This window comes from Streptomyces sp. NPDC051677 (assembly GCF_044453465.1).
Taxonomy (GTDB): domain Bacteria; phylum Actinomycetota; class Actinomycetes; order Streptomycetales; family Streptomycetaceae; genus Streptomyces.
On the sequence record NZ_JBITCT010000015.1, the window covers coordinates 120,967 to 177,566 of the forward strand.

General features: G+C 71.5%; 50 protein-coding genes, 1 pseudogene and 1 riboswitch (2 of these 52 only partly in view). Of the genes and pseudogenes, 21 read left to right on the forward strand and 30 right to left on the reverse strand.

Annotation, left to right across the window (positions count from 1 at the left end; translation table 11 throughout):
* The 6 genes from ACIBAF_RS19780 to ACIBAF_RS19805 form a co-directional block, all read left to right on the forward strand.
* A protein-coding gene (locus ACIBAF_RS19780; protein ID WP_399464496.1) for a polysaccharide lyase family 1 protein crosses the window boundary here: on the forward strand, positions 1–1,303 show its 3' portion. Its footprint begins 65 nt before the window's first position; only the last 1,303 of its 1,368 coding nucleotides appear in the window; its start codon lies off the left edge, out of view; its stop codon occupies positions 1,301–1,303.
* Positions 1,304–1,448: 145 nt separating this feature from the next.
* A complete protein-coding gene (locus ACIBAF_RS19785; protein WP_399464497.1) occupies positions 1,449–2,585 on the forward strand; it encodes a pectinesterase family protein in 1,137 nt (378 codons plus the stop codon).
* Positions 2,586–2,589: 4 nt separating this feature from the next.
* Positions 2,590–3,618, forward strand: a complete 1,029-nt coding sequence (locus ACIBAF_RS19790) for a pectinesterase family protein (RefSeq protein WP_399464591.1) — start codon at positions 2,590–2,592, stop codon at positions 3,616–3,618.
* Positions 3,605–4,789 carry a dienelactone hydrolase family protein gene (locus ACIBAF_RS19795; protein ID WP_399464498.1) on the forward strand — a complete coding sequence of 395 codons (1,185 nt, stop codon included), beginning with the start codon at positions 3,605–3,607 and terminating at the stop codon, positions 4,787–4,789. Before ACIBAF_RS19790 ends, ACIBAF_RS19795 begins: the two co-directional genes overlap by 14 nt.
* Before the next feature lie 46 nt (positions 4,790–4,835).
* Positions 4,836–5,951, forward strand: coding sequence for a chondroitinase-B domain-containing protein (locus tag ACIBAF_RS19800; RefSeq protein ID WP_399464499.1), 1,116 nt, complete (start codon positions 4,836–4,838; stop codon positions 5,949–5,951).
* 109 nt (positions 5,952–6,060) lie between these two features.
* On the forward strand, positions 6,061–6,858 hold the full coding sequence (locus tag ACIBAF_RS19805; protein ID WP_399464500.1) for an HAD family acid phosphatase: 798 nt from the start codon (positions 6,061–6,063) through the stop codon (positions 6,856–6,858).
* Between the two features lie 27 nt (positions 6,859–6,885).
* Here the strand turns inward: ACIBAF_RS19805 and ACIBAF_RS19810 are convergent, their stop codons facing one another.
* A complete protein-coding gene (locus tag ACIBAF_RS19810; protein ID WP_399464501.1) occupies positions 6,886–9,102 on the reverse strand; it encodes a family 43 glycosylhydrolase in 2,217 nt (738 codons plus the stop codon).
* A gap of 249 nt (positions 9,103–9,351) precedes the next feature.
* Here ACIBAF_RS19810 and ACIBAF_RS19815 point away from each other — a divergent pair, with 249 nt between their 5' ends.
* Complete coding sequence (locus ACIBAF_RS19815; RefSeq protein ID WP_399464502.1) at positions 9,352–10,506, forward strand: right-handed parallel beta-helix repeat-containing protein; 1,155 nt, start codon at positions 9,352–9,354, stop codon at positions 10,504–10,506.
* A 93-nt stretch (positions 10,507–10,599) separates the two neighbouring features.
* Here ACIBAF_RS19815 and ACIBAF_RS19820 read toward each other — a convergent pair.
* From ACIBAF_RS19820 to ACIBAF_RS19830, 3 genes and pseudogenes are all read right to left on the reverse strand, one after another.
* Positions 10,600–12,284: pseudogene (locus ACIBAF_RS19820) on the reverse strand (rhamnogalacturonan lyase B N-terminal domain-containing protein).
* 168 nt (positions 12,285–12,452) lie between these two features.
* Positions 12,453–13,322 (reverse strand): hypothetical protein, encoded by an 870-nt coding sequence (locus tag ACIBAF_RS19825; protein ID WP_399464503.1) that lies wholly within the window; start codon positions 13,320–13,322, stop codon positions 12,453–12,455.
* Positions 13,319–13,888, reverse strand: coding sequence for a SigE family RNA polymerase sigma factor (locus ACIBAF_RS19830; protein ID WP_399464504.1), 570 nt, complete (start codon positions 13,886–13,888; stop codon positions 13,319–13,321). The genes ACIBAF_RS19825 and ACIBAF_RS19830 overlap by 4 nt, the downstream gene beginning before the upstream one ends.
* Positions 13,889–14,170: 282 nt before the next feature.
* Here ACIBAF_RS19830 and ACIBAF_RS19835 point away from each other — a divergent pair, with 282 nt between their 5' ends.
* A complete protein-coding gene (locus ACIBAF_RS19835) occupies positions 14,171–15,622 on the forward strand; it encodes an NCS2 family permease (RefSeq protein ID WP_399464505.1) in 1,452 nt (483 codons plus the stop codon).
* A 36-nt stretch (positions 15,623–15,658) separates the two neighbouring features.
* Here ACIBAF_RS19835 and ACIBAF_RS19840 read toward each other — a convergent pair whose 3' ends face one another.
* The 3 genes from ACIBAF_RS19840 to ACIBAF_RS19850 form a co-directional block, all read right to left on the reverse strand.
* Positions 15,659–17,113: a peptidoglycan D,D-transpeptidase FtsI family protein gene (locus tag ACIBAF_RS19840; RefSeq protein ID WP_399464506.1), complete on the reverse strand. Its 1,455-nt coding sequence runs from the start codon at positions 17,111–17,113 to the stop codon at positions 15,659–15,661.
* Between the two features lie 118 nt (positions 17,114–17,231).
* On the reverse strand, positions 17,232–17,702 hold the full coding sequence (locus ACIBAF_RS19845; RefSeq protein WP_399464507.1) for a GNAT family N-acetyltransferase: 471 nt from the start codon (positions 17,700–17,702) through the stop codon (positions 17,232–17,234).
* Between the two features lie 32 nt (positions 17,703–17,734).
* Positions 17,735–18,508, reverse strand: a complete 774-nt coding sequence (locus ACIBAF_RS19850; protein ID WP_399464508.1) for an IclR family transcriptional regulator — start codon at positions 18,506–18,508, stop codon at positions 17,735–17,737.
* 160 nt (positions 18,509–18,668) lie between these two features.
* Here ACIBAF_RS19850 and ACIBAF_RS19855 point away from each other — a divergent pair, with 160 nt between their 5' ends.
* Together ACIBAF_RS19855 and ACIBAF_RS19860 are read left to right on the forward strand one after the other, a co-directional pair.
* Positions 18,669–20,198, forward strand: coding sequence for an aldehyde dehydrogenase (NADP(+)) (locus ACIBAF_RS19855; RefSeq protein ID WP_399464509.1), 1,530 nt, complete (start codon positions 18,669–18,671; stop codon positions 20,196–20,198).
* 102 nt (positions 20,199–20,300) lie between these two features.
* Positions 20,301–20,909, forward strand: coding sequence for a DUF1349 domain-containing protein (locus ACIBAF_RS19860; RefSeq protein WP_399464510.1), 609 nt, complete (start codon positions 20,301–20,303; stop codon positions 20,907–20,909).
* On the opposite strand, the gene ACIBAF_RS19865 is transcribed toward ACIBAF_RS19860, so the two are convergent.
* Positions 20,869–21,084 (reverse strand): hypothetical protein, encoded by a 216-nt coding sequence (locus ACIBAF_RS19865; protein ID WP_399464511.1) that lies wholly within the window; start codon positions 21,082–21,084, stop codon positions 20,869–20,871. The genes ACIBAF_RS19860 and ACIBAF_RS19865 overlap by 41 nt on opposite strands.
* A 337-nt stretch (positions 21,085–21,421) precedes the next feature.
* Between ACIBAF_RS19865 and ACIBAF_RS19870 the strand changes: the two genes are divergently transcribed.
* The 4 genes from ACIBAF_RS19870 (at position 21,422) to ACIBAF_RS19885 (ending at position 24,273) form a co-directional block, all read left to right on the forward strand.
* Positions 21,422–21,940 (forward strand): GNAT family N-acetyltransferase, encoded by a 519-nt coding sequence (locus tag ACIBAF_RS19870; protein ID WP_399464512.1) that lies wholly within the window; start codon positions 21,422–21,424, stop codon positions 21,938–21,940.
* A 58-nt stretch (positions 21,941–21,998) separates the two neighbouring features.
* Positions 21,999–22,715: a DsbA family oxidoreductase gene (locus ACIBAF_RS19875; protein ID WP_399464513.1), complete on the forward strand. Its 717-nt coding sequence runs from the start codon at positions 21,999–22,001 to the stop codon at positions 22,713–22,715.
* Between the two features lie 97 nt (positions 22,716–22,812).
* Entirely contained in the window at positions 22,813–23,865 is a 1,053-nt protein-coding gene (locus tag ACIBAF_RS19880; protein ID WP_399464514.1) for an aminotransferase class V-fold PLP-dependent enzyme, read from the forward strand.
* A gap of 222 nt (positions 23,866–24,087) precedes the next feature.
* Positions 24,088–24,273 (forward strand): hypothetical protein, encoded by a 186-nt coding sequence (locus ACIBAF_RS19885; protein ID WP_399464515.1) that lies wholly within the window; start codon positions 24,088–24,090, stop codon positions 24,271–24,273.
* On the opposite strand, the gene thpD is transcribed toward ACIBAF_RS19885, so the two are convergent.
* From thpD to ACIBAF_RS19915, 6 genes are all read right to left on the reverse strand, one after another.
* The gene (gene thpD, locus ACIBAF_RS19890) at positions 24,257–25,153 is read right to left on the reverse strand and encodes an ectoine hydroxylase (protein ID WP_399464516.1); all 897 of its coding nucleotides are present in this window, start codon (positions 25,151–25,153) and stop codon (positions 24,257–24,259) included. The genes ACIBAF_RS19885 and thpD overlap by 17 nt on opposite strands.
* Positions 25,150–25,554: an ectoine synthase gene (locus ACIBAF_RS19895; protein WP_399464517.1), complete on the reverse strand. Its 405-nt coding sequence runs from the start codon at positions 25,552–25,554 to the stop codon at positions 25,150–25,152. Before ACIBAF_RS19895 ends, thpD begins: the two co-directional genes overlap by 4 nt.
* Positions 25,555–25,651: 97 nt before the next feature.
* Complete coding sequence (ectB, locus tag ACIBAF_RS19900) at positions 25,652–26,923, reverse strand: diaminobutyrate--2-oxoglutarate transaminase (RefSeq protein WP_399464518.1); 1,272 nt, start codon at positions 26,921–26,923, stop codon at positions 25,652–25,654.
* A 91-nt stretch (positions 26,924–27,014) separates the two neighbouring features.
* Positions 27,015–27,539, reverse strand: a complete 525-nt coding sequence (ectA, locus tag ACIBAF_RS19905) for a diaminobutyrate acetyltransferase (RefSeq protein WP_399464519.1) — start codon at positions 27,537–27,539, stop codon at positions 27,015–27,017.
* A 258-nt stretch (positions 27,540–27,797) separates the two neighbouring features.
* Positions 27,798–28,325, reverse strand: coding sequence for a DinB family protein (locus ACIBAF_RS19910; protein WP_399464520.1), 528 nt, complete (start codon positions 28,323–28,325; stop codon positions 27,798–27,800).
* Between the two features lie 314 nt (positions 28,326–28,639).
* On the reverse strand, positions 28,640–29,761 hold the full coding sequence (locus ACIBAF_RS19915; protein ID WP_399464521.1) for a pyridoxal-phosphate-dependent aminotransferase family protein: 1,122 nt from the start codon (positions 29,759–29,761) through the stop codon (positions 28,640–28,642).
* Positions 29,762–29,914: 153 nt separating this feature from the next.
* Here ACIBAF_RS19915 and ACIBAF_RS19920 point away from each other — a divergent pair, with 153 nt between their 5' ends.
* The 5 genes from ACIBAF_RS19920 (at position 29,915) to ACIBAF_RS19940 (ending at position 34,665) form a co-directional block, all read left to right on the forward strand.
* A complete protein-coding gene (locus ACIBAF_RS19920; protein ID WP_399464522.1) occupies positions 29,915–30,802 on the forward strand; it encodes a transporter substrate-binding domain-containing protein in 888 nt (295 codons plus the stop codon).
* 3 nt (positions 30,803–30,805) lie between these two features.
* Positions 30,806–31,639, forward strand: a complete 834-nt coding sequence (locus tag ACIBAF_RS19925) for an amino acid ABC transporter permease (protein ID WP_399464523.1) — start codon at positions 30,806–30,808, stop codon at positions 31,637–31,639.
* A complete protein-coding gene (locus ACIBAF_RS19930) occupies positions 31,636–32,430 on the forward strand; it encodes an amino acid ABC transporter ATP-binding protein (protein ID WP_399464524.1) in 795 nt (264 codons plus the stop codon). Before ACIBAF_RS19925 ends, ACIBAF_RS19930 begins: the two co-directional genes overlap by 4 nt.
* Before the next feature lie 18 nt (positions 32,431–32,448).
* Complete coding sequence (locus ACIBAF_RS19935; protein ID WP_399464525.1) at positions 32,449–33,546, forward strand: amidohydrolase family protein; 1,098 nt, start codon at positions 32,449–32,451, stop codon at positions 33,544–33,546.
* Between the two features lie 159 nt (positions 33,547–33,705).
* On the forward strand, positions 33,706–34,665 hold the full coding sequence (locus ACIBAF_RS19940) for an SCO1860 family LAETG-anchored protein (RefSeq protein ID WP_399464526.1): 960 nt from the start codon (positions 33,706–33,708) through the stop codon (positions 34,663–34,665).
* 55 nt (positions 34,666–34,720) lie between these two features.
* On the opposite strand, the gene cobC is transcribed toward ACIBAF_RS19940, so the two are convergent.
* The 6 genes from cobC to cobM are packed head-to-tail and all read right to left on the reverse strand — an operon-like array spanning position 34,721 to position 41,182.
* Positions 34,721–35,782 (reverse strand): Rv2231c family pyridoxal phosphate-dependent protein CobC, encoded by a 1,062-nt coding sequence (cobC, locus tag ACIBAF_RS19945; protein ID WP_399464527.1) that lies wholly within the window; start codon positions 35,780–35,782, stop codon positions 34,721–34,723.
* A complete protein-coding gene (locus tag ACIBAF_RS19950; protein WP_399464528.1) occupies positions 35,772–36,710 on the reverse strand; it encodes a sirohydrochlorin chelatase in 939 nt (312 codons plus the stop codon). The genes cobC and ACIBAF_RS19950 overlap by 11 nt, the downstream gene beginning before the upstream one ends.
* Complete coding sequence (locus tag ACIBAF_RS19955; RefSeq protein WP_399464529.1) at positions 36,707–37,378, reverse strand: precorrin-8X methylmutase; 672 nt, start codon at positions 37,376–37,378, stop codon at positions 36,707–36,709. The genes ACIBAF_RS19950 and ACIBAF_RS19955 overlap by 4 nt, the downstream gene beginning before the upstream one ends.
* Positions 37,375–39,093 carry a precorrin-3B C(17)-methyltransferase gene (cobJ, locus tag ACIBAF_RS19960; protein ID WP_399464530.1) on the reverse strand — a complete coding sequence of 573 codons (1,719 nt, stop codon included), beginning with the start codon at positions 39,091–39,093 and terminating at the stop codon, positions 37,375–37,377. Before cobJ ends, ACIBAF_RS19955 begins: the two co-directional genes overlap by 4 nt.
* Positions 39,090–40,349: a precorrin-6y C5,15-methyltransferase (decarboxylating) subunit CbiE gene (gene cbiE / locus ACIBAF_RS19965; protein ID WP_399464592.1), complete on the reverse strand. Its 1,260-nt coding sequence runs from the start codon at positions 40,347–40,349 to the stop codon at positions 39,090–39,092. The genes cobJ and cbiE overlap by 4 nt, the downstream gene beginning before the upstream one ends.
* A gap of 14 nt (positions 40,350–40,363) precedes the next feature.
* A complete protein-coding gene (cobM, locus tag ACIBAF_RS19970; RefSeq protein WP_399464531.1) occupies positions 40,364–41,182 on the reverse strand; it encodes a precorrin-4 C(11)-methyltransferase in 819 nt (272 codons plus the stop codon).
* Positions 41,183–41,282: 100 nt separating this feature from the next.
* Here cobM and ACIBAF_RS19975 point away from each other — a divergent pair, with 100 nt between their 5' ends.
* Entirely contained in the window at positions 41,283–42,011 is a 729-nt protein-coding gene (locus ACIBAF_RS19975) for a ZIP family metal transporter (protein ID WP_399464532.1), read from the forward strand.
* Positions 42,012–42,034: 23 nt separating this feature from the next.
* Here the strand turns inward: ACIBAF_RS19975 and cobI are convergent, their stop codons facing one another.
* From cobI to ACIBAF_RS20025, 10 genes are all read right to left on the reverse strand, one after another.
* On the reverse strand, positions 42,035–42,766 hold the full coding sequence (gene cobI / locus ACIBAF_RS19980; RefSeq protein WP_399464533.1) for a precorrin-2 C(20)-methyltransferase: 732 nt from the start codon (positions 42,764–42,766) through the stop codon (positions 42,035–42,037).
* On the reverse strand, positions 42,763–44,142 hold the full coding sequence (locus ACIBAF_RS19985; RefSeq protein ID WP_399464534.1) for a cobyrinate a,c-diamide synthase: 1,380 nt from the start codon (positions 44,140–44,142) through the stop codon (positions 42,763–42,765). Before ACIBAF_RS19985 ends, cobI begins: the two co-directional genes overlap by 4 nt.
* Positions 44,136–44,735 (reverse strand): cob(I)yrinic acid a,c-diamide adenosyltransferase, encoded by a 600-nt coding sequence (gene cobO / locus ACIBAF_RS19990; RefSeq protein ID WP_399464535.1) that lies wholly within the window; start codon positions 44,733–44,735, stop codon positions 44,136–44,138. The genes ACIBAF_RS19985 and cobO overlap by 7 nt, the downstream gene beginning before the upstream one ends.
* The gene (locus ACIBAF_RS19995; RefSeq protein ID WP_399464536.1) at positions 44,735–46,735 is read right to left on the reverse strand and encodes a putative cobaltochelatase; all 2,001 of its coding nucleotides are present in this window, start codon (positions 46,733–46,735) and stop codon (positions 44,735–44,737) included. The genes cobO and ACIBAF_RS19995 overlap by 1 nt, the downstream gene beginning before the upstream one ends.
* A gap of 169 nt (positions 46,736–46,904) precedes the next feature.
* Complete coding sequence (gene cobN, locus ACIBAF_RS20000) at positions 46,905–50,558, reverse strand: cobaltochelatase subunit CobN (RefSeq protein ID WP_399464537.1); 3,654 nt, start codon at positions 50,556–50,558, stop codon at positions 46,905–46,907.
* Positions 50,555–52,123 carry a cobyric acid synthase gene (locus ACIBAF_RS20005; protein ID WP_399464538.1) on the reverse strand — a complete coding sequence of 523 codons (1,569 nt, stop codon included), beginning with the start codon at positions 52,121–52,123 and terminating at the stop codon, positions 50,555–50,557. Before ACIBAF_RS20005 ends, cobN begins: the two co-directional genes overlap by 4 nt.
* Entirely contained in the window at positions 52,120–53,073 is a 954-nt protein-coding gene (locus ACIBAF_RS20010) for a cobalamin biosynthesis protein (RefSeq protein WP_399464539.1), read from the reverse strand. Before ACIBAF_RS20010 ends, ACIBAF_RS20005 begins: the two co-directional genes overlap by 4 nt.
* 97 nt (positions 53,074–53,170) lie before the next feature.
* Positions 53,171–53,314: riboswitch (cobalamin riboswitch) on the reverse strand.
* A 146-nt stretch (positions 53,315–53,460) separates the two neighbouring features.
* Positions 53,461–53,682 carry a hypothetical protein gene (locus ACIBAF_RS20015; RefSeq protein ID WP_334583600.1) on the reverse strand — a complete coding sequence of 74 codons (222 nt, stop codon included), beginning with the start codon at positions 53,680–53,682 and terminating at the stop codon, positions 53,461–53,463.
* A gap of 34 nt (positions 53,683–53,716) precedes the next feature.
* A complete protein-coding gene (locus tag ACIBAF_RS20020) occupies positions 53,717–54,967 on the reverse strand; it encodes an anion permease (protein WP_399464540.1) in 1,251 nt (416 codons plus the stop codon).
* Between the two features lie 121 nt (positions 54,968–55,088).
* Positions 55,089–55,904 carry a lysozyme gene (locus ACIBAF_RS20025; protein WP_399464541.1) on the reverse strand — a complete coding sequence of 272 codons (816 nt, stop codon included), beginning with the start codon at positions 55,902–55,904 and terminating at the stop codon, positions 55,089–55,091.
* 205 nt (positions 55,905–56,109) lie between these two features.
* Here ACIBAF_RS20025 and ACIBAF_RS20030 point away from each other — a divergent pair, with 205 nt between their 5' ends.
* Positions 56,110–56,600: the 5' portion of a class II aldolase/adducin family protein gene (locus ACIBAF_RS20030; protein WP_399464542.1), read on the forward strand. It continues 226 nt past the right edge of the window; 491 of the gene's 717 nt are visible here — the first part of the coding sequence; its start codon is at positions 56,110–56,112; its stop codon lies off the right edge, out of view.

Below are 56,600 nucleotides of genomic sequence, written 5' to 3' on the forward strand. Positions count from 1 at the left end.
GTCCGTCACCGGCACGGCGTCCGCCCAGCCCCAGGTCCAGTCCCAGACCCAGGCACAGTCCCAGACCCAGGCTCAGTCCCACTCCGCCTCCCGTGACCTCGGCCGGCAGGTCCTGGGCGTCAACGACGGCTGGGGGTCCTACGGGACCGGGACCACCGGTGGGTCGGCCGCCGACGCCGCCCACGTGTACACCGTCACCACCTGGGCCGAGTTCAAGGCCGCCCTCGCCGCCGGCGGAACGGCACCGAAGATCATCAAGGTGAAGGGCGTCATCGACGCCGTCGCCGAGGGGTGCGACGCCTTCGCCGCACCCGGGTACGACTTCGACGCCTACCTCGCCAAGTACGCGCCTCAGACCTGGGGGCTGGACACCGACCTGAGCGCGGAGCCCGACGACAGCCCGGAGGGGCTGCGACGCACCTCCCAGGCCAACCAGGACAAGGCCATCAAGGCGAACATCCCCGCCAACACCACCATCGTCGGCATCGGCAGGAACGCCGGATTCAAGGGCGTCAGCCTCCAGATCAAGGCCGTCGACAACGTGATCATCCGGAACCTGGCCTTCGAGTCGCCCATCGACTGCTTCCCGCAGTGGGACCCGACCGACGGAGCCAAGGGCAACTGGAACTCCGAGTACGACACCGCCGTCGTGTACGGCTCCACCCATGTCTGGATGGACCACAACACGTTCACCGACGGCACGCACCCGGACAGCGCCGCGCCGACCTACTTCGGCATGCTCTACCAGCAGCACGACGGCGAGCTGGACATCGTCCGGGGCTCCGACTACGTGACCGCTTCCTGGAACGTCTTCACCGAGCACGACAAGACGATCCTCATCGGCAACAGCGACAGCGAGTCCACCGCCGCCGGCGACCGGGGCCACCTCAAGGTGACCTTCCACCACAACCAGTTCTCGAATCTGGTCGAGCGCGCCCCCCGGGTCCGCTTCGGCCAGGTGGACTCCTACAACAACCACTTCGTCGGCAACGACTCCTACGCCTACAGCTTCGGCATCGGCAAGGAGTCCCAACTCGTCGCCCAGCACAACGCGTTCACGCTGCCGGAGGGGGTCAGTGCGGCCAAGGCGCTGAAGCGGTGGAACGTCTCTCCGGTCACCGCCGACGACAACTACGTCAACGGCAAGCTGACCGACCTGATCGCCGTGCACAACGCGGAGATCCCCGGCGAGGTCCTGCAGTCCGGCGCGGGCTGGACCCCGACCCTGCGCACCAAGGTCGACCCGGCGCGGGCGGTCCCGCGGATCGTCGACTGCGGCGCGGGCGCCGGCCGCCTGGGCTGACCACCCGGCCGATCCGGCCGATCCGGTCAACCCCTTCCGTACGACGGCCGGGGCGGCGGCACCCGCCGCCACCCCGGCCCGTCCCCCCTTCCGTCCCGGCCCGTCCCCGCGGAGCCGCACCGCCGCACCGCGAAGGAGCACCCGCATGCCCTCGCCCCACCTCGGTCAACTCACCTTCTCCAGAAGGGGGTTCCTCGCCGCGAGCGCCGGCACGCTCGCCGCCCTCTCGCTCGCCGCCCCGCCCGCGCGGGCAGCTGCCGGACGGCGTCGCCCCTTCGGCCGCTACGGCAGCCCAGCCGCCCGTCGCACCCCCCGGACCCTGTACGTCGCCCCGGACGGCCAGGGCGACTTCACCTCCGTCCGCGCCGCCGTCGCCGCCACCACCGGCAGCGGCTGGACCCTCGTGCTCGCACCGGGCGTGTACCGGGAAACGGTCGCCGTCGACGTCACCCGCACCGAGGCCACCTGGATCGGCGCCTCCGAGAACCCTCGTGACGTCGTCATCGTCTACGACAACGCGGCCGGCACTCCCAAGCCCGGCGGCGGCACCTACGGCACCACCGGGTCGGCCACCACCACCGTGCAGGCCGACGGCTTCACCGCCCGCTGGATCACCTTCGCCAACGACTGGCTGCGCGCCGACCACCCCGACATCACCGGCACCCAGGCCGTCGCCCTCAAGGTCCAGGGCGACCGCTCCGCCTTCCACCACTGCCGCTTCCTCGGACACCAGGACACCCTGTACGCCGACTCGATCGCCCTCGGCGTCTTCGCCCGCCAGTACTACGCGCACTGCTACGCCGAGGGAGACGTCGACTTCGTCTTCGGCCGGGCGACGGCCGTCTACGAGCACTGCCACTTCCGCACCCTGAACCGCGCCGACCTGGCCGCCGCGCCCTACGGCTTCGTCTTCGCGCCCTCCACGGCCGGCGCCAACCCGCTCGGATACCTGGTCAGCCGGAGCCGGGTCAGCAGCGCGGCCCCGGACGCCTTCTACAAGCTGGCCCGGCCCTGGGTCCCCAGCTCCGACACCACCGCCCGCCCGAGCCTCACCGTCCGCGACACCCGTCTCGACGCCGGCATCGACGCGGTCGCGCCCTACACCGACATGTCGGCCTCCTTCCCCTGGCAGAACCAGCGGTTCGCCGAATACCGCAACAGCGGCCCCGGAGCCGTGGTCTCCGTGCCGGAGAACCGTCCCCAACTCGCCGCCGAACAGGCCGCGTCGGCGACCCGCGAGGCCTACCTCGGCGACTGGGAGCCCTGGAAGGGGGAGTGCTGACATGCTGCCCCGACGCACCCTCCTCGCCGGCCTCACGACCGCCGCCCTGATCACCGCGACCCCCGCCCACGCCCACGCTCGCCGCGTCCTCCACGTCCGCCCCGGCGACTCCCTCCAAGCCGCGGTGGACGCCGTCGACGGACCCGGCTGGACGATCGTCGTACACCCGGGAACGTACCGGCAGGTCGTCAACGTCCCAGGCGGCAAAGAGGAGTTGACAATACGTGGTGCCTCCCGTGACCCGCGCGCCGCCGTCCTGGTCTACGACAATGCCAACGGCACCCAGAAGCCCGACGGTTCCGGCACCTACGGCACGGCCGGCTCCGCCGCCTTCACCTCCTCCGCGCCCGGCCTCACCGTCCGCGACCTCACCCTCGCCAACGACTGGCTGCGCGCCGACCACCCGGAGATCACCGGAACCCAGGCGGTGGCCGCCTACGTCACCGGCGACCGCACCCACTTCGAGAACGTCCGGCTCCTCGCCCACCAGGACACCCTGTTCGCGGACACCACCGCGCTGGACGCCTTCGACCGGCAGTACTTCCACCGCTGCTACATCGAGGGCGACGTCGACTTCGTCTTCGGTCGGGGCCGGGCCGTCTTCGACGCCTGCCACTTCCACACCCTCCAACGGGACGTGACCTTCACCCCCAAGGGCATGGTCTTCGCCCCCGCCACAGCCCGCGCCAACCCCTACGGCTTCCTCGCCCTCCGGGGCCGGATCACCTCAGGCGCCGAGGACGCGGCGTACAAGATCGCGCGGCCCTGGGTGCCGTCCTACGAGACGACCGCCTGGCCCTCGCTGGTCGTGCGGGACACCTGGATCGGTTCCGGGATCGACGCGGTGACCCCGTACACCAACATGCGTGACGCCTACCCCTGGCAGACCATGCGCTTTCGCGAGCACGCCAACTCCGGTCCGGGCGCGGTGATCTCGGTGCCGGAGAACCGTCCGCAACTGACCGCCGAGGAGGCCGCGACCCACACCCGGCGGACGTATCTCGGGGACTGGAGGCCCTATGGGCGCGGGTGATCCGGCGGTGGGACGGCGGGCGTTCGTCGTCGGCGCCGGGGCCGCGCTCCTGGCCGGCCAGGTCACCGTCCCGAACGCGCAGGCCGCCCCCGCCGACGCGCAGGCAGCCGTCGTGGACGGCCCGCTGCCCGACTTCCACCCCGCTCTCAAAGCTGAGTTGACCTTCCCCCTCGCCTGGGGAAACTCCCCCCTGCGCGACTTCCGCGCCTGGCGCCGGGCCGCCCGCGCCAAGGTCGAGGAGCTACTGGTCGTCGAACGGGAGAAACACACCCCGTACGCACCCGAGTTCACCGACCGCCGCCAACAGGACGGCTACACCGCCGAGTTGGTGACGCTCTCCCTCACCCGCCACGAACGCGTGCGGGCCGCCCTCCTCACCCCGGACGGCCCCGGCCCCTTCCCTGCCGTGCTGCTCCTGCACGACCACGGGGCGAAGTTCGACATCGGGAAGGAGAAGCTGGTCCGGCCCTGGTACGACGACACCCGGCTCGCCTCCGCTCAGGCGTGGTCGGAGCGCTACTTCAGCGGACGGTTCGTCGGCGACGAACTGGCCCGGCGGGGATACGTCGTGCTGTGCGCGGACGCCCTCGGGTGGGGCGACCGCGGCCCCCTCGCCTACGACCAGCAGCAGGCCCTCGCGTCCAACTTCTTCAACCTCGGCTCCTCGCTCGCCGGACTCATGGCCCGCGAGGACGCCCGGGCCGCCGGATTCCTCGCCGGCCTCGACCGCGTGGACGGGACGCGGGTCGCCGCCGTCGGCTTCTCCATGGGCGCCTTCCGCGCCTGGCAGGCGGCCGCGCTCAGCGACGACCTCGCCGCCGCGGCCGCCGTCTGCTGGATGACCGGCCTGAAGGAAATGATGGTGCCCGGCAACAACACGCTGCGCGGGCAGTCCTCGTACTACATGCTCCATCCCGGGCTTCCCCGGTTCCTCGACTTCCCCGACGTGGCGAGCATCGCCGCACCCAGGCCGATGCTGTTCTTCAGCGGCGGGCTCGACCCGCTGTTCCCCGCCGACGGCGTCCGCGCGGCCCACGACAGGCTGCGCACCGTCTGGCGGTCCCGTCACGCCGAGGAGCGGTTGCACCTCAGGACCTGGCCCGACCTCGGCCATGTCTTCGTCGACCGCATGCAGGACGAGGTCTTCACCTGGCTGGACCACGTCCTGTGAACCACCCCTCCCCCTCCCCATGAACGACGGAAAGGACCCGCACTCCATGTCTCGTCGTACCGCTTTCACGGCCCTCGCCGCCCTGTCCCTGGGCGCCGGACTCGCCGTCGCCCTGCCCACCCAGGCACAGGCCGCCACCGTGGTCGTCAGCAACTCCACCGACCTGTCCAACGCCATCAAGAACGCCACCGCCGGCACCGTCATCCAGGTCCGCGGCGGCACCTACTACCCGACGGCCACCCTCCAGTCCACGGCCAACGGCAGTTCCTCCTCGCCCATCACGCTCACCGCGTACGGCTCGGAGACGGTGAAGATCGACGGGTCGTCGCTGCCCTCCGGCGGCTGGATCTTCAAGCTGACCGCCGACTACTGGAACGTCTCCAACATCACGTTCCAGAACTCCCCGGACAGCGCGGTCGTCTGCCAGTCCTGCACCGGCACCAACTGGAACAACGTCAAGACCATCAACGGCGGCGACTCCGGCTTCACGCTCACCGGCGACGGCACGGTCAACAACACCGTGAAGAACCTGGACAGTTACGGCAACTACGACGCCGCCAACCACGGCCAGAACGCGGACGGGGTGGCCATCAAGTTCGGCTCCGGCACCGGCAACCTCGTCACCGGAGCCCGGCTCTACAACAACTCGGACGACGGCATCGACCTCTGGTCCTTCTCCTCCCCGGTCACCATCGAACACACCTGGTCCTTCGGCAACGGCGTCAACCGCTGGGGCGACTCCGCCTTCGAGGGCAACGGCAACGGCTACAAGCTGGGCGGCAACGGCGTCACCGTCGCGCACGTCGTCAACAACTCCGCGGCCTGGGGAAACGCCGGAAACGGTTTCACCGAGAACTCCAACACCGGCGCGATCGTCATCAACCGCACCACGGCCTACGCCAACAGCAAGTGGGGCTACTACTTCGCCACCAGCTCCGCCAAGCTCGGCAAGAACCTCGCGGTCAGCAACGGCGGCGGCTCGGTCAGCAAGGGCTCGAAGGTCTCCTCGGCCGGCAACAACTGGGACTCCGGCGTCTCCACGCCCGCCTTCAAGTCCACGGACGCGAGCAGCACGTACAACGCCCGCAGCTCCAGCGGCACCCTGCCCGCCACGACGTTCCTGACGACGGGCTCGACGACCATCGGGGCGACGATGAACTGAGACGCGGCTGAGCCATCCGGGCGCTTGACCCGTTTTTTGCCCGCCGAACGGGTCTCGATCAGGCAACGGGTCTCGCGCCCACCCACGTGACGCGCGTAGAAAACGTGTCATGCATAAGCCACTGCGCATCGCGGCCATCGCCGCGGCCTGCGCCGTCGCCGGCGCCGCCCTGTACGGCGCCGGCGCGGCGACGGCCGGCCAGTCCACGGCCAACTCCACTCACGAGCCCTACAACATCGGGCTCCTGGTGAAGGACATCGACACCTACTACGGCACCGCGCCGGACGCGAACGGCGTCTACCAGGCGTCGCCGACCAGCCCGTACGCCAAGGACCTCGCGAGCATCGACAAGGCCGCGAGGAAGTACATCGACCAGGCCGCCCGCAAGGCGGTCAAGAAGGGCGAGAAGCCCGCGGTCGTCTTCGACATCGACGACACGCTGCTGCTCAGCCTCGACTACGAGAAGAAGACCAACTACACGTACAACTCGACCACGTGGGCCGAGTACGTGGCGCGGGCCGACCGCCCGGCCGTCTTCGGCAGCCCCGAGCTGGTGCGGTACGCGAAGGCCAAGGGCGTCGAGGTCTTCTACAACTCGGGCCTGAAGGAGTCGCAGCGCGCCTCGGCCGTCGAGAACCTGAAGAAGGTCGGCGCCGACGTGAACCTCGACGCCGCCCACATCTTCCTCAAGGACGCGGCCAACCCGCCGTCCTACCTCAGCGCCTGCGCGACGCCGGGCGCCTGGAACTGCACGACCGTGCAGTACAAGTCCGGCACGCGCAAGCACATCGAGGACGACCTCGGGTACGAGATCATCGCCAACTTCGGCGACCAGTACTCGGACCTCGACGGCGGCTACGCCGACCGGAAGTACAAGCTCCCGAACCCGACGTACTTCGTCAGCTGACGCTCCGCCGCATCCGATGCCCCGTCATCAGCCCTTGTTCCGCACGGGCTTGATCGACTCAAGGGTCGGAACGACCGGCTCGATGCTGCCGTCCGCGGCGAACCTCAGGCGGTCGATCGTCGTCTCGCGGTGCATGCCGTCACCGCCCGGCAGGCCGGGGCCGTTCAGCGCGAACCGGTGGTAGACGATGTACCACTCGTCGGTGCCGGGCACGTTCACCACGGAGTGGTGGCCGGTGGCGAGGATGCCGTACTCGGGACGCTTGGACAGGATCGTCCCCCGCTTGGTCCACGGGCCGAGCGGGGACGGTCCCGTCGCGTACGCCACGTGGTAGTTCTCGCTGCGGGTGTCGTCCTCCGACCACATGAAGTAGTACGTGCCGCCGCGCTTGACCACGAAGGAACCCTCGCGGAAGTTCTGCGGGGTGATGTCCTTCACCTTCGCCGGGTCGAACGAGACCATGTCGTCGTTCAGCGGCACGACGTACCCGTGCCCGTTGCCCCAGTAGAGGTACGCCTGACCGTCGTCGTCCGTGAAGACCGCCGGGTCGATCATCTGACCGCTCCAGGCGCCCCCCTTGGCCACCAGCGGCTTGCCCAGCGCGTCCTTGAAGGGACCGGCGGGGGAGTCGGCGACCGCGACCCCTATCTGCTGCTCGGCACAGAAGTAGAAGTAGTACCTGCCGTCGCGCTCGGCGATAGCCTGGGCCCACGCGTACTGGTCCGCCCAGGACACGTCCGGACCCAGATCCAGGATGACGCCGTGGTCCTTCCAGTGGACCAGGTCCTTGGAGGAGTACGCCTTGAACCGTGTCCCGCTCCAGCCCTGGAAGCCGTCCGTCGTCGGATAGATCCAGTACTCGCCGTTCAGGTAGTGCACGTCCGGGTCGGCGTTGAGGCCGGGCAGTGTCGGGCTGTTCGTGGGCACGGCCTCCACGGTCCAGGTGCGGCGCGTCCCGTCGGCGGCCGTGACGGTGTACGTCTGCGGCGTGCGGAAATCGCGGCGCGTGCCCGAGCGCGGGGTCACCGAGGCGCCTTCACCCACCCACAGTTTCGGGGCGAGGCCGCGCGGATCGGCCCCGGGCTGCATCGGCAGGACGACCTTCGAGGCCGACTCGGTGACGATCGCGTACCCCTTCTGGCCCTTCGCCGTCACGTCCGTGATCGAGGCAGGGGAGCTCGGGTACGCGGCCAGCAGTCGGTCGTACTCCTGCTGCGTCACCGGCAGGACCGTGCCGTGCCGGGGGCTCGCCGGGAGCTGGTAGTCCTTCGACATGGTCCAGCGGCCCGAGTCGAGGTCGGTCGTCTCGAAGGGGACGTAGCCGCGGGCGCCGTACTCGTCGATGAACAGGTACCACTTGTTCTCGGTGTTGGACTTGAAGACCGTCGGCCCCTCGCCCCGGCTGATCGAGCCGCTGCCGATGCAGTCGGCGACGAAGTCGTATGTGGTCGAGGTGAGGCTCGTCGACTTCTCGCCGGTGATGAACTTCGAGCAGGGCGAGCTGGAGGACGGGTCGCGCTCGTCCTTCGTGTAGCGGTAGTAGCTGTCCTTGTACTTCACGACCGTGGAGTCGATGACCGAGTAACCCGGGTCGTCCCAGACCTTCGGCGCGCTGAAGGTGCGGAAGTCCTTCGTCGTCGCGTACAGCATCTTGTTGTACGTCGATCCGGTGTGTCCGGGGTCGTCGTCGGCGTACAGCTTGGACGCCCAGAAGACGACGTACTCGCCGAGGCTGTCGTCCCAGTAGGCCTCCGGCGCCCAGGTGTTGCCCGCGTTGTCGGGGGCCACCTTCACCAGCCGCTGGTCGGTCCAGTGGACCAGGTCGGTCGACTCCCAGATCATGACCGACTTGCTGCCGTGGCGCTGAACGTCGTCCCAACTGCCGCTGCTGTTCTGGTACATGCGCAGGTCGGTGGCGATGAGGAAGAACTTGTCACCCTTGGGGGAGCGGATCACGAACGGGTCGCGCAGACCCTTCTCGCCGATGGTCGAGGTGAGGACGGGCCTCCCGCCGTTCAACTCCCGCCAGTGCAGCGGGTCGTTGCCCCGGCTGAGGGCGTAGCGGATCTGTTCGCCGTCGGCGGTTCCCTCGCCGGTGAAGTAGGCGAAGAGGTAGCCGGCGTACTTCGGGTGGTTCACGGGCGGGGCTCCGGGAGTGGCGGCCGCCGCGGTGCCGGGCGGGGCGGTCAGAACGGTGAGGAAGAGGGCCAGGAGCAGTGTGCGGACGATACTCAGGCGGCGCATGACACTTCCTGTGTGGGTGTGGGGGTTTCCTTTGGGTGTTTCTGTGGGGTGTGGTGCCATCGGAGTGTCACCAGCGGGGAACGGGGCGTCAATCGGTGGGGGTGGGGCGCATGGGAGCGAAAGTTTCGATCCTTTGGGCGGGTGCACGGCAACCCTTTCCGGCCGTGGCGGCGACTGGTGGGCAGAAACGGGCCGGGGCGGCCCCTCCGGCCCGTTTCGTCCCATCGGCCTCAGTGAAAGGAACGCCCCGTGCGTTTGAGCACCGGACGTCACCGCAGGACACGCACCCTCTCGATCGCCGCCGCGGTGGCCGTCTCCGCGGGGGCGGGCGGCGTCTACCTCGGCCTGTCGAACGGCGGCGCCGAGGCGGCCTCGTCGACGGTCACCGTGTCCACCACCGAGCAGCTGGAGTCGGCGGTCAAACACGCGGTCGCCGGGGCCGTCATCCAGGTCCGGGCCGGTACGTACTATCCGACCGCCACGCTCAAGTCGACGGCCAGCGGCACGAGTTCCTCCCGCATCACGCTGCGGGCGTACGGCGGCGAGAAGGTGAAGATCGACGGCTCGAAGCTGCCCGCGGGGTCCTGGCTCGCCGGGATCTACGGCAGCTACTGGACCGTGCAGAACCTCACTTTCCAGTCCTCGCCCGCCCAGGGCTTCGTCGTCACGTCGTCGACCGGCGGCGTCTTCAAGAACCTGGTCACCGCGAACAACGGCGACTCCGGGTTCACCCTGCCCGGCGACGGCACGGTGAACAACCTCGTGCAGAACCTGGACAGTCACGGCAACTACGACGCCGCCGGGCACGGGCAGAACGCGGACGGCATCGCCGTCAAGTTCGGCTCGGGCACGGGCAACAGGATCACCGGCGCGCGGTTGTACGACAACTCGGACGACGGTCTCGACCTGTGGCAGTTCTCCACCCCGGTCACCGTCGAGCACTCGTGGGCCTTCGGCAACGGCAGGAACCGCTGGAACGACTCCGCTTTCGAGGGCAACGGAAACGGCTTCAAGCTGGGCGGCGGGGGCGTCGCGGTGGCGCACATCGTCAACGACAACGCCGCCTGGGACAACGCGCTGAACGGTTTCACCGAGAACTCCAACACCGGCGCGATCGTGCTGAGCCGCAACACCGCGTACGGCAACGCGCAAACGGGTTTCTACTTCGCCACCGGCAGGGCCCGCCTCGCCCGCAACCTCGCGGCGAGCGACAAGGGCGGGCTGGACAAGCTGGGGTCTGCGGCTGTTTCCGCGGCCAACAACTGGGACGGCGGTGTTTCCACGCCGGCCTTCAAGTCGACGGACGCGACGACGGCGTACGGCCCCCGCAGGCCGGACGGCGCCCTGCCGACGACGACATTCCTGACCACGGGCTCGACGACCATCGGCGCGACGATGAACTAGGACAGGTCCTCGCACAAGGAAACGCCCCCACCGGGTTCCAGCGGTGGGGGCGTTCCTTCTGCCGGCCCGAGAGGGGCTCGGGCCGGCGAGTTCTCAGGCGAGCAGGTCAATGCAGTCGAACGACGTGCCCGGGCTCAGGAACGTCATGCCGCTCGAACCGCTCACGATGCTGAGCTTCAGCACGTTGTACTGCGTCACGTCCGTCTTCCAGGCGCTCGCCGGGACGTTGTACGTGAACGTGTGGTTGTTGCCGCGGTAGGACCCCGTCGTCAGGGAGCGCGTCGAGGGCTGGGTGACGGCCGCCGGAACGGGCGAGACCCATCGTTCACCGACACCCGTGGGCGGCCGTTCGCGAACGCGTCCGTGACGCCGATCCGGAGGGTGTGCGCGGCCGCCGCCTGTTCCCCGGTCAGCTTGAAGTAGAGCAGGACGCCGTCGTTGACGTCCTTCCACACGTACGCCGGGAAGGACGCGGCCGCGTCGGCGCCGCCGATCGTGACGTTCCCCGTCCACTTCGCGGCGCGGGCGTCGGACGGGTGGGCGTACGTCATGAGCTTGGCGTTCTTGAACTCGCCGGGGGTGCCGTCCCAGTCGCCGAGCCGCCAGAGCGTCTTCGCGGCAGACGGGTCGCCGGTGATCGAGAGGGTGTGCAGGGTCGTCGTCGCGCCCGCCGTCACCTTCACCGTCTCCGTGTGGACGGCCAGTTCGCCCTTGTGGACGGTCAGGGTGTAGGCGCCCGGGAGCATGCCCTTGCAGGAGAACGCGCCCGTTCCGGCGGCGGCCTTCGCCCAGTACTGCGCGGCCGGGTTGGCGAAGCCGACCGTGTAGGGGTGGCTCGCGTCCATGCCCTTCAGGCCCACGCCCGCGACCTTGCCGCGGCCCGCCCTGCCGACCCGGCCGGTGATGCCGAGACCGTCCACCCAGGAGGTGTCCAGCCTGTCCTGGAACAACGACGGGGAGGGCGCGCCGCCGTCGGTGAAGGCCAGGACGTACGGACCCTGCAGGCCGAAGCGTTCCGCCTCCGTCTGGGCCTCGTTGTAGTGCAGGATCTCGTAGAGGGCCGCGCCCTTGTCGTTGGAGTGGCGCAGCAGGGAGCGGTAGAAGGGGCCGCCGGAGGCCTTCTCGTGGTTGGAGCGGACCAGGTACAGACCGAGCGAACCCGTCGTGAAGCCGACGTGGTCGTAGTCGACGGTGCGCCTGCCCGAGTAGTGCTTGGAGTGGGTGGTGCCGTCCGCCCGTCTCCACACGTCACCGGCCTCGATGACCGTGTCGGAGGCCTCGATCCAGGAGTCCGAGCCGGTGTTGGGGAACATTCCGGGCTTGAGACGGACGATGTACCGGGTCGCGGTGAAGGAGGCGTCGGCCTTGTTCGTCCAGAGGTAGACGTTGTTCTGGCCGCTGCGGGCCGCGTACCACTGGGTGATCGGGCCGTGCACGACCTTGATCAGGATCGTCGGGCCGGACTGCTTGACGGTGACGGCGGAGGCGCCGAGGCCGGACTCGACGTGCGAGTGCTTGCCGCCGTAGCCCTCGTACTCCTTGCCCTTGTAGACGAGTGAGGTGAGGTCGCCGGTGGTCTTCGACACCTTGAAGACGAGCGAGGATCCCGTGTCGACCACGTAGTTCCTGCCGTCGTCCCGGTAGCCGAAGGTCGCGGCGGACGCGGACGACAGGAGGCCGGCGCCGCCCGCGACGGCCGCGCCGGTGGCGGCGACGCCGATCGCGGATGCCCCGAGCACCCGTCGGCGCGTGAGGGGTCGTCTCTTGTGCGTGCTCAAGGAGTGCTCCGTCGTGCTTGAACGTTCACTCGGACGCGGGTGTGCCGGCGCAGCGGTCATGGACCGAGTCCTCGAGTGCGTGGTGACTCTTGCGCCTGGTGGTCGTCACCGGTGAGGAAAGGGTTGCCGCTGTTTCAGAAGTTTTTTACGAGTCCTGCTCGACCCGTCCTACGAGTCGCCCTCGCCGTCCTCGTGGGAGGCGAAGTCGCCGCCCACAGAACCCTGGTGCTTGTCCGACTCGCCCTTGATCGCGTAGGTGTCGCGCTTGGCGTCCCGGCCGCCGCGGTCGTGGTTGTACTGCCCGGCGAACACCCAGTCGCCCTTGGCGACCGTACGGCCCTCCTTGAGCACCCAGGTGTAGACCAGGAAGCCGTCCCGCTCGGCGACCGTGAAGGTGAAGTCGTCCTCGGGCAGGGAGCGCCAGGCGCCCGCCGACGAGACCCCGCCGGTCTGCGCGATCTTCAGCTGCACGGTGAGCTCGGTGAGCGCCTCGGACGTCTTCAGGGTGACGTTGCTCTGCGCCCAGAAGTCGTTGCTGTGCGGGTCGACCGAGCCGTCCGACCACAGCGGGCCGTCCTCCTCGTCGTTCTTCGCCGGCAGCTCGGCCGCGGGCGCGGAGGGCGTCGCCTGCGCGGGGCGGCTCGGGGTGGCGCTCGGCTTCGCCGGGTCCTTCGCGCCGCCGCCGGAACTCGGCGTGGCCTTCGGCGAGGCCGGCGGGCGACTCGTGGCGTCCGGGGACTCGATCGGCGGCGGTGACACGGAGACCGTCTGCTGGGGCTGGGTGTCGTCCTTCACCGCGGACGCCACCGCGTAGCCGCCGACCGCGAGCATGCTCGCGACCGCGGCCGTGGCCCCCACGATCCGCACCCAGCCCCACAACGGCGGGCGGGTCGCCCGGTGGTCGGACCGGTCCGGCGACTGCCCCGCCATGCCGCGCTCGACCCGGGCCAGGATGCGCGCCCGGTCGGGCTCATGCGCCTCGGCCGCCTCGTGCAGCCGGGCGCGCAGCTCGTCGTGCACGTCCCGCTGCATCGTCATCGGTCCCTTCCTGAGGCCGAGGCCTCACCGGTGCGCATCATCGCGGGCACCTTGAGCGGAGTTCCCTTGGCGCCGAGCAGCTTCTGCAGCTCGGCCATCCCCTTCGAGGTCTGGCTCTTCACCGTACCCACCGAGACCCCCAGGGCGAGCGCGGTGTCCTTCTCGGAGAGGTCGAAGGCGTGCCGCAGCACCACACAGGCCCGTTTGCGGAACGGAAGTCTACGCAGCGCCGACTGGACGTCCACCACGCCCGCGATGTCGGGGTTCTCCGTCTTCTCCTCGCGCTGCGACCAGAACAGGGCGATCCGGCGGCGCTCGCGGACGGCGCTGCGGATACGGGTGCGGGCCAGGTTGGCGACGACGCCACGGGCGTACGCCACCGGATGGTCGGCCGCGCGCACCCGGTCCCAGCGGTTCCACAGTGCGAGGAGCGCGTCCGCCGCAAGGTCGTCGGCGGCGTCCGCCTCACCGGTCAACAGGTGGGCGAGGCGGGACAGTTCCGCGTAGTGACGGTCGAAGAAGGCATGGAATTCCACGGAGGCGGCGTCGTCGACGACTGTGCCCACGGGTGACCTCTTCTCGATGCGACTTCTGGCACCCGTCGGGGTGCAGCCTGTGCGTGTCATGTGAATGACATGCGGATCCCGAGGAGGTTGTCGGGACGAGATCGGGAAGCGTAGCAGTGGCCGATCGCTTGGTTTGGTACGGGGGTTCGAACATCATGTGGCAGGCCGAACAAGAGCGGAACCCGATTCCGTAACACGGAGAAAACCTGAAGAGGGTTCAACGACGGAACAATCCAGCCAGCATCCGCACACAGATCATTCAGGCACCTAGGAGTACCAGTCATGTCCGAAACGAAGAAGGCGGCCGACCGGCCAACTGCCCCGCCGACGGCGGCGAGCAGCGTCGACCGGTACTTCAAGATCTCCGAACGGGGGTCCACCTTCGGCCGGGAGATACGCGGCGGCTTCGCCACGTTCTTCACGATGGCCTACATCCTTGTCCTGAATCCGATCATCCTGGGCAGCGCCAAGGACAAGTTCGGGCACCAGCTCGACACCGTCCAACTCACCACCGCCACCGCCCTGGTGGCCGCCGTCATGACGATCGTCATGGGCGTCGGCGGCAACCTGCCCCTCGCGCTCGCCGCGGGCCTCGGCCTGAACGCGGTCGTCGCCTTCCAGATCGCCCCGCTGATGAGCTGGGACGACGCGATGGGCCTCATCGTCCTCGAAGGCCTGCTGATCTGCGTCCTGGTGGTGACCGGTCTGCGCGAGGCCGTCATGCACGCCATCCCGCAGCCGCTGAAGCAGGCGATCAGCGTCGGCATCGGCCTGTTCATCGCCTTCATCGGCTTCGTCGACGCCGGTTTCGTCAGCCGGATCCCCGACGCCGCGAACACCACCGTCCCCGTGCAGCTCGGCGGCACCGGCACGCTCGGCGGCTGGCCGATCCTCGTCTTCTGCCTCGGCGTGCTGCTGACGATCGGGCTGCTCGCCCGCAAGGTCAAGGGCGCGATCCTGATCAGCATCGTGACCATGACGGTGCTCGCGATCGTCATCAACTCGATCGCCGACATCAAGTCCTGGGGCCTGACCACGCCCTCCTGGCCCGACAAGCTGGTCGACACCCCCGACTTCGGGCTGATCGGTCACTTCAGCCTGTTCGGCGCGTTCGGCGAGACCGGCGTCATCACGGTCGTCCTGCTGGTCTTCACGCTCATCCTGTCCGACTTCTTCGACACCATGGGCACGGTCGTCGGGATCAGCGCGGAGGCCGGACTGCTGAACGACAAGGGCGAGGTGCCGGGCCTGGGCCGCGTGCTGCTCATCGACGGCGCGGCGGCGGTCGCCGGCGGCGCGGCCTCGTCGTCCTCCGCGACCTCCTACATCGAGTCCGCGGCCGGCGTCGGCGAGGGCTCGCGCACCGGCTTCTCCAACCTGGTCACCGGCGGCCTCTTCGCCCTCGCCCTGTTCCTGACCCCGGTCCTCACCATCGTCCCGCTCCAGGCGGCGGCCCCGGCCCTGGTCGCCGTCGGCTTCCTGATGATGACGCAGGTCAAGAGCATCGACTGGGACAAGTACGAGATCGCCATCCCGGCGTTCCTCACCATCGCCGTGATGCCGTTCACATACTCGATCACCAACGGCATCGGCGCGGGCTTCCTCGCGTACGTCGTCATCAAGACGGTCCTCGGCAAGGCGAAGGACGTGCACTGGCTGATGTGGGGGGCGTCGGCGCTGTTCGTGGTGTACTTCGCGATCGACCCGATCGAGCAGATCCTGGGCGTGAAGTGACCTGCCCGACGGTCTAAGGGATTGACGGGACAGCCCTTAGTTCTTCTTCAGTGCCGCCTCCATCATCGCCTTCGCGACGGGGGCGGCCAGCCCGTTGCCGCTGACCTCGGAGCGTGCCGCGTCCGACTGTTCGACCACGACCGCCACGGCGACCTCCTTGCCGGCGGACTTGCCGTACGAGGTGAACCAGGCGTACGGCGCCTTGCTGTTGTTCTCGCCGTGCTGCGCCGTGCCCGTCTTGCCGCCGACGGTGACGCCGTCGATGAGCGCGTTCGTGCCCGTGCCCTTCTCGACGACCGTCTGCATCGCCGACTGCAACTGCTCGGCGGTGCCGGAGCTGACGATCTCCTTCGCCGACGCCTCGTCGTCGTAGTCCTTGAGGACATCGCCGCCGCCGTCGGTGATCTGCGAGACCATGTGCGGCGAGACCAGCTTGCCGCCGTTGGCGATGGCGGCCGACACCATGGCCATCTGCAGCGGGGTCGCGGTCACGTCGAACTGGCCGATGCCGGTCAGGGCCGTGGACGACTCGTCCATGTCGGACGGGTACACGCTTGGGTACGCCCGCACCGGCACGTCCTGGCTGTCGTCGTTGAAGCCGAACTTCTCGGCCATCGCCTTCAGCTTGTCCTGCCCGAGCTGCACGGCCATGTGCGCGAACACGTTGTTGCAGGAGTACTGCAGCGCGACCCGGATCGTGGCGTTCTCGCAGGGCGCGGAGGGGTTCTCGTTGCTCAGGTCCGTGCGCGTGCCCGGCAGCCTGTACGGGTCCGCGCTGTCTGTCTTCTCGTCCACCGACGAGTACAGCCCGTCCTCCAGCGCGGCCGCCGCCACGACCAGCTTGAACGTGGAGCCCGGCGCCAGCGGCTGGCGCAGCGCCCGGTTGGTGAGCGGCTTGTCGGAGTCCGCGTTCAGCTGCTTCCAGGCCGTCCCGGCCGTGTTGGCGTCGGTCAGCGACGACGGGTCGTACGACGGGGTCGACACGACCGCGAGGATCTGGCCGGTCTTCGGGTCGATCGCGACGGCGGCGCCCTTCTTGTCGCCGAGCGCGTCGTACGCGGCCTTCTGGACGTCCGGATCGATCGTGGTGATCACGTTGCCCGGGTCGGCCCGCTTGTTCGTGACCGTGTCCAGCGCCGTCTTCAGACGGGTGTCGGTGCCGTTGAGCAGGCTCGTGTAGATGCCTTCGAGCTGCGTCGGGGCGTAGCTCTGCGAGGCGTAGCCCGTCACCGCCGCGTACAGCTTGCCGTTCGTGTACGTGCGTTTGTATCTGAGGTCGCCGCCCGACGTGACGGCCGAGCCGGTGATCGCCTTTCCGGCCACGATGATGTTCCCGAGCGGCTCCGCGTACGTCTCGATCGCGTTGCGCCGGTTGTTCTTGTCGTCCGCGAGTGCCTGGCCCTCGTAGAACTGCACCCAGGTCGCCCGGATCAGCAGGGCGAACACCAGCAGCAGCGAGAAGACCGAGGCGCGCCTGATCGTCTTGTTCATTGCGATGAGAAGGACGAACGGGAATCGATCGATCGTTCCCGTCCGCCCGGAATTCTCATCGTCCGTTCATGTGGGGTCCAAGGGCCCGTGATCGCAGGCCCTCTCGTCCGAGGCCGGTTCAGGACTCCAGCCGCAGCACGAACTCCTCGATCTCCTCGCCCCGCGCGTTCGCGTAGTCGGTGGCCTGCGCGGTGCGCCTGAAGCCGCACTTCTCCAGGACCCGCAGCGAGCCGGCGTTGTCGGCCGCCGCCCGCGCGAACAGCGGACGCTCCCCGACCTCGCCGAGCAGGGCCAGCAACGCCGTCGTGGCGACGCCCCGTCCCCAGTACGCCCGGTCCACCCAGTACGTCACCTCGCGCTCGCCCGGCTCCCCGTACACCGCCGCGCTGCCGACGACGTCCCCGTCGGCGAGGATCGTGCGCGGCACGGCGGACGAGGAGCGGATCTTCTTCCAGTGACGGTCGAAGGCGTCCCGGTCGGCCGGATCCTTCGGGGTGAACGCGGCCATCCTGAGGGACTCGGGGTCGTTCATCTGCCGGAAGAACACCGGCAGATCGCTGTCGTGGACCTGGCGCAGGGTGATCAGCATGCCGCACAGCCTACGTCGGCGCCCGGCACGCCTCAGAGGCGACGGGTCGCCAGCGTGAGCCGGTCGCGCGCGTCGAACAGGGCGTCCTTCACCATCTGCTCGTGCGCGGGCGTGAGTCTCGCCACCGGCACCGAGCAGCTGATCGCGTCCCGGGCCGGCGTGCGGTACGGGATCGCCACGCCGAAGCAGCGCAGGCCCAGCGTGTTCTCCTCGCGGTCCACCGCGATGCCCTGCTCGCGGACCTGGTGCAGCTCCTCGATGAGCCTCTCGCGGTCCGTGATGGTGTGCTCGGTCAGCGCCGGGAGCGTCTCCGGCAGCATCTTGCGGACCTGCTCGTCGGTGTAGGTGCTCAGCAGCGCCTTGCCGAGGGACGTGGAGTGGGCGGGCAGCCGGCGGCCGACGCGGGTGAAGGGGCGCAGGTAGTGCTGGGACTGGCGGGTCGCGAGGTAGACGACGTTCGTGCCGTCGAGCCGGGCCAGGTGGATGGTCTCGGTGGTGTCGTCCGAGAGCCGGTCGAGGGTCGGCCGGGCCGCCGCGACGACCTCGTCGCCGTCGATGTAGGAGGTGCCGACGAGCAGCGCCCGCACGCCGATGCCGTACCGTGTGCCCGTCGCGTCCGTCTCCACCCAGCCGAGCTCCACCAGGGTGCGCAGCAACATGTAAAGACTGGACTTGGGATATCCGACGGCCTCCTGGACCGATGCCAGGGAGTGCATCCCTGGGCGGCCGGCGAAGTATTCCAGCAGCTCAACCGTCCGCACCGCGGACTTGACCTGCGCCCCGCCCCCCGTCTCGCCAGCCGACATCGCCCTTGACCCCTTCGTTCGACGAGAAGCTGAAGATATAGTCTCGAACAGCATATTCACCATCAGAGACGGCGTTCAGCATATCGAACATCCCTGGTGGGTGAGCCAGTACCAGAGCCTGTACCGAACATGGCCAGTACCAAGCGTGGAGGGACCCGCGGTGGCAGCAGCACCAGTCTGGAGTGTCGACCCCCGAACCGGGAAGCAGCGTGAACAGGTCGCGGTGGAGGCCACGGCCCAGGAGGTCGACACCGTCGTCCGCGCCGCCCACGACGCGCGCGGCTCACTCGCCGACCGCACCGTCCGCGCCGCCTTCCTGCGCTCCGCCGCCGACCGGCTCCAGGCGGCCAAGGACACGCTCGTCGAGGTGGCCGACGCCGAGACCGCGCTCGGCCCGGTCCGGCTGAACGGCGAGCTCGCCCGCACCTGCTACCAGCTGCGGGCCTTCGCCGACATCGTCGACGAGGGCGCCTTCCTGGACGTCGTCATCAACCACCCCGACGACACCGCCACCCCGCCCATCCCCGACCTGCGCCGCTACAAGGTGCCGCTCGGCGTGGTCGCCGTGTACTCGGCCTCCAACTTCCCCTTCGCGTTCTCCGTCGCGGGCGGCGACACCGCGAGCGCGCTCGCGGCCGGCAACCCGGTCGTCGTCAAGTCCCACCCCGACCACCCGGCGCTGTCCGAACTGGTCGCCAAGGTGCTGCGGCACGCCGCCGCCGAGCACGGGATCCCGGAGGGCGTGCTCGGTCTCGTGCACGGCTTCGAGGCCGGCGTCGAGCTGATCCAGCACCCGCTGGTCACCGCCGCGGGCTTCACGGGCTCCATCCGCGGCGGCCGGGCGCTGTTCGACGCGGCCGCCGCCCGGCCGACGCCGATCCCGTTCCACGGTGAGCTGGGGTCGCTCAACCCCGTCGTGGTGACGGAGGAGGCCGCCGCCGAGCGCGCCGAGACCATCGGCGCCGGGCTCGCCGGGTCCATGACCCTGGGCGTCGGGCAGTTCTGCGTCAAGCCCGGGCTGGTGCTGGTGCCGTCCGGCGCGGCCGGCGACGGCCTGGTCAAGTCGCTGACGGACGCGGTGAGCGACACCGACGCGGGCGTACTGCTCGACCACCGGATGCGGGACAACTTCATCGCCGGGGTCGCCGAGCGCGCGGAGCTGGTCGACGTGGAGTCGCCGGTGACGCCCGGTGCGGGCGGGGAGCACACCGTCAGCGCGGGCTTCCTGACCGTGCCCGCGGCTCGGCTCGCCGCCGAGGGGGAGCACGACCTGCTGCTGGAGGAGTGCTTCGGGCCGGTCACCGTCGTGGCCCGCTACGACGACGAGGCCGAGGTCAAGGCCGTTCTGTCGCGGCTGCCCGGGAACCTGACGGCGACGGTTCAGCTGTCCGAGGGGGAGGCCGCCGGCCAGGGGCGGGGGTCGGAGATCATCGCCGAGCTGACTCCGCTCGCCGGGCGCGTGCTGGTGAACGGGTGGCCTACGGGCGTGGCCGTCGCGCCCGCTCAGCATCACGGGGGGCCGTACCCGGCCACGACGTCCACGTCCACGTCGGTCGGCGGGACCGCCATCGAGCGGTGGCTGCGGCCCGTCGCCTATCAGAACGCTCCGGCCGCGCTGCTGCCGGCGGAGCTGCGGGACGAGAACGAGCTGGGGCTGCCGCGGCGGTTCAACGGGCAGCTGGAGCGGTAGCGCTCCGGGCGGGTCCCGCAGGGGCGAGGCTGTTCGGCGCCGCCGCCGGTCGATACAGCCCCGCCCCCCTCGGTGACTCCGCCCACCCTGGATAATCGGGCCATGGATGTCTCCCTTCCCGAACTGCCCTTCCCCCTCCGCACATATGGGCCCGACGGGCACTGGCTGTATGAGGACAGGGTGTTGATCGGGTGGGCCGGGGCTCGTCAGGACCGGTTCGTGCCGCCCACCGGGGAGGCGTTGGACCCCGCTGCCGACGCGCCCCGGCTGCTCGGGGCGCCCGAAGGGGACTTCCAGCTCATCGCCCGCGTCACCGTGGGGTTCAACTGGGCCTTCGACGCGGGGGCGTTGTACGTCCATGTCGGTGAACGGGCCTGGGCCAAGCTCTGTCTGGAGTACTCCCCGGATGTGGCGACCGTCTGCACGGTGGTCACCCGGGGGCACTCCGACGACGCCAACTCCTTCACCGTGGAGGGGAGTTCGGTCTGGCTGCGGGTGAGCCGGACCGGCCGTGCCTTCGCCTTCCACGCCTCCCGGGACGGCAAGCGCTGGACCTTCGTCCGGCTGTTCACGCTCGGCGACGAGAAGGAGACCGGCGCGGCCCTCATCGGGTTCATGACGCAGTCGCCGATGGGGGACGGGTGCGTCGTGACCTACGACCACCTCGAGTTCAGGACCGAGTGGCCGGACGACCTGAGAGACGGAAGCTGAGCGCACCCGCCACCGCGAGCAGCGCCGCGCTGACGACCAGGCCCGCCCGCATGCCCTGGGTGAGGCCGGTGGAGACCAGCGCCCCGAACACCGCGATGCCCAGGCCCCCGGCCACCTGACGGCCCGCGAGGGCCCGGGCCGCCGGGCCCGCCCGCTCGGCCGACGCCGCTTCCATCAGCCCGGCCGTCAGCGGGGCGCACGGTCAGCGCGCAGCGCAGAGCCGTCGGGACGAGCAGCGGCGCGCTGATGGTCAGGCCCGCGCGCATGCCCTGGGCGAGGCCGGTGGAGACCAGCGCCCCGAACACCGCGATGCCCAGGCCCCCGGCCACCTGACGGCCCGTGAGGGCCCGGGCCGCCGGGCCCGCCCGCTCGGCCGGCGCCGCCTCCATCAGCCCGGCCGTCAGCGGGGCGCACGGTCAGGGCGCAGCGCAGAGCCGTCGGGGCCCGGGCGCCTGCCGCGCCCGGTTCGGCCGGGTCGGAACCGGGCAGCAGGCCGACACGTCCTCGGTTGCATGATCGAAGAACGCGTCACGGGAGACCGGGTGATCCGCACCGCCGTGCCCGCCGAGGCGGAGACCGTCGCCGCCCTGCACGCCCGCGCCCGGGCGACCTACTACCCCGACGGGATCCCGCAGGACGGCGCCGACTGGCTCGCGAACTGGCGCACCGCCATCGAGCGGCCCGACGGCCAGGTGCTCTGCGTCGTCGAGCGGGGGCGGATCGTCGGCCTCGCCTCGTTCCGTACGCCGGACGGGGCGGGCGCGGACACCGTCAAGCTGTTCCAGTTCCACGTCGACCCCGACCACTGGCGCGGCGGCATCGGCACGGCCCTGCACACGGCCTGCGCTGAGCAGTGGCGGGCGGACGGCCGCTGCACGGCGGTCCTCGACGTGCACGTCGACAACCGGCGGGCCCAGGCCTTCTACGCACGCCAGGGCTGGTTCCCGGACCCGCAGAACCCGCCCGCGCAGGGCGACCACCATCTCTTCCTGCGCTACCGCGTTCCGTACCCGGGGAATGATCCTCACTGATTGAACGTTCACGTAGCCGGCGGGGGGAGCCTCCGTACCCGTACGAGCTGGAGAGAACATGAAGGTCGAGATCTGGTCGGACATCGCGTGCCCCTGGTGCTACGTGGGCAAGGCCCGCTTCGAGAAGGCGCTCGAGGCCTTCCCGCACCGCGACCAGGTCGAGGTGGTGCACCGTTCCTTCGAGCTGGACCCCGGCCGCGCCAAGGGCGACGTCCAGCCCGTGCTGGCCATGCTCACCAAGAAGTACGGCATGAGCGAGGCGCAGGCGCAGGCCGGCGAGGAGAACCTGGGCGCCCAGGCCGCCGCCGAGGGTCTCGACTACCGCACCCGCGACCGCGACCACGGCAACACCTTCGACATGCACCGCCTGCTGCACCTCGCCAAGGAGCACGGTCGGCAGGACGAGCTGATCCAGATCCTCTACCGGGCCAACTTCGCCGAGGAGCGGTCCCTGTTCTCGGAGGGCGACGAGCGTCTCGTGGAACTGGCCGTCGAGGCCGGTCTCGACGCCGACGCCGTCCGCACGGTCCTCGCCGACCCGGCCCGCTACGCCGACGAGGTCCGCGCCGACGAGCGCGAGGCCGCCGAGCTGGGCGCCAACGGCGTGCCCTTCTTCGTCCTCGACCGCGCCTACGGCGTCTCCGGCGCGCAGCCCGCCGAGGTCTTCGCCCAGGCCCTGACCCAGGCCTGGGGCGACCGCTCCCCGCTGAAGCTGATCGACGACGGCGGCGCGGAGGCCTGCGGTCCCGACGGGTGCGCGGTGCCGCAGCACTGAGAAACCGCAGGTGAGAGGCGATCCATAAGCCGTCCTTAGCGGAATCACGTAAAAATCGGCAATGGACGAGGGGTTCTGGGGGTCCCACAGTGGATCCATGGAGACCTTCGAGAGCCTCGTCCGCGCCGAGTTCACCCCGAAGACGACGTATCTGAACACCGCGAGCAACGGCCTGCTGCCCGCCCGCACCGTCGCCGCCCTGCACGAGGCGGCACTGCTGCGGGCCGAGGGCAGGCCGCTGACTCCGCTGTACGAGGACGTCGAGGCATGCCGGGCCGCGTACGCCCGGCTGGCCGGCGTCCCCGTCGCCCGGGTGGCGCTGGGCGCCTCGGTCGCCGCGCACACCGGCGTGATCGCCGCCTCGCTCCCCGCGGGCGCCGAAGTGCTCACCGCCGAGGACGACTTCACCTCCGTGCTGAACCCGTTCCACGTCCGCGGCGACCTCAAGGTCCGCGCCGTCCCGCTGGAGCGGATCGCCGAGTCCGTCCGCCCCGGCACGGCGCTGGTCGCGGTCAGCGCAGCCCAGTCCGCCGACGGCCGGATCGCCGACCTGCCCGCCCTGCGCGAGGCCGCCCGCACGCACGGGGCGCGCACCTACGTCGACTTCTCACAGGCCGCCGGCTGGCTGCCGACCGACGCCGACGCCCACGACTTCTCCGCCGCCGTCTCCTTCAAGTGGTTGCTCGGCCCGCACGGCGCGGCCTTCCTGGTGGTCCCGGAGGACTTCGGCGGACTGTCGCCGATCCTCGCGGGCTGGGTCGCGGGCGAGGAACCCTGGGAGAGCTGTTACGGCCCGGTGGCCGAGCCCGCCCACTCGGCACGGCGGTTCGACCTGACGCACGCCCTGTTCACCTACGCCGGACTGCGCCGCTCCCTCGAACTGGTCGAGGAACTCGGCGTGACGGCGATCGGCGCCCACGACCGCGCCCTCGCCGACCGCTTCCGCACGGGCCTCGCCGCCCTCGGCCACGAGCCCCTTCCCGCGCCCGGCTCGGCGATCGTCTCCGTGCCCGAACTGGGCTACCGGCAGCCCGAGTTGGGCGAAGCCGGCATCCAGGTCTCCAGCCGCTCCGGCAACCTGCGCGCCTCCTTCCACCTGTTCAACACGCCCGCCGACGTCGACCGCCTGCTGGACGCGCTGTCGGGCTGACGCCCCGGCCCGCAACGGCCCGGACGGCCGCCGTCCGGGCCGGCAGCCGCCCGGGCGGTCGCCGCCGAGATCGGCGCCGGACGCACCGGCATCCGCCTCTCGCCCGGCAACCCCGTCAACGACATCCACGAGCCCGACCCGGAGCCCACGTACACCGCGCTGGTCACCGAACCGAACCGGACCGGCCTCGCCTACCTGCACGTCCTGGAGTTCGACGGCAAGGTGCGGGACCTGACCGTTCAGCTGCGCAAGCAGTTCGGCGGCGCACTCATCCTCAACCCCGCGACCGACGGCCCGACAGGCCCGGACGTCCTCACCCTGATCGAGGAGGGCGTCGCGGACCTCGTAGCCTACGGCCGGCTCTTCCTGGCCAACCCGCGCCGACCGGCCGTCAGCGGACCGGCGTGAAGTCCCGGGCCCCGATGAACTCCGGCCGCCGTATCGGCGCCGCGAACGGCTCCACGGCCGTGTTCTCCACGCTGTTGAACACGACGAACACATTGCTGCGCGGGAACGGCGTGATGTTGTCGCCGGACCCGTGCATGCAGTTGCAGTCGAACCAGGTCGCCGAACCGGCCTTCCCGGTGAACAGCTTGATGCCGTAGTCGCTCGCCATCGCGGTCAGCGCCTCGTCGGACGGCGTGCCCGCGTCCTGCATCTGCAGCGACTTCTTGTAGTTGTCCTCGGGCGTGGCCCCGGCGCAGCCGAGGAACGTCCGGTGCGAGCCCGGCATGATCATGAGCCCGCCGTTGGTGGCGAAGTTCTCGGTCAGCGCGATCGAGACGGACACCGTCCGCATGTTCGGCAGACCGTCCTCGGCGTGCCAGGTCTCGAAGTCGGAGTGCCAGTAGAAGCCCCCGGCCCCGAAGCCCGGCTTGACGTTGATCCGCGACTGGTGGACGTACACGTCCGAGCCGAGGATCTGCCGCGCCCGCCCGACGACCCGCTCGTCGCGCACCAGGGAGGCGAACACCGGGCTCAGCTTGTGCACCTCGAAGACGGACCGGATCTCCTTGGACCGCGGCTCGACGATCGACCGCTCGTCGGCCCGGATCTCCGGGTCGGCGACGAGCCGCTCCAGCTCCCGCCGGCAGACGGCCGCCTCGTCGTCGCTGATCAGCTGGTCGACGGAGAGGAAGCCGTCGCGCTCGTACGTCTGGAGGTCGGCCGTCGCGATCGGGCCGGGGGCGTCGGGGGAGCCCCAGACGACGGGGTCCTGGCGGGGCACGGACACCTCGGTGGCGCCACGGGTGGGATACAGATCGGTGAGCGTGGTCACGGTGCTCACACCTCCTCGGGCTCGGTCAGCAGGGGGTAGACGCCGTTCTCGTCGTGGTCCTCCCGTCCGGTCACGGGCGGGTTGAACACGCAGAGGCAGCGGAAGTCCTCCTTGACGCGCAGCGTGTGCCGCTCGTGTCCGTCGAGGAGGTACATGGTGCCGGGCGTGATGCTGTGCGTCAGCCCGGTCTCGTGGTCGGTCAGCTCGGCCTCGCCCTCGACGCAGACGACGGCCTCGATGTGGTTCGCGTACTGCATCGACGTCTCGGTGCCCGCGTACAGAATCGTTTCGTGCAGCGAGAACCCGACCCGTTCCCGGGCGAGGACGATGCGTTTGCTCTCCCAGGTGCCGGACGCCGCCCGTACATGCCGGTCGGTGCCTTCGATGTCCTTGAACGAACGGACGATCACGGTGGTGCGATGCCTCCTAGGTAGGTGAAACGGGGAGATCGTGGGTTTCTGCGGGCGTCGGACGGTTTCGGTACGTCTCGGACGGTTGCCGTACGCCTCAGACGGTTTCCCGGACGGCGCGGGCGACGACGCTCATGCCCTCGTCCAGTTCCTCGGGGGTGATGGTCAGGGCCGGCAGCAGTTTGACGACCTCGCTCTCCGGGCCCGACGTCTCGATCAGCAGCCCGAGCTCGAAGGCGCGTCGCGCGACCCGCTCGGCGCGCGCCTTCTCGTGGAACTCCAGGCCCCATACGAGTCCACGGCCCCGGTACTCCCTGACGTCGGCGAGGTTCTCCTCGGTGATCGAGATGAGTGCCTGCTCGATCTGCTCGCCCCGCGCCCGGGTCTGCTTCTCCATCGCGGACCCGTCGGCCCAGTACGTCTCCAGGGCGGCGGTGGCGGTGACGAACGCCGGGTTGTTGCCGCGGAAGGTGCCGTTGTGCTCGCCCGGCTCCCAGATGTCCAATTCGGGCCTGAACAGGCACAGCGACATCGGCAGCCCGTACCCGCTGATGGACTTGGACAGGGTGACGATGTCGGGCGTGACCCCGGACTCCTCGAAGGAGAAGAAGGCCCCGGTGCGCCCGCATCCCATCTGGATGTCGTCGACGATCAGCAGCATGTCCTGCCGCTCGCACAGCTCCTTGAGCGCCCGCAGCCACTCCGGGCGCGCGACGTTGATGCCGCCCTCGCCCTGCACGGTCTCGACGATCACGGCGGCGGGCTTGTTCAGCCCGGACCCCTGGTCCTCGAGGAGCCGCTCGAACCAGAGGAAGTCCGGGACGGTCCCCTCGAAGTAGTTGTCGAACGGCATGGGCGTGCCGTGCACCAGCGGGATCCCGGCCCCGGCCCGCTTGAAGGCGTTGCCGGTGACGGCGAGCGAGCCGAGCGACATCCCGTGGAAGGCGTTGGTGAACGACACGATGGCCTCGCGCCCCTTCACCTTCCGCGCCAGCTTCAGCGCGGACTCCACGGCGTTGGTGCCGGTCGGGCCCGGGAACATGACCTTGTAGTGCAGGTCGCGCGGGCGCAGCACCAGATCCTGGAAGGTCTGCAGGAAGGTCCGCTTGGCGACGGTGGACATATCGAGCCCGTGTGTGACGCCGTCCCGCATCAGGTAGTCGACCAGCGCCCGTTTCAGTACAGGGTTGTTATGGCCGTAGTTCAGTGACCCGGCGCCGGCGAAGAAGTCCAGGTACCGGTGACCGTCCTCGTCGTACATGCGGCTGCCCTGCGCACGATCGAAGACGGCGGGCCAGCCGCGGCAGTAGCTGCGCACCTCGGACTCGAGGGTCTCGAAGACGCTGAGGTCGGGCTGGGTGATGGTCACGACGAAACACTCCTTGGTGTGGGGGTGAGAAGGAGAGAGGACGTGGGGGGAAAGAGGTGGGGGGACGGGAGGGGGAGCGGGGAGGAGCAGGTCACAGGGCGCGGAGGGGGAGGGGCCCGATGCGGTACAGCACTTCGGGGTCGTGCGGGCCGTCGGGGAACAGCCCGGCGCCGAACAGCACCTCGCGGGTGACGGCGGCACCGTGCCGGTCGGCGAACGAGGTGAACAGCCGCTCGGACGCGGTGTTGCCGGGCGTGATCGTGGTCTCGACGGCGGTGAGCGGGCGTTCGGCGGCGACCCGCGCGGTCAGCCCGTCGAGCAGTGCGGCGGCGAGGCCACGACCGCGGTACGCGGCGTCGACCGCCACCTGCCAGACGAGCAGGGTCCCCGGGTCCTCAGGCCGTACGTAGCCGGTGACGAACCCGACCGGCTCGCCGCCGTCCCCGCCCTCCGCCCGCACCACCGCCGAGGTGGCGGCGAAGTCGCGGCACCACAGCAGATAGCTGTAGGAGGAGTTCAGATCGAGCGTTCCGGATTCCTTGGCGATACGCCAGAGCGCGGCCCCGTCCGCCACCGACGGACGGTCGATACGTAGGTCTGCTTGTGCGGCAGTCATGCGGATTGAACTTACCCAGGGAAATTCAATAACGCATGGAGGGGCCGTGGTGATTCCGTGATGCCGCACGGGCGACTGACCGATACGCCCCTTTATTCACCCCTGCAAACCGCACATATCGCACACGTTGTGCAATGCGTCACGCGGTCGTAACCGGCCGGAAATTCCCTGCGTTTAGCCGCAGGGAATCCGGGCAGAAGACTCAGGGAAGCTATCCTCGCAAAGAAACTCGGGGAGAATTCCCGAATCATCGTGGATTCAGTATCCGGTAACCCCGTCGATACGCTCCCGGAGAATGTCCGCGTGCCCGTTGTGCCGGGCGTACTCCTCGATCATGTGGATGAGCACCCAGCGCAGGCTGACCTCAAGGCCGGCCATCGGGCCGTCGGGGATCCGCCCGGCGTCCTCCAGCGACCGCCCGGCGATCAGCTCGCGCCCCCGCGCGATCTCCCGCCGCCAGACGGTCAGCGCCTCGTCGAGCCCCCGCGAGGCATCGAGGGCGTACCCGCCCTCCTCCCCGAAGACCGGCGGCACGTCCAGCCCGGCGAACGCCCGCTGGAACCAGTTCCGTTCGACCTCGGCGAGATGCTGAACCAGCCCGAGCAGCGTCAACTCGGACGGCTCGGCGGCCTGCTGCCGCACCTGCTCGTCGTCCAGTCCCGCGCACTTCAACGCAAGCGTTCTCCGATGGAACTCCAACCAGCTTTCCAGCATGGGGAGTTCATCACCGGTCAGGAGCGGGATGGATCGGCCGTCGGGGAGCGTCCGGGGCTTGTCGATGGTCATGAGGGGAGGATGGCATGGGGGGCTGACATCGATCAGCGGGACTGAGGGATCGCGGCGCGAGGTGCGGTGCGAAGCGCCGCCACAGGCCGGTTCCGGCGTCGCAGTGCAGGAACGGCGGTTCGACGTAGCCGTCCTCCAGCCAGGGCTCGTAGCCGTCGAAGTCGGGGGAGTCCTCGTCGTCGAGCCACCGTTGCCCGTCCTCGTCGCCCGTCCTGGCGCGCGGCGCGCCGGTCGGCCCGCCGGTCGTCGGTCACGGCGGTGAGCGGCGTCGGTCACCGCGAGGCGGCAGTTCCTCCCCGTGACCCACCCGCCCCCTACCGCCAGGCCTCCGTCGCCGCTCGCAGTGCCCCCGGCAGATCCACGTCCAGTCCCTTCTCGGCCAGCGCGGCGCCCAGTGCCGTCAGGCATCCCCGCACCACGTCCACGGTCGCGTCGCTCCCGTAGTGGTTGACCCGGATCATCTCTTTGGCCAGGGCGCCGCCGCCCGCGGCCAGGGGCAGCGTCGGGTCGCTCTCCAGGGCCCGGGTCACCAGCTCCGACGCCACCACGCCCGACGGGGCCCGCAGCGTCGTGGCGACCGGGGCCGCCTCCGTCGCGTCGTACACGTACGGTTCGAGGCCGCCGCCCAGGGCCGCCGCGCCCGCGCGGGTGGCCGACGCGGCGCAGGCGTGGCGGGCCGTCACCGTCGCCAGGCCCTCCGTCTCGATCCGTTCGACGCAGGCCTCCAGGGCCAGCATCTCCAGCTGTGCCGGGGCGTGCAGCAGACTCTTGCGGCCGCCGTCGATCCAGCGCTGCTTCCAGTCCAGCAGGGACAGGTAGGAGCGGCGCGGAGCCTTCGGGTTCGCGGACATCCGGGCCCACGCCCGCTCGCTCACCGACACCGCCGACACGCCCGCCGGGCCGCCCATCGCCTTCTGCGCGCCGATCACGCACAGGTCCACGCCCCACGCGTCCGGCAGCACCGGCTCCGCGCCGATCGAGGCGACCGCGTCCAGGTAGAACAGCGCGCCGTGCTCCCGTACCGCCTCGCCGATCTCCGCGACCGGGTTGGTGTTGCCGGTGGCCGCCTCGGCGTGCACCAGGGAGACGAAGTCGATCTCCGGGTGCTCGGCGAACGCCTCCCGGATCTGCGCGGCCGTCACCGCCGTGTGGAACGGCACCGCCAGGTCGATCACGGTCGCGCCGCAGTCCCGCAGCCAGTCGCCGAAGGTCTGCCCGTACGGGCCCGTGATCACGTTGAGGGCCGTGGTGCCCGGACCGGCCGTGGCGCGGATCGCGCCCTCCAGCGGCAGCAGCGCCTCGCCCTGCATGATCACGACGTCCTGCCGGGTGTCCAGCAGCCGCGCCACCCGGTCCTCGATCGAGGTGAAGTGGGCGGCGCTCAGCGGGGCGAGATCCAGGAACGGGTGGGTCACGGGGGTGCTCTCTTCACTCACGGGGTAGAGGTGACGAGGGTAACCGGCACCCGACTGGCCCTCCCCACTGCTGAGTTCTTAGGTCGGGCGGCCCTGTAACCATCGGTTTGATTTGAGGCACCCAAACTTCTCCTTATAATCGGAACCCATAGTTCTCTTACAGGAAGGCCCGCCGTGATCACCCTCCCCCGGCGCCGGATCCGCCTCCAGGCCGCCGTCACCGCGACGGCCGGGCTGATGCTCGTAGCTGCCTGCACCTCCACCGACGACGGTGGCAGCGGCTCCAAGACCGCCGCCGGCGGGGTCGAGCTCGTCAAGGCGGGCCAGCTCACCACCTGCACCCACCTGCCCTACCCGCCCTTCCAGTCGGAGATCGACGGCAAGGTGCAGGGCTTCGACGTGTCCCTGATCGACCTGGTCGCCAAGGACCTGGGCGTGCAGCAGAAGATCGTCGACACGCCGTTCGAGAACTTCAAGACCGGCGCCTTCCTGAACTCCGGCCAGTGCGACCTGGCCGCGGCCGGCATGACCATCACCGAGGAGCGCAAGAAGAACGTCGACTTCTCCGACCCGTACTTCGACGCCACCCAGGCCGTCCTGGTCGACAAGGGCGCGGGCGTCACCTCGCTCGCCGACGTCAAGTCCAAGGGCCTCAAGCTCGGCGCGCAGGCGCAGACCACCGGTGAGGCCTACGCCCAGAAGCAGGGCTTCGACCCGGTCTCCTTCGAGTCCTCCGACGCCGTCCTCAACGGTCTGCGCACCGGCCAGGTGAAGGCCGTCATCATCGACTACCCGGTCGTCCAGGGCTGGCTGAAGGACAAGGCCAACGCCGACGCCTTCAAGGTCGTCGACAACCTCAACACCGGTGAGCAGTACGGCTTCACGGTGAAGAAGGGCAACGCCAAGCTGCTGGCCGCCGTCGACAAGGCGCTGGCGGACGCGAAGGCCGACGGGACCTACAAGAAGCTGTACGAGCAGTGGATCGGCCCGTACGACGCGTCGGCCGCGTCCCCCGCCGCTTCGACCTCCCCTTCGGCCTCCGCTTCGGCCTCGGCCTCCTGACCCATGGCTGATACGGACGCACGACTCCAGCCGAGGAAAAAGGGCCTGACCCGGCGTCAGAAGCGCAGCCTGTCGCGTGGCGTGCAGTACGTGGTGTTCGTCGCGGCGGTGATCGTCTTCGCGGTCCTGGCCGACTGGGGCCGGCTGAAGAACCAGTTCGCCCAGTGGGACATCGCCAAGGAGATGTTCCCCGACGTCATCACGCTCGCGCTGAAGAACACCGTGCTGTACACGCTGTCCGGGTTCGCGCTCGGGCTGGTGCTCGGTCTCGTCATCGCGCTGATGCGGTTGTCGTCGGTCGGCCCGTACCGATGGGTCGCCGGCGTCTACATCGAGATCTTCCGAGGGCTGCCCGCCCTGCTGATCTTCGTCTTCATCGGCGTGGCCGTGCCGCTGGCCTTCCCCGGCACGGAGATCATCGGCGGCACCTACGGCAAGGCGGCCCTGGCGCTCGGCCTGGTGGGAGCCGCGTACATGGCGGAGACCTTCCGCGCGGGCATCCAGGCGGTGCCCAAGGGACAGATGGAGGCGGCCCGGTCGCTGGGCTTCTCGCCCGCGCGGGCCATGATCTCCATCATCATCCCGCAGGCGTTCCGCATCATCCTGCCGCCGCTCACCAACGAACTCGTGATCCTCTTCAAGGACTCCTCCCTGGTCCTGCTCCTCGGGGTGACCCTGGAGGAACGCGAGCTGTCCAAGTTCGGCCGTGACCTCGCCAGCGAGAAGGCCAACTCCACGCCGATCCTCGTCGCCGGCCTCTGCTACCTGCTGGTGACCATCCCGCTCGGCTTCGTCGTGCGCCGTATGGAGGCGAAGGCCCAGGAGGCCGTGAAATGAGCCGACCCGAGATCGACGTACGCGGGCTGTACAAGTCCTTCGGCGACAACGAGGTGCTGCGCGGCATCGACCTGGAGATCGGCCAGGGCGAGGTCGTCTGCGTGATCGGCCCGTCCGGCTCGGGCAAGTCGACGCTGCTGCGCTGCGTGAACCTGCTGGAGGAGCCGACCAAGGGCCAGGTCTTCGTCGGCGGCGCCGAAGTCACCGACCCTGATGTCGACATCGACGCCGTACGCCGTCGTATCGGCATGGTCTTCCAGCAGTTCAACCTCTTCCCGCACCTGTCGGTGACCGAGAACCTCACGCTGCCGCAGCGCCGGGTGCTCCGGCGCGGCAAGGCGGAGGCGGCGAAGACAGCCGCCGAGAACCTGGAGCGGGTGGGCCTGTCGGAGAAGGCGACCGCCTACCCCGCCTCCCTCTCCGGCGGCCAGCAGCAGCGCGTCGCGATCGCCCGCGCCCTCGCCATGGGCCCCGAGGTGATGCTGTTCGACGAGCCGACGTCGGCGCTCGACCCGGAGCTCGTGGGGGACGTCCTCGCCGTCATGCGCATGCTCGCGAACGAGGGCATGACGATGATGGTGGTGACCCACGAGATGACCTTCGCCCGCGAGGTCGCCGACCGGGTCGTCTTCATGGACGGCGGCGTGATCGTCGAGGAGGGCGCGCCGGCCGACGTCATCGGCAACCCGAGCCACGAGCGCACCCGTCACTTCCTCTCCCGCCTCCTCGACCCCGCGATGGCGCAGGTGGAGGAGGAGACCTCGGACCAGGTGGGCGGCCTGGAGAAGTAGCTCACTAGGGTGCTGTACATGAGCGATCGCGCGGTGCTGCACGTGAAGGGCCGAGTCCTCGTCGGCCGGGACGAGGACCAGGTCCGGGACGAGGTGTGGGTGGTCGGCGGCCGGATCTCCTACGACCGTCCGGCCGGCGCCCGTGACGTCCGCACCGTCGAGGGCTGGGCGCTGCCCGGCCTCGTCGACGCGCACTGCCATGTGGGGCTGGGCCCGCACGGGCCGGTCGAGCCGGACGTCGCCGAGAAGCAGGCGCTGACCGACCGCGAGGCGGGCACCCTGCTGATCCGCGACGCCGGCTCGCCCTCCGACACCCGCTGGGTCGACGACCGCGAGGACCTCCCGAAGATCGTCCGGGCGGGCCGGCACATCGCTCGCACCCGCCGCTACATCCGCGGCTACGCCCACGAGATCGAGCCCGAGGACCTGGTCGCGTACGTCGCCCAGGAGGCCCGGCGCGGCGACGGCTGGGTCAAGCTGGTCGGCGACTGGATCGACCGTGAGGTGGGCGACCTGGCCCCCAGCTGGCCCCGGGACGCGGTCGAGGCGGCCATCGCCGAGGCCCATCGGCTGGGCGCGCGGGTCACGGCGCACTGCTTCGCCGAGAGCTCGCTGCGCGACCTGGTCGAGTCGGGCATCGACTGCATCGAGCACGCGACGGGTCTCACGCAGGAGCTGATCCCGCTGTTCGTGGAGCGCGGCGTGGCGATCGTCCCCACGCTCGTGAACATCGCCACGTTCCCGCAGCTCGCGTCCGGTGGCGAGGCCAAGTTCCCGCGCTGGTCGGCCCATCTGCGCGGGCTCCACGAACGCCGCTACGACACCGTCCGCGACGCCTACGACGCCGGCATCCCGGTCTTCGTCGGCACGGACGCGGGCGGCGCCCTGCCGCACGGTCTGGTGGCCGGGGAGGTCGCCGAACTGGTCACGGCGGGCATCCCGCCGATCCAGGCGCTCTCGGCGACGACCTGGGGCGCACGGGCGTGGCTCGGACGCCCCGGTCTTGACGAGGGCGCCCCCGCGGACCTCGTCGTCTACGACACGGACCCGCGCGCGGACGTACGGGTGCTGGCGGCGCCGCGCCGGGTGGTGCTGAACGGGACGGTGGTGAGCTGAGCGCGGCGCGGGGGATTGTGGAGAACGTGCGTGCCGATGGAATCGAAGACGTGCACGGAAAACTCACGTTGGAGTGAACTCGCGTCACCCTGCTGACCGTTCACCCTTCGTACGCAATTCTTGCGGGGTCCCGAAGCGTCTCTTCTGGGGGTCCCACCCTTGAACGGCAACACCTTCCGCATGCCCGCACGCGCCCGTCGCGTCGCCGCCGTCGCGGCGGCCACGGCCCTGGCCGCAGGTCCCGCGGCCCTGGCCGGTGCGGGCCCCGCCCACGCGAGGGGCGATCAGGGCCGGGCGAGCGCGTCCGTCCTGCGCACCGGCCTCGACGTGGCCCTGCTCGACAAGACCGTCGACGTTCCACTCGCCGTCTCCCTCAACGAGGTGCGGGCCCCGCAGAGCGCCGCGAAGACCGCCCTCACCGCCGAGTTGAACGGCGTGGACGGCGGAAAGCCCTTCAGCGTCCTGCGCGCGGACGTCGCCGAGGCCAAGGCGACGGTCGACGGCGCGAAGGCCGAGGCCTCCACCCGCCTCGCCCACGCCAGGCTGCACGTCCCCGGCCTCCCGCTGCTCTCCCTCATCGAGGTCGGCGCGGTCACCTCGAAGGCGACCTGTGAGAGGGGCAGGTCCCCGGTCGCCGCCGCCAACCTGCTGGGCTCGGTGACGGTCCTGGGCAAGAGGGTGTCGGTGAGCACGGGCGGCACGACGGACGTGAAGGCGCCGGGCGTGGGCGAAGTCCGCCTGGACCTGTCCAAGCGTGAGACGACCTCCCGTACGGCAGCCGCCACCGCCCTCGAACTCACCGTCTCCGTCAACCCGTTGAACCTCAACGTCGCCGAGGTCACCGGCACCCTGACCCTCGCCAAGGCCGCCTGCGAGACACCCGAAGCGGCGGAACAGGGGGAGGAACAGCAACAGCAACAGGGAGAGGGGCAGGGGCAGGACCGGTCCGCCGAGCCGAGTGCCACCCCGGCCGGTGACGTGAAGGCGCAGGGCGCGCCGGCCCAGGCGGACCTGGCGCAGACCGGGAGCAGCCCGGTGACCCCGTACCTCGCGGGCGGCGCCGTGGCGCTGCTGCTCACGGGCGGGGGAGCGGTGGCGCTGGCCCGCCGCCGCGGCTGACCGGACGGGTGCGGGGTACGGACAGGGACGTCCCCCAGGTGTCCGCGCCCCGCCCTCAGTCCCGGGTCAGTGCCAAGGCCTGGTCCAGTGCCTGGAGGAAACGGTTCACCGTCGCCCGGTCCCGTACCGCGAGACGCAGCCACTCCGCGTCCAGCCCCGGGAAGGTGTCCCCGCGCCGGACCGCGAACCCCAGGGTGCGCAGCCGCCCGCGGACGGCGGCGGCCCGGGGCAGTCGTACGAGGACGAACGGGCCCTCCGCAGGTCCCGCGACCTGTAGCCCGTCGGCGGTGAACTCCTCCAGGCCGGCGACGAGATGGGCCCGGTCGGCGGCGACCCGGTGGGCGGCGTGTGCGGCCTCCGCGAGTGCCTGGGCGCCCATGCACGCCTGCGCCGCTGCCAGCGCCGGCGTGGACACCGGCCACAGCGGCTGCGCCCGCTCCAGGTCGGCGATGGTCTCGGGGGCGGCCAGGACGTAGCCGATGCGGAGTCCGGCCAGCCCCCACGTCTTCGTCAGGCTGCGCAGCACCACCAGGCCGGGCACGTCCGTCCGGCCTGCGAGCGCCTCCCGCTCACCGGGCACCGCGTCCATGAACGCCTCGTCGACCACCAGCGTCCGTCCGGCCCGCGCCAGCCGGGCGATCGTCTCCGCCGGGTGCAGCACCGACGTCGGGTTCGTCGGGTTGCCGATCACCACCAGGTCGGCGTCCTCGGGGACGGCCGCCGGATTCAGCCGGAAGCCGTCCTGCGCCCGCAGCACCACCCGGTGCACGCGGTGCCCGGCGTCCCGCAACGCCGCCTCCGGCTCCGTGAACTGCGGGTGCACGACGACGGCGTGACGGACCTTCAGGGCCCGCGCGAGCAGGACGAACGCCTCCGCCGCGCCCGCCGTCAGCAGCACCCGTTCCACCGGCAGCCCGTGCCGGGCCGCGACCGCCGCCCGGGCGGCCCGCCCGTCCGGGTAGGCCGCGAGGCCCGTCAGGGACGCGGCGATGCGCTCTTGCAGCCAGCGCGGCGGCGTGTCCGCGCGGACGTTCACGGCGAGGTCGACGAGCGTCGAGCCGTCGTCGCGCACCTCCGCGTCCCCGTGGTGGCGCAGATCGTGCCCGTCAGTGTGCATGGGAGTGCGTGTGCCCTCCGTGCTGAGGGCGCCCGTGCCCGTCGTGGTGGTGATCGTCGTCGTCCGGGTGGAAGTGCGGCTGCTGCGGCAGCCCCACCTTGTCCTCGAACCCGGGCAGTGCGATCCGGTACACGCAGGAGTCGCAGTTCATCCGCAGATCGCCCTTGACGGCCTCCTCGTACCGCTCCATCACCAGGTCGAGCAGCTCCGGCTCGGGGCCGATGACGTCCGCCGAGCGCACGTCTGCCTCCGGGTGCGCGGCCGCCCAGCCCTCGGTCTGGTGCCGCACCCGGTCCGGCAGGATCCCGGTGAACAGGAAGTACGGCAGGACGACGATCCGCTGGGCGCCCAGCTTCAGGCACCGGTCGAGGCCGCTGGGCACGTCCGGCGCGGCCAGCGACACGAACGCCGTCTCCACGCCCGCGTACCCGCGGCCCTCCCACAGCAGCCGGGCCGCCTTGTACACCTCGGCGTTGGCGTCCGGGTCCGTCGAGCCGCGGCCGACCAGCAGCACGGTGACGTCGGCCAGGTCCTCGGGGGTGCGCCCCGTGGTGCCGAGCGCCTCGTCCAGTCGCCGCTCCAGCACGTTCAGCAGCGCCGGGTGCGGGCCCAGCGGACGCCCGTACGTGTAGGAGATCCCCGGGTGGCGCTCCTTCTCGCGGGACAGGGCCGCCGGGATGTCGCCCTTGGCGTGCCCGGCGGACACCAGCATCAGCGGCACGGCGGCGAACCGGCGTACGCCGCGCTCCACCAGTTCCGTGACCGCGTCGCCCAGCGGCGGCGGGGACAGCTCGATGAAGCCGCCCGCGACGGGCAGTTCGGGGTGGCGGCGCCCCAACTCCCGTACGAAGTCGCGGAACGCCTCGGCTCCGGCATCGTCCCGGGTGCCATGGCCGGCGATGAGCAGGGCGGGCGGCGGGGTGGTCACGATGTCTCCTCGGACTGCGGAACGGACGGTGAAACGGGTGGTGCCAGGGGTTGTGGAACGGACGGTGAAACGGGTGGTGAAAGGGGTGGTGAAACAGGGTGGTACAGCAGGGCGTTGAGCGCGGCGGAGGCGACCGCCGACCCGCCCTTCTCGGACACGTTGCTGACCGCGGGCAGCCCGCTCTCGCGGAGCGCGGCCTTGGACTCGACCGCGCCGACGAAGCCCACGGGCAGGCCGATGACGAGCACCGGCGAGGCGTCCAGGGTCAGCAGCTCCTCCAGCGCGGTCGGCGCGTTGCCGATCACCCAGAGGGCGCCCGGGCCGACCTGCTCGTACGCGAGCCGTATCGCGTGCGCCGACCGGGTCAGCCCCGGCGCGGACCCGGCGTCCCGGAGCCGGCAGACGGTGTCGCGGCGCGTGATCCCGGCCGCGACCATCTCCACGTCCACGACGACGGGCGCCCCGGCGTGCAGCGCGGCGTGCGCCGTCGCCAACTCGCCCTCGTCCATGACGAGATCGCTCGCGTAGTCGAGATCGGCGGCGGAGTGGATGACCCGCTCCACCACCGCCCGCGTCAGCGGCGGGAAGTGCGAGGTGTCCAGGCGGGCGCGCAGCCGCCGGTAGGACTCCTGCTCGATCGGGTGGACGGCACGGGCCGCGGGATTCACTGCGCCGCCTCCTGCTCCTGCGAGTTCTCCGGGCTCTCCTGCCAGCGGTAGCCGCGCGGCGTCACCATGCGCCCCGCGATGTCCCGGGTCGCCGTGTTGCCCACGGTCACGACCGTCATCATGTCGACCCACGCCGGGTCGAGCTCCGCGAGCGTCGTCAGGCGGCTGCTGCCGTCCGGCCGTGACGCGTTGCGGACGACGCCCACCGGCGTCGTCGGCTCCCGGTGCTCGGCGAGGATCGACAGCGCCTTGGGCAGCTGCCAGTCGCGGCCCCGGGAACGGGGGTTGTAGAAGGTGACGACGATGTCCGCCTCGGCCGCCGCCCGCACCCGCCGCTCGATGACCTCCCACGGTGTGTGCAGGTCGGACAGGCTGATCGACACATGGTCGTGGCCGAGCGGCGCACCGAGGATCGCTCCGGCCGCGAGCGCGGCGGTCACGCCGGGCACCCCGACCACGTCGATGTCGTCGGACGCCTCGGCGAGCGCGGGGGAGGCCATGGCGTACACGCCCGCGTCCCCGCTGCCGATCAGCGCGACGGCCTGCCCGCGCCGGGCCTCGGCGACGGCCGTGCGGGCCCGCTCCTCCTCGGCCCCGAGCCCCGACGCGAGGATCCGGGTGCCGGGCCGCAGCAGGTCGCGGATCTGGTCGACGTACTGGTCGAGCCCGACGAGCACCGCGGCCCGCCGCAGCTCCGCTTTCGCGCGCGGGGTGAGCAGGTCCCGCGCGCCGGGCCCGAGCCCCACCACCGCGAGCCGCCCGCGTCCGGGCCGCCGTACGACGGCGCAGGTCGCCATCGCGGGCTGCCCGTCCGCACGCTCCGACTTCCGCTTGGGCACGAGGAGTTCACCCCCGCCGACGAGCGCGGCCGCCTCCGCGACGGAGGGCGTGCCGACGGCGGCGAGCGGCGCGCCGGAGGGGTTCGGCACCTCGACGGCGGCCAACTCCTCGGCGGAGTACGTCACCACGGGCGCCCCGAGCCGCGCGGCGGCCTCGACGATGCCGGGTTCCTCGCGCTTGGCGTCCACCGTGGCGAGCGCGGCGACGCTGCGAGGGGACAGTCCGGCGTCCCGCAACGCGCCCTCGACCAGAGCGAGCACCTCCTCGGCCGGCGCGCCCTTGGAGGCGCCGACGCCGACGACGAGGGACGGCGGACGCAGCAGCACCTCGCCGTCGGCGGGTTCGATCGCACGGTCCGTCAGCCGGACGGTGCGCGTGCCCCGCCCGGCGAACGGCAGCGGCGGCAGCGGCCACGCTGCCTCGGCGTCCAGCGCGACCGGCTCCCCGTCGAGCAGGGCCCGCGTCACGCCCGCCACATCGCCTTCCACGGGCAGGCCGAGGGTGTCCAGACCGGGGATGCCGACGGCGTCCGTGGCCGTGGTCACCACCGGCTCGGCGCCCAGCAACTCACCCACCTCGCGGGCGAGTTCGTTGGCGCCGCCGCCGTGCCCGCCGACCAGCGACACGGCGAACCGCCCGGCCTCGTCCACGCACACCACACCCGGGTCGGACGCCTTGTCGCCGAGCAGCGGCGCGACGAGCCGGACGACGGCCCCCGTCGCCAGGAAGCACACGAGCTGCTCGCACTCCGCGAACGCCCGCCGTACGGCGTCCCCGACGGGTCCGTCGTACGCGCGCGTGCGCTCCGGCCACGCCGCGGCCAGCCGGTCGCGTGCCGCCGCCCCCGCCGCGGTGGCGGAAATGAGGCCGATCACAGAGCAACTCCTTCTCGATCAAGGGGTGTTGAGCTGGCGGGGGTTCGAGCCCCCCACAGCAGGAAGACGGGGTTGGTCGCCGCGAGCCGGGTGACGTCCCCCGGCAGCGGCGCCAGTCGCGAGGACTGCAGCAGCACCCCGTCGACGTCGAACCCGGCGTCCGTCAGCGCGGTCCGCACCGCCGGCACCCGGTCCAGGGCGGCCATCGCGACGACCACGGTCCGCCGGGCCCGCCGCGCGCACACGCCGACGATGTCCGGCAGCTCGCGCCCGCCGCCGCCGACGAACACGGCGTCGGGGGCGTCGAGTTCGGCCAGCGCATCGGGCGCGCTGCCGTGCACGACCTGCACGTCGACGCCGTGCGCACCGGCGTTGGCGCGGATGCGTGCCACCCCGTCCGCCGCCTTCTCGACCGCGCTGACGGCGGCTCCGAGCCGCGCGCACTCCACGGCCACGGACCCCGACCCGGAGCCCACGTCCCAGACCAGGTCGCCGGGGCGCGGACCGAGCCGGGCCAGGGCCAGCGCCCGCACCTCGAACTTGGTGATCATCGAGTCGCGGTGGGCGAAGTCGCCCTCGGCCAGCGCCCATCCCACCGGACGCCCGCCGCCCGCGAGCGTCCGCACGGGACCGAGCACCCGGGTCTCGTCCAGGCACAGGACGACGCTCACCGCCGTCCCCCAGTCCCGCCGCGCGGCCTCGGCGGGGGAGACCCGCTCCACGCGCTCGTGCGCCGGGTCCCCGAGCGCGGAGGCGACGACGAGCACCCGGCCGGGCGCACTGCGCGCGAGCGCGGCGCCCAGCTCGGCGGGCCCGGCGCCGGGCCCGGTCAGGACGGCGACCTTCGGGTGCGCCCGGCAGACGTTGACGGCCGTCCGCGGATCCCGCCCGTGCGCGCTGACGACGACGGCGTCGTCCCAGGTCAGCCCGAGCCGGGCGAAGGCGGCGGCGACGGAGGAGACACCGGGCCGCACGTCCAGCCGGGCCGGCCCGAACCGCTCCGCCAGCGCCCGCACGATCCCGAAGAACCCGGGGTCGCCGGAGGCCAGCACGACCACCCGCCGGTCCTTGCCGACGTACTCCTCGATGGCGTCCAGCGCCGGCGCGAGCGGTCCGAGGACGATCCGGTCGGCGGTCGCGGGCAGCGGGACGGCGTCGAGGTGGCGCCGCCCGCCGACGACGAGCTCGGCGCCGGACACCGCGTCGGAAGGAACCGGCGCCCCCGTCCCCGTCCCCGTCCCGACCACCGTGATCAGGCGACTTGAGGGGCTCATGTGCTGGCGCCCCGCTCGCGCAGGGCCCGGCGGGCCTTGGGGTCGGCCTTGCGGTAACCGTGGAAGTGACCCGGGTGGTACAGATGCGAGCGGGTGCCGTGCGCGTCGAGGGCCGGGCCGACCAGGAACAGGGTGTGCTTCCAGAGCTTGTGCTCCTTGACCGTCGCCTCCAGCGTCTCGATCGTGCACTTCACGACCAGCTCCTCCGGCCAGGTCGCCTGGTAGGCGATGACGACCGGGGTGCCCGTCGGATATCCGCCCTCCAGCAGCTCCCGCACCAGCTGCCCGCTGCGGGCCGCCGACAGGAAGATCGCCATCGTCGTGCCGTGCTTGGCGAACTCGCGCACCTCCTCGCCGGGCGGCATCGGCGTCTTGCCGCCGCCGAGGCGGGTCAGCACCACGGACTGCGCGACCTCGGGGATCGTCAGCTCGCGCCGGGCGAGCGCGGCGACGGCGGAGAAGGACGAGACGCCGGGCACGATCTCGGTGTCGACGCCGATCTCGTCGCACCGGTCGAGCTGCTCCTGCGTACCGCCCCACAGGGCGGGATCGCCGGAGTGGATGCGGGCCACGCGCAGACCCTCGGCCCGGGCCCGCTCGTACACGGCGACCACGTCCTCCAGGGACATCGTCGCCGAGTCGAGGATCTCCGCACCCTCGCGCGCATGCTCGAGAACCTCCGCCTGGACCAGGCTCGCGGCCCAGATCACGACGTCGGCCTCGGCGATGGCGCGCGCGGCACGGAACGTCAGCAGATCGGCGGCGCCGGGGCCGGCACCGACGAAGGTCACCTTGCCGGTGGGGGCATCGGCCATGGGTTCGATTCCTCTCAAAGCGGGTCGTAACGGGGCGTGACGGAGGTCAGGGCAGTGGCCGGATGTGCGCGGCCGGGGGTTGATCGGATAGCAAGGGCGTATGGCGGTCTTCGTCGCGCTCGGCGCGTTCCTCATGACGCTGGCCGGCGGCTGGACGGCGCAACGCGTGACCGACCGCCGTCACCTGGTGCTGGGCCTGGCCGGCGGCCTGATGCTGGGCGTGGTCGGCCTGGACCTGCTGCCGGAGGCCCTGGAGGCGGCCGGCACGGAGGTCTTCGGCGTCCCCGCCGCGCTCCTGCTGTTCGTGGCGGGCTTCCTGCTGGCCCATCTGGTGGAACGCCTGCTCGCGGTGCGCCAGGCCGCGCACGGCGCCGAGGAGCACAACGGCAGGGCCCCCGAGGTCGGCCTGACGGCGGCCGCGGCGATGGTCGGCCACAGCGCCATGGACGGCGTGGCGATCGGCGCGGCCTTCCAGGTCGGCGGCGGCATGGGCGTCGCCGTGGCACTGGCGGTGATCGCCCACGACTTCGCGGACGGCTTCAACACGTACACGATCACGAGCCTGTACGGGAACGCCCGCCGCAGGGCCCAGTTCATGCTGTTCGCGGACGCGGCGGCGCCGGTGGCGGGCGCGGCCTCGACGTCCTTCGTCACCATCCCGGAGCAGCTGCTCGGCGGCTATCTCGGCTTCTTCGGCGGCGCGCTGCTCTACCTGGCGGCCGCCGAGATCCTCCCCGAGGCCCACCACGAACACCCCGCCCGCTCGACCGTGCTGTGCACGATCGCGGGCGCGGCCTTCATCTGGCTGGTGGTGGGCCTCGCGAGCTGACGCGGGGCCCGTCCCGGCGGGTCTCACAGCTTGCCGCCCCGGCCGCCCTCGCGTCGCGCGGGAGCGATCAGCGTCGACAGGTAGGGCAACGGCTCGCCGTCGAGTTCGGCGGCCGGCCGGATGGACTCCTCCGCCAGCCCGAGCGCCGACCCCCACACGGCGTCCCCGATCCGCCCGGTCTCCCTGAGCGCCTCGGCGACCTCGGCGGCCTGCCGCCCGAACTTGTACGCGACGACCGTCCCGGGCCCGGCCAGCGCGTCCTTCAGCACGGCGGAACCGGCGGTCACCGGCACCAGGGTCAGGGGTTCGGTGCCCTCGGTCAGCACCGCCCCCGACCGGGCGGCGAGATCCTGCATCGCGGTGATGCCCGGCACGGTCTCGACGCGGGTCCCCGGCACCAGCTCCACGACGGTCTGCGCGAGGTACGTGAAGGTGGAGTACACGTTGGGATCGCCGATGGTCGCGAAGGCGACGCTGCCGTGCTCCCGCAGCAGCGCGGCGACCCGCTCCCCGGCGGCGTCCCAGGCGGCCTCCCGCCGCGCCCGGTCGGTCCGCTCGTTCAACGCGAACACGACCCGTACGACCTTCTCCTCGGGCACGTAGTGCAGCACGGTGGCCTCGGCCCGGCCCCGCTCACCGCTGTCCATCACGGGCACGACGACGACATCGGCGGCCCGGAGCGCGTTGACGCCCTTGACGGTCACCAGCTCCGGATCCCCGGGACCCACCCCGACTCCGACCAGCTTGCTGCTCATGACGTCCGGCACCTCTCCACGAACCGACGGGCCACACCGGGCTCGGACGCCCAGTGCGTGTGCAGATAACTCGCGTGCACACCTTGTTGCACGAAGCCTTCGACGCGCCGCTCGGGGGTCCGCACACCCCACGCGGGGGCCGCCCCGGACCCCGGCTCCACGACCGTCCGATGAAACTCGTGCCCCCGCATCCGCGTCCCGGCCGGCGCCAGCACACTGTCGCTGACGGCGACGGCGTCCCGGTAGCCGAGGGTGAGCCGTTCGGACATCCGGGCGGTGGCGTCGAGCACGCCGCACATGGGCTGCCCGTCCAGCTCCCGGCACAGGTACAGCAGCCCGGCGCACTCGGCGGCGACCGGCGCGCCTCGCTCCGCGAGGGCGGCGACCTCCTTGCGCAGCGACTCGTTGGCGGACAGCTCGGCGGCGTACACCTCGGGAAACCCGCCCCCGATGACGACCCCGGCACTTCCCTCGGGGAGGGACTCGTCCCGCAGCGGATCGAACGTGACCACGTCCGCGCCGGCGGCGGCGAGCAGTTCGGTGTGCTCGGCATAGGAGAAGGTGAACGCGGCCCCACCGGCGACGGCGACCACGGGCGCCCGCTTCCTGACCAACCGAGACGGGGGGTCGTCGTTGGGCGAGACGGGGGTCCAGGGGGCGGAGCCCCCCGGGAGGGCGCCGGCAGTACGGGCGAGTGCCTCCAGCGCGCCCAGGTCGCATCCGTCGGAGACCTGCGCCGCCATCGCCCTGACGGAGTCGACCGCGGCAGCCTGCCGTTCGGCGACCGGAACCAGCCCGAGGTGCCGAGAAGGCGTGTCCACCTGCGGCGCCCGCCGCAAGGCGCCCAGCACCGGCGCCCCGGCCGACTCCAACGCCTCCCGCAGCAGCTCCTCGTGCCGGTCCGAGGCGACCTTGTTGAGGATCACGCCGCCGACCCGTACCTGCGGATCCCAGGAGGCGAACCCGTGCACCAGCGCCGCCACCGACCGGGACTGCGACGAGGCGTCCACCACCAGCACCACCGGCGCCCGCAGCAACTTCGCCACCTGGGCCGTGGACGCCAGTTCGCCCTCGCCCGCGGCCCCGTCGTACATCCCCATCACGCCCTCGACGATCGCCAGATCGCACCCGCGCGCACCATGGGCGAACAGCGGCCCGACCAACTCCGGCCCGCACAGATACGCGTCGAGGTTGCGCCCCACCCGCCCGGTGGCGAGCGAGTGGTACCCGGGGTCGATGTAGTCCGGCCCGACCTTGTGCGCGGACACGGCGAGCCCCCGCGCGGCGAACGCGGCCATCAGCCCCGTGGCAACGGTGGTCTTGCCGCTGCCCGAGGAGGGCGCGGCGATGACCAACCGGGGTACGGCACTCACCACTCGATGCCCTTCTGCCCCTTCTGCCCCGCGTCCATCGGGTGCTTGACCTTGGACATGTCGGTGACGAGATCGGCGAGGTCGACCAGCTTCTCGGGGGCGTTCCGCCCGGTGATCACGACATGCTGGGTCCCGGGCCGGTCGCGCAGCACGTCGATCACCTCATCGGTGTCGACCCACCCCCAGTGCATGGGGTACGCGAACTCGTCGAGCACGTACAGCCGGTACGTCTCGGCGGCGAGGTCCCGCTTGACCTGCTCCCAGCCCTCGCGGGCCTTCTCCTCGTTGTCCATCTGGGCATCCCGCTGAACCCAGGACCACCCCTCGCCCATCTTGTGCCAGTCGACGGTCCCGCCCTCACCGCTGGCGCCCAGCACCCGCAGCGCGTTCTCCTCGCCGACCTTCCACTTCGCGGACTTGACGAACTGGAACACCCCGATCGGCCACCCCTGGTTCCAGGCGCGCAACGCGAGCCCGAACGCGGCGGTCGACTTCCCCTTCCCGATCCCGGTGTGGACGACGACCAACGGACGGTTCCGACGCTGACGGGTCGTCAGCCCGTCGTCCGGCACGACACTCGGTTGCCCCTGCGGCATTACGCGGCCCTCCTCTGTACGTCCTTCACCAGCCCGGCGATGCTGTCCGCCCGCAGCTCGTCCAATGTCACCGCCGTACCGCCGAGTTCACCCGCGAGCTGCCCGGCCAGCCCCAGCCGCACCGGCCCGGACTCGCAGTCCACGACCACGGAGGCGACGCCCTCGGCCGCGAACAACCGAGCCGCCCGCCCGGCCAGCGCCACGGGCTCCGGCCCACCGGTGGCGCGACCGTCCGTCACGACGACGACCAGCGCGCGCCGCGCCGGATCCCGCAGCCGCTCCACCCGCAGCACGTCGTGCGCCTTGAGCAGCCCGGCGGCGAGCGGAGTCCGCCCACCCGTGGGCAGCGACTCCAGCCGTGCCGCAGCCGCGTCCACGGACGACGTGGGAGGCAACGCCACATCGGCGGCAGCCCCCCGGAACGTCACCAGCCCCACCTTGTCCCGCCGCTGGTAGGCGTCCAGCAGCAGCGACAGCACGGCGCCCTTCACCGCGCTCATCCGCTGCCGGGCTGCCATCGACCCCGAGGCGTCGACCACGAACAGCACGAGGTTGCCCTCACGCCCCTCCCGGGTCGCCTGCCGCAGATCGTCACGCCGGACCACGAGCCCCCGCCCGGAGCGCCCCCGCGCCCGCTGATGCGGCGCGGCGGCCTGCACGGTCGCCGCCAGGTGCAGCTTGGTCAGGGCCCCCTGAGGCCGCCGCGCGCCTGTCGTCCGCCCGTGCTCCGTCCGCGCCCGCGAACGCCGCCCGGCGGCGCCCTCGCCGATCCCGGGCACGCTCAGCACCTTCGCACGGAACGGCTCGGAGGAGCGGACGGCGGACTGCTCCGAAGCCCCCGACGCCTGCGGCTCACCGCCCTCCCCGGCCTCGGGCGGCGCACCGGAGCCGCCGTCGGCCTGCGGCCCCTCGGACGGCGGCTGTCCGCCGCCCCCACCGGGCCCGTCCGGATCGGGATCCTCGTCGCCGTCGCCGTCGCCCTCGCTCTCGCCGGAGAACTCCTCCAGCGTCTCGTCGAGCTTGTCCTCGTCGAGTCCGGGCGCGTCAAAGGGATTACGGCGACGGCGGTGCGGCAGCGCGAGCAGCGCCGCCTGTCGCACGTCCTCCGCGAGCACGTCCGTCCGCCCGGCCCAGGCGGCCAGCGCCGTGGCGGTCCGCGCCATGACGATGTCGGCCCGCATGCCGTCCACCTCGAAGGCCGCGCAGGTCGCCGCGATCTGCCGCAGCGCCCCGTCGCCCAGCCGCACCGACGGCAACAGCGCACGCGCCGCCACGATCCGGCCGCGTACGGCGGCCTCCTCGTCCGCCCACCGCGCGGCGAACCCCTGCGGATCGTCGTCGTAGGCGAGCCGCCGCCGTACGACCTCCACCCGCTGGTCGGGCTCGCGCGAGGCGGCCACCTCCACCGTCAGCCCGAACCGGTCGAGCAACTGCGGCCGCAGTTCGCCCTCTTCGGGGTTCATGGTCCCGACGAGCAGGAACTTCGAGGCGTGCCGTACGGAGACGCCCTCGCGCTCGACGTACGACGCGCCCATCGCCGCCGCGTCCAGCAGCAGGTCGACGAGGTGGTCGTGGAGGAGGTTGACCTCGTCGACGTAGAGGATGCCGCGGTGCGCGTCGGCGAGGAGCCCCGGCTCGAAGGCCTTGACGCCCTCCGCGAGCGCCCGCTCGATGTCCAGCGCGCCGACGAGCCGGTCCTCGGAGGCGCCCACCGGCAGCTCGACCATCCGCGCGGGCCGGGTGGCGAACGCCCCCGGCTCGTGCGGCCCGTCCGGGCAGGCGGGGTCGGGGGAGCCGGGGTCGCAGGAGAACCGGCAGCCGGAGACGACGTCCAGCTCGGGCATGAGCGCCGACAGGGCTCGTACGGCGGTGCTCTTCGCGGTGCCTTTCTCACCACGAACGAGGACGCCGCCAACCGCTGGGCTCACCGCGTTGAGGAGGAGCGCGAGCCGCAAGTCGTCCTGGCCGACGACGGCAGTGAACGGGAAGGGGGTGCTCACGCTGCGATCACTCCTTCGAGTGGCTCATGCGATGGCAGGGTGCCGCGAGCTGCGGACGCTGCCAGGCTGCTGCTCTGGTCCCCGCCGATGCGGGGGTGGTCCGAACGTCGACACTCGGGATCACGAGCTGGTCGACCGCTCCCCGCTGACGCGGGGGTTCCCAGGGAGATCACGCGTCTCCCTCCAGATCTCCCTCAAGCTTGAGGTAGGTCGTACGGAGCCGGTCCAGGGTCTCCTGGTCCGGCTCCGCCCACAGCCCGCGGTCCGCCGCTTCCAGCAGCCGCTCCGTGATGCCGCGCAAGGCCCAGGGGTTGGACTGCCGCATGAATTCCTGGTTCTCCGGCGAGAAGACGTACTCGGAGGCCAGCTTCTCGTACATCCAGTCGTCGACCACGCCCGCCGTGGCGTCGTAGCCGAAGAGGTAGTCGACGGTCGCCGCCATCTCGAAGGCCCCCTTGTAGCCGTGCCTCCTCATGGCGCTCATCCAGCGCGGGTTGACCACACGCGCGCGGAAGACGCGGTGGGTCTCCTCGCCGAGGGTGCGGGTTTTGATCTGGTCGGGTACGGCGGAGTCGCCGACGTACGCCTCGGGGCTCGCCCCGGTCAGATGGCGGACCATCGCGACCATGCCGCCGTGGTACTGGAAGTAGTCGTCCGCGTCCGCGATGTCATGTTCTCTCGTGTCGACGTTCTTCGCCGCCACTGAGATCCGCTTGAACGCGGTCTCCATGTCCCCGCGCGCCGCCCGCCCGTCGAGTCCGCGCCCGTAGGCGTAACCGCCCCAGACGGCGTACACCTCGGCGAGGTCCGCGTCGGAGCGCCAGTTGCGGGCGTCGATCAGCGGCAGCAGCCCCGCCCCGTACGCCCCCGGCTTGGAGCCGAAGACCCGGGCGCTCGCCCGCCGCCGGTCGCCGTGCTCGGCGGCGTCCTCGTCGACGTGGGCGCGCACGAAGTTGGACTCGGCGGGCTCCGCCAGCTCCGCCACCGCGCGCACCGCGTCGTCGATCAGCCCGACCACGTGCGGGAACGCGTCCCGGAAGAACCCGGAGATACGGACGGTCACGTCGATGCGCGGCCGGCCCAGCTCCTCCAGCGGGACCACCTCGAACCCGGTCACGCGGCGCGAGGCGTCGTCCCACACCGGGCGGCAGCCCAGCAGCGCCAGGATCTCGGCGATGTCGTCGCCCTGGGTGCGCATCGCGGACGTGCCCCAGACCGTCAGACCGACGGACTTCGGGTAGGCGCCGGTGTCCTGGAGGTAGCGCTGCACGAGCGAGTCGGCGAGGGCCTGCCCGACCTCCCAACTCAGCCGGGACGGAATGGCCTTGGGGTCGACCGAGTAGAAGTTGCGGCCGGTCGGCAGGACGTTGACCAGTCCGCGCGTCGGCGAACCGGACGGACCGGCGGGGACGTAACCGCCGTCAAGTGCCTTGAGGATGTGGCCGATCTCGTCGGTGGTCTTCTCCAGCCGGGGCACGACCTCGGTGCACGCGAACTCCAACACCGCGACGGCGTCCGGGAGTTCGGTGCCCAGCACCGCACGCACCAGGGCGTGGCTCTCGGCGACCGCCCACCCGCGCTCCTCCATGCCCTCCGCGACCCGCCGGCACAGCTGCTCCAGCAGGTCGATGGCGTCGGCGGCCGACCGCGACGGGCCCTCGACCAGGTCCGTCAGCTCGACCGGCGCCTTCACGGGCGCCCCCGGCTCGGCCAGCAACTCCTTCTCGCTGAGCCCGAAATGGGCCGCGAACGACGCCCTCAGACCCGGCAGCGCGTTCGCCTGCCCGCCCCACACCTGCGAGGCGCGCAGCACGGCGAGCACGAGGTTGACCCGCGCCTCGCCGACCGGCCCGCCGCCGAGGATGTGCAGGCCGTCGCGGATCTGCACGTCCTTGATCTCGCACAGATAGCCGTCGATGTGCATGACGAACTCGTCGAACGCGTCGTCGTCCGGCTGGTCGTCGACGTGCAGGTCGTGGTGCAGCTCGGCCGCCTTCACCAGCGTCCAGATCTGCGCCCGCACCGCCGGGGCCTTCGTCGGGTCCAGGTCGGAGACGAGCGCGTACTCGTCGAGGAGTTGCTCCAGCTTGGCCAGGTCGCCGTAGGTGTCGGCGCGGGCCATCGGCGGGACGAGATGGTCGACGACGGTGGCGTGCCCGCGCCGCTTGGCCTGGGTGCCCTCGCCGGGGTCGTTGACGATGAACGGGTAGACGAGCGGCAGATCGCCGAGGACGGCGTCCGGCGCACAGCCCCCGCTGAGCCCGAGCCCCTTGCCCGGCAGCCACTCCATCGTGCCGTGCTTGCCCATGTGCACGATCGCGTCGGCGCCGAACGAGTTCTCCAGCCACCTGTACGCGGCCATGTAGTGGTGGGAGGGCGGCATGTCGGGGTCGTGGTAGATCGCGATCGGGTTCTCCCCGAAGCCGCGCGGCGGCTGGATCATCACGACGACGTTCCCGAACTGCAGGGAGGCGAGCACCACGTCGTCGCCGTCGACGTACAGCGAGCCCGGCGGCTCGCCCCACGCCTGAAGCATCGCGTCCCTGAGCTTCGCATCGAGCTTGTCGAACCAGGCCCGGTAGTCGGCCAGCGGCACCCGCGCGGGCGCGGCGGCCAGCTGCTCCTCGGTGAGCCATTCGACGTCGTGGCCCCCGGCGTTGATGAGCCGATGGATCAACTCGTCCCCGTTGTCGGGGTGTTCGGTGACGCCGTACCCGGCGTCCCGCAGCGCGTCCAGCACCTTCACCGCCGAGGCGGGGGTGTCCAGGCCGACCGCGTTGCCGACCCGGGAGTGCTTCGTCGGGTAGGCGGTGAAGACCAGCGCGAGCTTCTTGTCGGCGTTCGCCTTGTGCCTCAACCGCGCGTGCCGTACGGCGATTCCGGCGACGCGTCCGGCCCGCTCGGGGTCGGCGACGTACACCGGGACGTCGTCCGGGCCCTGCTCCTTGAAGGAGAAGGGGACGGTGATGATCCGCCCGTCGAACTCCGGGATGGCGACCTGCATCGCCGCGTCCATGGGGGAGAGGGCGGCGTCGGACTCGTCCCACGCGCTCTTCGACGACGTCAGGCAGAGCCCTTGCAGGACCGGCACGTCGAGGTCGGCGAGCGCCCCGATGTCCCAGGCCTCCTCGTCCCCGCCCGCGGAGGCCTGCGAGGCGTGCGTGCCGCCGGCCGCGAGGACCGTGGCGACGAGCGTGTCGGCCCTCCCCAGGAGCTCGTACAGCCCGGCGTCCGCCCCGCGCAGCGAACCGCAGTACACGGGGAGGGCGTTGGCCCCGTGCGCCTCGATCGCGTCGCACAGGGTGTCCACGAACGCGGTGTTGCCGCTCAGCTCGTGGGCCCGGTAGAAGAGCACGCCGACGGTCGGCCGGCCCTCGACGAACGCCCGCTCGCCGTGGACGCCGTACTCGGGCGTCTTCTGCGGCTCGACGAACCCCTCGCCGGTCAGCAGCACGGTGTCGGAGAGGAACCGGGCGAGCTCGGCGAGGTTGGCGGGCCCGCCCTCGACGAGGTACTTGAGCGCCTCGGCCACCACACCGGCCGGTACGGACGACTCGGCCATCAGCTCGGCGTCCGGCACGGTCTCGCCGCCCAGCAGCACGGTCGGCACACCGGACGCCTTCAGCGCGGCGAGCCCGTCCTCCCAGGCCCGCTTCCCGCCGAGCAGCCGGACGACGGCGAGGTCGGCGCCGGCCAGCAGACCGGGCAGCTCCTGCGCCACGTCCACCCGGGTCGGGTTGCCGATCCGGTAGTCGGCGCCGGAAGCGGCCCGGGCCGCCAGCAGATCGGTGTCGGCGGTCGACAACAACAACACTGTGCTCATGCGGGCGCTCCCGGTGGAATGAAAGGCAGTCCTTGCGGCGCGCCCGACTCGATGAGCCGCCAGAGCGCGTCGGTGTCCGCGTGCTGTTCGATCAGGTCGCCGAGCCGGTCGAGCTGCTCCTCGCGCAGCCCGGCGAACGAGGTGTCGGCGGCGGGCACGAAACGCCGGCCCGCGGCGGCCGCCACCTCGCGCAGGAACGCCCGCCGGAACCCGTCCGACTCCAGCGAGCCGTGCCAGTGCGTGCCCCAGGTCTGGCCGACCCGGCAGCCGTCCAAGCGGTGTCCTGCGCCATCGGAGATGAACGCCTCACCGCCCGTGACCTCGGCGACCCCGTGATGGATCTCGTACCCCTCGACGGGCTCGCCGAGGGCTTCCCCGACGGGCCGGGTGAGGGTCTTCTCGCGGGCGAACCGCACCCGCACCGGCAGGACGCCGAGCCCGTCGACCTGTCCGCGCCGGCTCTCGACGTCGTCCTCGATGCGCTCGCCCAGGATCTGGAAGCCCCCGCAGATGCCGAGGACGGGCCGCTGCTCGGCGGCCCGCCGCCGCAGGGCGTCGGCGAGGCCGCGCTCGCGCAGCCACTGAAGGGCGCGCACGGTCCCACGGGTCCCCGGGACGACGACCAGGTCCGCGTCGGCCAGTTCCTCGGGCCGGTCCACGAACCGCACGACGACGCCCGGTTCGGCGGCCAGCGCGTCCACGTCCGTGAAGTTCGACATCAGCGGGATCGCGCAGACGGCGACCCGCAGCACGTCCGCCCCGACGGGCGGGGCGGTGTTCGACTCCCGGACCGTCCCGCGCAACGAGACCCTCCCCCACTCTCGACTTCGCTTGAGCGGGGGGACCCCCATCCCGTCCTCCTCGTCGATCCCGAGCCCGTGCCGGAACGGCAGCACGCCGTACGTCCGCCGCCCGGTGAGCCCGTGCAGCATGTCGAGGCCCGGCTCCAGCAGCGAGACGTCCCCGCGGAACTTGTTGACGAGGAACCCGGAAACGAGCTTCTGGTCCTCGGGGGAGAGCAGCGCGACGGTCCCGAAGAAGGAGGCGAAGACCCCGCCCCGGTCGATGTCGCCGACGACGAGGACCGGGAGCCCGGCGTTCCGGGCGATCCCCATGTTCACGATGTCGGTCCGCCGAAGATTGATCTCGGCAGGAGAGCCGGCCCCCTCACAGATCACCGCGTCATACGTGCCCCGCAACTCGGCGAGACAGTCGAGAACGGTTCCCAGGAGTTTCTGCTGCCGCCCCCCGTGATAGCCACGCGCGCTGAGCTCCCCGACGGGCTTGCCGAGCAGCACGACCTGACTGCTCTGCTCGCCGCCGGGCTTGAGCAGCACGGGATTCATCAGCGCGGTCGGCTCGACCCGGCAGGCCTGCGCCTGCATGGCCTGCGCCCGCCCGATCTCGGCGCCCGCACGCGTCACGAACGAGTTGAGGGACATGTTCTGCGCCTTGAAGGGCGCGACCTTGACCCCCTGCCGCACCAGCCATCGGCAGATCCCGGCCGTGACGACGCTCTTGCCGGCGTCGGAGGTGGTGCCGGCGACGAGAAGTCCCCCGCTCATGTCGTCCGCCCCTTCGCTGTCGTGACGATGACGCGCGCGGCGACGGTGACGCCGAGCGCCAGCAGGCCGACACGGCGCGAGAGCCGCGCGGCGCGTTCGATGTCCTGGGCGACGACGGGCCGCCCGCCCGCCCCGTTCAGCACCGGCCGGTGCTCGACCCGGCCGCCGTACGACAGCGTCCCGCCCAGCCGCACCCCGAGCGCGCCCGCGAAGGAGGCCTCGACGGGCCCGGCGTTGGGGCTGGGATGCCGGTGGGCGTCCCCCCGCCAGGCCCGCACCGCGGCCCGCGGATCATCCCCCGCGACGGCGGCCAGGACGGCGGTCAGCCGCGCCCCCGGCCACCCGGCGAGATCGTCCAGCCGCGCGGAGGCCCACCCGAACCGCCGGTAGCGGGCCGACCTGTGCCCGACCATGGCGTCAAGGGTGTTGACGGCCCGAAACCCGAGCAGGCCCGGCGCCCCGGCGACGGCCCCCCACACGAGCGCCCCGACGACGGCGTCGGAGGTGTTCTCGGCGACGGACTCGACGACGGCCCGGGCTATCCCGTCCGCGTCCAGCGCCTGCGGATCCCGCCCGCACAGATGCGGCAGCCGTTCCCGGGCCGCTTCGACGTCCCCCGCTTCGAGGGCCCGTCCGATGGCGCGGGCCTCCCGGACGAGAGAGGCGCCGCCGACGACGGCCCAGGTGGCGGCGGCGGTGAGGCCGAGAGAAGCGGCCGGGGAGGGACGTACGGCCTTGCGGGCGACGGCTCCCAGGGCCACGGCCCCACCGGCGCACACGACGGTGTGGACGGCCCCCCAGCCGCGGTGGTCGCGCCAGAGCACCCGTTCCACGGCTGCGGCCGCCCGGCCGAACGCGGCGACCGGGTGCCCCCGGCGGGGATCGCCGAGGAGCAGGTCGCCGAGGAGGCCGGCGGCGGCGCCGTACGCGTGCACGCGATCGGCTTGCACGGGCTCAGCCGGCCGTGGGGTAGGGCAACGACCTGGTGCTGTGCCTCAACGGCCGAGCGGGCATGGCGATATGTCCTCACTCAGGGTGTCCACGCCCTGGTTCGACGAGACCGGCGGCGAGAGTTCCTGGCTCCCGGGGCTTACTACCCCGGTGACAGTGGCGGGACCGCGCCGGATTCGCACCGGCTTCCTCTTCTGCCGCCGTACATGGCTCGGGCAGTCCACCACGGCCCCGGAAGGGCCGTCAACTTGCTGTTGACCTGCACGGGGAGAGTGTGCAGAACCCCACATCGCCCTGGTCCCACGGCGCGCAGAACATGACTCGGCCCTGCCGCAGCCGCCCGTGAAGGCGACCGCAGACAGGGCCGAGTGAGAAACCTGTACGTCTCAGGCCACGATCAGCGAAATCCCGTACGCCACCGCCGCCGCGCACGCCGCGAAGCACGCGTACGCGCCCGTCACCGCGAGGGTGGCCGAGCCGCCCTCTGCCGTGGCGCGTTCCTGGCGGGACAGGCCCATGACGCCCAGGGTGAACAGGGTGACGAGGCCCACGGTGACCGCGAGGCTGACGCCGAAGACGGAGCCCAGGGCTGCCCAGTCGATCTTCATGCTGGTTCTCTTCCTTCGTACCGGGTGCGCGGGCTCAGACGGCCGCGGCCGGGGGAGTGGCGGGCTCGGTGGGCGCGGTCGCGGTCGCCGGGGACGGGATCGTGGCCGTCAGGTCCTCGGTCACCGTGCCCGTCGGAGGCGGGGTCACCGCCGCGATCGCCGTGGTGATCACGCCGGGCGACTCCTCGGGCTCGTTGACGTTCGACGCGTCGACGACCTCACGCCGCGAGATCTTCCAGATCGCCGCGCTGGAGGCCACCAGGAAGACGGCCACGACCGCCGTGCCCCAGTCGCCCAGGTCCGTGACCGACTCGGCCAGCGCGCCCACCAGCGCCGCCGCCGGGAGCGTCAGGCCCCAGGCCACGAACATGCGGGTCGCCGTGGACCAGCGGACCACGCCGCCCTTGCGGCCCAGGCCCGCGCCCATCACCGCACCGGAGACCGAGTGGGTGGTGGAGAGGGAGAAGCCGAGGTGGGAGGAGGCCAGGATGACCGTGGCCGCGCTGGTCTGGGCGGCGAAGCCCTGCTGCGGCTGCAGGTCGGTCAGGCCCTTGCCCATGGTGCGGATGATGCGCCAGCCGCCGAGGTAGGTGCCGAGCGCGATGGCCAGGCCGGCGGAGAGGATGACCCAGACCGGCGGGTCGGAGTCGGGCGCCACGGCGCCGCCGGCGACCAGGGCGAGGGTGATGATGCCCATCGTCTTCTGCGCGTCGTTGGTGCCGTGGGCCAGGGAGACCAGGCCGGCCGAGGCGATCTGGCCGGCGCGGTAGCCCTTCTCGGCCGCCTTGCCGTCGGCCTTCTTGCCGAGGGTGTAGGAGAGGCGGGTCGCGAGCAACGCGGCGACGCCCGCGACGATCGGGGCCGCGATCGCCGGGATGAGGACCTTGGTGACCAGCGCGTCGCCGTGCACCGCGTCGAAGCCCGCCGAGGCGATGGTGGCGCCGATCAGACCGCCCATGAGGGCGTGGGAGGAGCTGGAGGGCAGGCCCACCAGCCAGGTCAGCAGGTTCCAGAGGATCGCGCCGACCAACGCGGCGAAGATGACCTCGGGACGGATGCCGGTCTCGTCGACGAGACCCTTGGAGATCGTGTTGGCGACCTCCACGGAGAGGAAGGCGCCCACCAGGTTGAGCGCGGCGGACATGGCCACCGCGACCTTGGGCTTGAGCGCACCGGTCGAGATGGTCGTGGCCATCGCGTTGGCGGTGTCATGAAAACCGTTCGTGAAATCAAACGCGAGTGCGGTTACCACCACAATCGCGAGGATCAGCGAGAAGTTTTCCATTTACCCAGGCAATCGTTCGAAGTCATCGGTCGGTTGACCGTAGGAAACCTGGGTGAACGGAAGATGAACTGGGGTGGGCGTCAGGGTGTCTGATATCGGGGTGTGAGTGGGGTCTTGGCGGCTACTGGCCCGCCGCGAGCCGCTCCAGCTGGGTCGCGGAGCCGTTGAAGAGATTCTGGTCACCCGGCAGGCTCCCGCTGTCGGCGTACTGCCAGAAGGTCCACGCCGACCAGCCGGCCGGCAGCACCCCCGCGTCGGCCGAGCCGTAACGGGCGATCCACAGGGCATGATCCGCGGCGAAGGCGCCGCTGCCGCCCGTGCAGAGGTTCCACCAGTGGGTCGTCGTGTAGATCACCGGGCGACGGCCGGTGAGGCGGCGCACCTCGTCGCTGAAGGCCCTGATCCAGGCGACCATCTCCGCTCGGCCCAGCCCGTAACACGTGCGCCCGCTGTCGTACGGGTTGTACTCGATGTCCAGGGCGGGCGGCAGGGTCCGGCCGTCCGGGCTCCAGGCGCCGCCGTTGTGCACGAAGTGATCGGCCTGCGCCGTGCCCGAGCCCTGGTCGGGCAGCGCGAAGTGGTACGCGCCGCGGAGCAGTCCGGCGGCGCCGGCGCCCTCGTACTGCGCTCCGAAGTAGGGGTTGCGGTATCCGGTGGACTCGGTCGCTTTGACGTAGACGAAGCTCGCCCCCGCGGCCTGCGCCTTCGTCCAGTCGACGGACTTCTGGCGGGACGAGACGTCGTGCCCCTTCGGCGGCTCCGCCGCGCGGGCGGGCGCCGTCGCGAGCGCGGTACCCGCCGCGGCGAGCGCCAGGAGGCAGGCCGCCAGGGCGAGGCCGCGGCGACGCGACCTGGGCGAGGGCAGCGACGTGGGTGAGGGCGGCGACGTGGGTGAGGGCGACGACGTGAGTGAGGGCGGTGTGTGGGCGCGGGCCATGAGTCCCCCCGGAAATGGCGGCGTGCACGAAAACCACCCAGAGGTTAGGGGGAGATCCGCTGGGATCGGTGTATGACGGTCGATCTCCGGCCAATCGCCTCAAGAGAGTGATGTATGCCGATATGCGGTCTTTCGGAGGACCGGCTTCCGGCCTACAGTGCACGCCTTGCCGGACTGTCGTGCCGTCCCCTGGCAGGATCGGGGCATGGCTGAGCAGCGGCGCGACGGGCGGGAGTCCCGGGACGCGCGGGACGGCATCTGGAGTGCGGCCCAGGCGCGGGCCTGGGAGGCGCTGGTGGCGACGGCCCGCCGCACGGTGAGCGACGGCCTCGTGGTCGGCACCTCCGGCAACGTCTCCGTGCGCGTCGGCGACACCGTGCTGGTCACCCCGTCGGGCGTGCCCTACGACCGGCTCACCCCGGACGACGTCACGGGCGTCGACCTGACCGGCCGGCAGGTGCTCGGCGCCCTGGTCCCGACGAGTGAACTGCCCATGCACCTCGCCGTCTACCACGCCACCGACGCCGGTGCGGTCGTCCACACCCACGCCGTGCACGCCACGGCCGTCTCCACCCTCGTCGGCGAGCTCCCCCTCGTCCACTACATGGCGGGCGCGCTCGGCGGCGCCGTCCGGGTCGCCCCCTATGCGACGTACGGCACCGAGGAGTTGGCCGAGAACATGCTCCTGGCCCTCGC

Bases quoted from the DNA above. Each gene is read 5' to 3' on its own strand.
- ACIBAF_RS19840 (WP_399464506.1), bottom strand. From the start codon at position 17,113: ATGAACAAGACGATCAGGCGCGCCTCGGTCTTCTCGCTGCTGCTGGTG.
- ACIBAF_RS19875 (WP_399464513.1), top strand. From the start codon at position 21,999: ATGAAGGTCGAGATCTGGTCGGACATCGCGTGCCCCTGGTGCTACGTG.
- ACIBAF_RS19870 (WP_399464512.1), top strand. From the start codon at position 21,422: ATGATCGAAGAACGCGTCACGGGAGACCGGGTGATCCGCACCGCCGTG.
- ACIBAF_RS19835 (WP_399464505.1), top strand. From the start codon at position 14,171: ATGTCCGAAACGAAGAAGGCGGCCGACCGGCCAACTGCCCCGCCGACG.
- ACIBAF_RS19805 (WP_399464500.1), top strand. From the start codon at position 6,061: ATGCATAAGCCACTGCGCATCGCGGCCATCGCCGCGGCCTGCGCCGTC.
- ACIBAF_RS19850 (WP_399464508.1), bottom strand. From the start codon at position 18,508: ATGTCGGCTGGCGAGACGGGGGGCGGGGCGCAGGTCAAGTCCGCGGTG.
- ACIBAF_RS19880 (WP_399464514.1), top strand. From the start codon at position 22,813: ATGGAGACCTTCGAGAGCCTCGTCCGCGCCGAGTTCACCCCGAAGACG.
- cobN (WP_399464537.1), bottom strand. From the start codon at position 50,558: ATGAGCACAGTGTTGTTGTTGTCGACCGCCGACACCGATCTGCTGGCG.
- ACIBAF_RS19825 (WP_399464503.1), bottom strand. From the start codon at position 13,322: ATGACGATGCAGCGGGACGTGCACGACGAGCTGCGCGCCCGGCTGCAC.
- ACIBAF_RS19810 (WP_399464501.1), bottom strand. From the start codon at position 9,102: ATGCGCCGCCTGAGTATCGTCCGCACACTGCTCCTGGCCCTCTTCCTC.
- ACIBAF_RS19925 (WP_399464523.1), top strand. From the start codon at position 30,806: ATGGCTGATACGGACGCACGACTCCAGCCGAGGAAAAAGGGCCTGACC.
- ACIBAF_RS19795 (WP_399464498.1), top strand. From the start codon at position 3,605: ATGGGCGCGGGTGATCCGGCGGTGGGACGGCGGGCGTTCGTCGTCGGC.
- ectA (WP_399464519.1), bottom strand. From the start codon at position 27,539: ATGACTGCCGCACAAGCAGACCTACGTATCGACCGTCCGTCGGTGGCG.
- ACIBAF_RS19975 (WP_399464532.1), top strand. From the start codon at position 41,283: ATGGCGGTCTTCGTCGCGCTCGGCGCGTTCCTCATGACGCTGGCCGGC.
- ACIBAF_RS20005 (WP_399464538.1), bottom strand. From the start codon at position 52,123: ATGAGCGGGGGACTTCTCGTCGCCGGCACCACCTCCGACGCCGGCAAG.
- ACIBAF_RS20025 (WP_399464541.1), bottom strand. From the start codon at position 55,904: ATGGCCCGCGCCCACACACCGCCCTCACTCACGTCGTCGCCCTCACCC.
- cobO (WP_399464535.1), bottom strand. From the start codon at position 44,735: ATGCCGCAGGGGCAACCGAGTGTCGTGCCGGACGACGGGCTGACGACC.
- ACIBAF_RS19845 (WP_399464507.1), bottom strand. From the start codon at position 17,702: ATGCTGATCACCCTGCGCCAGGTCCACGACAGCGATCTGCCGGTGTTC.
- ACIBAF_RS19800 (WP_399464499.1), top strand. From the start codon at position 4,836: ATGTCTCGTCGTACCGCTTTCACGGCCCTCGCCGCCCTGTCCCTGGGC.
- ACIBAF_RS19785 (WP_399464497.1), top strand. From the start codon at position 1,449: ATGCCCTCGCCCCACCTCGGTCAACTCACCTTCTCCAGAAGGGGGTTC.
- cobM (WP_399464531.1), bottom strand. From the start codon at position 41,182: ATGGCCGATGCCCCCACCGGCAAGGTGACCTTCGTCGGTGCCGGCCCC.
- ACIBAF_RS19930 (WP_399464524.1), top strand. From the start codon at position 31,636: ATGAGCCGACCCGAGATCGACGTACGCGGGCTGTACAAGTCCTTCGGC.
- cobC (WP_399464527.1), bottom strand. From the start codon at position 35,782: ATGCACACTGACGGGCACGATCTGCGCCACCACGGGGACGCGGAGGTG.
- ACIBAF_RS20020 (WP_399464540.1), bottom strand. From the start codon at position 54,967: ATGGAAAACTTCTCGCTGATCCTCGCGATTGTGGTGGTAACCGCACTC.
- ACIBAF_RS19860 (WP_399464510.1), top strand. From the start codon at position 20,301: ATGGATGTCTCCCTTCCCGAACTGCCCTTCCCCCTCCGCACATATGGG.
- ACIBAF_RS20015 (WP_334583600.1), bottom strand. From the start codon at position 53,682: ATGAAGATCGACTGGGCAGCCCTGGGCTCCGTCTTCGGCGTCAGCCTC.
- ACIBAF_RS19910 (WP_399464520.1), bottom strand. From the start codon at position 28,325: ATGACCATCGACAAGCCCCGGACGCTCCCCGACGGCCGATCCATCCCG.
- ACIBAF_RS19865 (WP_399464511.1), bottom strand. From the start codon at position 21,084: ATGGAAGCGGCGTCGGCCGAGCGGGCGGGCCCGGCGGCCCGGGCCCTC.
- cobI (WP_399464533.1), bottom strand. From the start codon at position 42,766: ATGAGCAGCAAGCTGGTCGGAGTCGGGGTGGGTCCCGGGGATCCGGAG.
- ACIBAF_RS19935 (WP_399464525.1), top strand. From the start codon at position 32,449: ATGAGCGATCGCGCGGTGCTGCACGTGAAGGGCCGAGTCCTCGTCGGC.